At 33.1% G+C, this 57,671-nt stretch carries 49 protein-coding genes (1 of these 49 only partly in view); 19 read left to right on the top strand and 30 right to left on the bottom strand.

Features of this window, described 5'->3' with window-relative positions:
* On the bottom strand, positions 1-741 hold the beginning of the coding sequence (locus T367_RS0103100) for an ATP-binding protein (protein WP_027418540.1). The gene continues 2,274 nt to the left of window position 1, outside the view; 741 of the gene's 3,015 nt are visible here — the first part of the coding sequence; its start codon is at positions 739-741; its stop codon lies beyond the left edge, outside the window.
* Between the two features lie 78 nt (positions 742-819).
* On the bottom strand, positions 820-1,401 hold the full coding sequence (gene miaE / locus T367_RS0103095) for a tRNA-(ms[2]io[6]A)-hydroxylase (protein ID WP_027418539.1): 582 nt from the start codon (positions 1,399-1,401) through the stop codon (positions 820-822).
* Positions 1,402-1,501: 100 nt separating this feature from the next.
* Between miaE and hrpB the strand changes: the two genes are divergently transcribed.
* Positions 1,502-3,964: an ATP-dependent helicase HrpB gene (gene hrpB, locus T367_RS0103090; RefSeq protein WP_027418538.1), complete on the top strand. Its 2,463-nt coding sequence runs from the start codon at positions 1,502-1,504 to the stop codon at positions 3,962-3,964.
* 1 nt (position 3,965) lies between these two features.
* Here the strand turns inward: hrpB and T367_RS0103085 are convergent, their stop codons facing one another.
* Complete coding sequence (locus tag T367_RS0103085; protein WP_027418537.1) at positions 3,966-4,169, bottom strand: DUF3820 family protein; 204 nt, start codon at positions 4,167-4,169, stop codon at positions 3,966-3,968.
* A 138-nt stretch (positions 4,170-4,307) separates the two neighbouring features.
* Here T367_RS0103085 and T367_RS0103080 point away from each other — a divergent pair, with 138 nt between their 5' ends.
* A complete protein-coding gene (locus T367_RS0103080) occupies positions 4,308-5,300 on the top strand; it encodes a hypothetical protein (protein WP_027418536.1) in 993 nt (330 codons plus the stop codon).
* Position 5,301: 1 nt separating this feature from the next.
* Here T367_RS0103080 and T367_RS0103075 read toward each other — a convergent pair whose 3' ends face one another.
* The 7 genes from T367_RS0103075 to T367_RS0103045 form a co-directional block, all read right to left on the bottom strand.
* Positions 5,302-5,832, bottom strand: a complete 531-nt coding sequence (locus tag T367_RS0103075) for an NADPH-dependent FMN reductase (protein WP_027418535.1) — start codon at positions 5,830-5,832, stop codon at positions 5,302-5,304.
* 61 nt (positions 5,833-5,893) lie between these two features.
* Positions 5,894-6,616 (bottom strand): T9SS type A sorting domain-containing protein, encoded by a 723-nt coding sequence (locus tag T367_RS0103070; RefSeq protein ID WP_027418534.1) that lies wholly within the window; start codon positions 6,614-6,616, stop codon positions 5,894-5,896.
* A 143-nt stretch (positions 6,617-6,759) separates the two neighbouring features.
* Positions 6,760-7,692 (bottom strand): WD40/YVTN/BNR-like repeat-containing protein, encoded by a 933-nt coding sequence (locus T367_RS23620; protein WP_169736015.1) that lies wholly within the window; start codon positions 7,690-7,692, stop codon positions 6,760-6,762.
* A gap of 82 nt (positions 7,693-7,774) precedes the next feature.
* The gene (locus tag T367_RS0103060; protein WP_027418533.1) at positions 7,775-10,507 is read right to left on the bottom strand and encodes a DNA gyrase/topoisomerase IV subunit A; all 2,733 of its coding nucleotides are present in this window, start codon (positions 10,505-10,507) and stop codon (positions 7,775-7,777) included.
* A 123-nt stretch (positions 10,508-10,630) separates the two neighbouring features.
* Positions 10,631-11,056 carry a hypothetical protein gene (locus T367_RS0103055; protein WP_027418532.1) on the bottom strand — a complete coding sequence of 142 codons (426 nt, stop codon included), beginning with the start codon at positions 11,054-11,056 and terminating at the stop codon, positions 10,631-10,633.
* Positions 11,053-11,748 (bottom strand): hypothetical protein, encoded by a 696-nt coding sequence (locus T367_RS0103050; RefSeq protein ID WP_157454104.1) that lies wholly within the window; start codon positions 11,746-11,748, stop codon positions 11,053-11,055. Before T367_RS0103050 ends, T367_RS0103055 begins: the two co-directional genes overlap by 4 nt.
* 28 nt (positions 11,749-11,776) lie before the next feature.
* Positions 11,777-13,621: a DNA topoisomerase IV subunit B gene (locus tag T367_RS0103045; protein ID WP_027418530.1), complete on the bottom strand. Its 1,845-nt coding sequence runs from the start codon at positions 13,619-13,621 to the stop codon at positions 11,777-11,779.
* A 293-nt stretch (positions 13,622-13,914) separates the two neighbouring features.
* Here T367_RS0103045 and T367_RS0103040 point away from each other — a divergent pair, with 293 nt between their 5' ends.
* Positions 13,915-16,569 carry a TonB-dependent receptor gene (locus tag T367_RS0103040; RefSeq protein WP_027418529.1) on the top strand — a complete coding sequence of 885 codons (2,655 nt, stop codon included), beginning with the start codon at positions 13,915-13,917 and terminating at the stop codon, positions 16,567-16,569.
* A 76-nt stretch (positions 16,570-16,645) separates the two neighbouring features.
* Entirely contained in the window at positions 16,646-17,014 is a 369-nt protein-coding gene (locus T367_RS0103035; RefSeq protein WP_027418528.1) for a hypothetical protein, read from the top strand.
* Positions 17,015-17,041: 27 nt separating this feature from the next.
* On the opposite strand, the gene T367_RS25450 is transcribed toward T367_RS0103035, so the two are convergent.
* From T367_RS25450 to T367_RS0103015, 4 genes are all read right to left on the bottom strand, one after another.
* Positions 17,042-19,030: a glycine-rich protein gene (locus T367_RS25450; RefSeq protein ID WP_169736014.1), complete on the bottom strand. Its 1,989-nt coding sequence runs from the start codon at positions 19,028-19,030 to the stop codon at positions 17,042-17,044.
* 205 nt (positions 19,031-19,235) lie between these two features.
* A complete protein-coding gene (locus tag T367_RS0103025) occupies positions 19,236-20,522 on the bottom strand; it encodes a citrate synthase (RefSeq protein ID WP_027418527.1) in 1,287 nt (428 codons plus the stop codon).
* Between the two features lie 185 nt (positions 20,523-20,707).
* Complete coding sequence (locus T367_RS23610; RefSeq protein ID WP_051568312.1) at positions 20,708-21,322, bottom strand: thioredoxin family protein; 615 nt, start codon at positions 21,320-21,322, stop codon at positions 20,708-20,710.
* Positions 21,323-21,327: 5 nt separating this feature from the next.
* Positions 21,328-23,490, bottom strand: a complete 2,163-nt coding sequence (locus T367_RS0103015; protein ID WP_035842250.1) for a S9 family peptidase — start codon at positions 23,488-23,490, stop codon at positions 21,328-21,330.
* A 148-nt stretch (positions 23,491-23,638) separates the two neighbouring features.
* Here T367_RS0103015 and T367_RS0103010 point away from each other — a divergent pair, with 148 nt between their 5' ends.
* Complete coding sequence (locus T367_RS0103010) at positions 23,639-24,136, top strand: hypothetical protein (RefSeq protein WP_027418525.1); 498 nt, start codon at positions 23,639-23,641, stop codon at positions 24,134-24,136.
* Here T367_RS0103010 and miaA read toward each other — a convergent pair.
* The 3 genes from miaA to T367_RS0102995 are packed head-to-tail and all read right to left on the bottom strand — an operon-like array spanning position 24,133 to position 26,910.
* Positions 24,133-25,056: a tRNA (adenosine(37)-N6)-dimethylallyltransferase MiaA gene (gene miaA, locus T367_RS0103005; protein WP_027418524.1), complete on the bottom strand. Its 924-nt coding sequence runs from the start codon at positions 25,054-25,056 to the stop codon at positions 24,133-24,135. The two genes, T367_RS0103010 and miaA, sit on opposite strands and share 4 nt — an antisense overlap.
* A 21-nt stretch (positions 25,057-25,077) precedes the next feature.
* The gene (locus T367_RS0103000; RefSeq protein ID WP_027418523.1) at positions 25,078-25,803 is read right to left on the bottom strand and encodes a shikimate dehydrogenase family protein; all 726 of its coding nucleotides are present in this window, start codon (positions 25,801-25,803) and stop codon (positions 25,078-25,080) included.
* 33 nt (positions 25,804-25,836) lie between these two features.
* On the bottom strand, positions 25,837-26,910 hold the full coding sequence (locus T367_RS0102995; RefSeq protein ID WP_035842249.1) for a branched-chain amino acid aminotransferase: 1,074 nt from the start codon (positions 26,908-26,910) through the stop codon (positions 25,837-25,839).
* Between the two features lie 152 nt (positions 26,911-27,062).
* Here T367_RS0102995 and T367_RS0102990 point away from each other — a divergent pair, with 152 nt between their 5' ends.
* Entirely contained in the window at positions 27,063-28,967 is a 1,905-nt protein-coding gene (locus T367_RS0102990) for a RecQ family ATP-dependent DNA helicase (RefSeq protein WP_027418521.1), read from the top strand.
* On the opposite strand, the gene T367_RS0102985 is transcribed toward T367_RS0102990, so the two are convergent.
* Positions 28,964-30,418 (bottom strand): aminoacyl-histidine dipeptidase, encoded by a 1,455-nt coding sequence (locus T367_RS0102985; RefSeq protein WP_035842244.1) that lies wholly within the window; start codon positions 30,416-30,418, stop codon positions 28,964-28,966. The genes T367_RS0102990 and T367_RS0102985 overlap by 4 nt on opposite strands.
* 200 nt (positions 30,419-30,618) lie before the next feature.
* On the opposite strand from T367_RS0102985, the gene T367_RS0102980 reads away from it, so the two are divergent.
* The 8 genes from T367_RS0102980 to T367_RS0102945 all read left to right on the top strand — a co-directional run bounded on the left by T367_RS0102980 (position 30,619) and on the right by T367_RS0102945 (position 40,451).
* On the top strand, positions 30,619-31,860 hold the full coding sequence (locus T367_RS0102980; protein ID WP_027418519.1) for a T9SS type A sorting domain-containing protein: 1,242 nt from the start codon (positions 30,619-30,621) through the stop codon (positions 31,858-31,860).
* A complete protein-coding gene (locus tag T367_RS0102975) occupies positions 31,860-33,077 on the top strand; it encodes a kelch repeat-containing protein (protein WP_027418518.1) in 1,218 nt (405 codons plus the stop codon). The genes T367_RS0102980 and T367_RS0102975 overlap by 1 nt, the downstream gene beginning before the upstream one ends.
* Complete coding sequence (locus T367_RS23605; protein ID WP_051568311.1) at positions 33,074-33,427, top strand: DUF4907 domain-containing protein; 354 nt, start codon at positions 33,074-33,076, stop codon at positions 33,425-33,427. The genes T367_RS0102975 and T367_RS23605 overlap by 4 nt, the downstream gene beginning before the upstream one ends.
* A 65-nt stretch (positions 33,428-33,492) precedes the next feature.
* Positions 33,493-34,833: a Trk system potassium transporter TrkA gene (gene trkA, locus T367_RS0102965; RefSeq protein ID WP_027418517.1), complete on the top strand. Its 1,341-nt coding sequence runs from the start codon at positions 33,493-33,495 to the stop codon at positions 34,831-34,833.
* Positions 34,834-34,969: 136 nt separating this feature from the next.
* Positions 34,970-36,301, top strand: coding sequence for a TrkH family potassium uptake protein (locus T367_RS0102960; RefSeq protein WP_245593016.1), 1,332 nt, complete (start codon positions 34,970-34,972; stop codon positions 36,299-36,301).
* Between the two features lie 169 nt (positions 36,302-36,470).
* Positions 36,471-38,585 carry a DNA helicase RecQ gene (gene recQ, locus T367_RS0102955; RefSeq protein WP_027418515.1) on the top strand — a complete coding sequence of 705 codons (2,115 nt, stop codon included), beginning with the start codon at positions 36,471-36,473 and terminating at the stop codon, positions 38,583-38,585.
* Between the two features lie 6 nt (positions 38,586-38,591).
* Positions 38,592-39,623: an AI-2E family transporter gene (locus T367_RS0102950; RefSeq protein ID WP_051568309.1), complete on the top strand. Its 1,032-nt coding sequence runs from the start codon at positions 38,592-38,594 to the stop codon at positions 39,621-39,623.
* Between the two features lie 36 nt (positions 39,624-39,659).
* Positions 39,660-40,451, top strand: coding sequence for an AMP nucleosidase (locus T367_RS0102945; protein WP_027418513.1), 792 nt, complete (start codon positions 39,660-39,662; stop codon positions 40,449-40,451).
* Between the two features lie 151 nt (positions 40,452-40,602).
* Here the strand turns inward: T367_RS0102945 and T367_RS0102940 are convergent, their stop codons facing one another.
* The 8 genes from T367_RS0102940 to T367_RS0102905 all read right to left on the bottom strand — a co-directional run bounded on the left by T367_RS0102940 (position 40,603) and on the right by T367_RS0102905 (position 48,533).
* Complete coding sequence (locus T367_RS0102940; protein ID WP_027418512.1) at positions 40,603-41,253, bottom strand: hypothetical protein; 651 nt, start codon at positions 41,251-41,253, stop codon at positions 40,603-40,605.
* Positions 41,254-41,430: 177 nt separating this feature from the next.
* A complete protein-coding gene (locus tag T367_RS0102935; RefSeq protein ID WP_035842240.1) occupies positions 41,431-42,261 on the bottom strand; it encodes an alpha/beta hydrolase in 831 nt (276 codons plus the stop codon).
* Positions 42,262-42,272: 11 nt separating this feature from the next.
* On the bottom strand, positions 42,273-43,211 hold the full coding sequence (locus T367_RS0102930; protein WP_027418510.1) for a paraquat-inducible protein A: 939 nt from the start codon (positions 43,209-43,211) through the stop codon (positions 42,273-42,275).
* Positions 43,211-43,759, bottom strand: coding sequence for a hypothetical protein (locus tag T367_RS0102925; RefSeq protein WP_027418509.1), 549 nt, complete (start codon positions 43,757-43,759; stop codon positions 43,211-43,213). Before T367_RS0102925 ends, T367_RS0102930 begins: the two co-directional genes overlap by 1 nt.
* A gap of 4 nt (positions 43,760-43,763) precedes the next feature.
* Entirely contained in the window at positions 43,764-46,118 is a 2,355-nt protein-coding gene (locus T367_RS0102920; RefSeq protein WP_027418508.1) for a choice-of-anchor B family protein, read from the bottom strand.
* A gap of 101 nt (positions 46,119-46,219) precedes the next feature.
* On the bottom strand, positions 46,220-46,819 hold the full coding sequence (locus T367_RS0102915) for an acyltransferase (protein ID WP_035842237.1): 600 nt from the start codon (positions 46,817-46,819) through the stop codon (positions 46,220-46,222).
* 29 nt (positions 46,820-46,848) lie between these two features.
* Positions 46,849-47,547, bottom strand: coding sequence for a DUF6962 family protein (locus T367_RS0102910; RefSeq protein ID WP_027418506.1), 699 nt, complete (start codon positions 47,545-47,547; stop codon positions 46,849-46,851).
* A 26-nt stretch (positions 47,548-47,573) separates the two neighbouring features.
* Positions 47,574-48,533 carry an acetyl-CoA carboxylase carboxyltransferase subunit alpha gene (locus tag T367_RS0102905; protein ID WP_027418505.1) on the bottom strand — a complete coding sequence of 320 codons (960 nt, stop codon included), beginning with the start codon at positions 48,531-48,533 and terminating at the stop codon, positions 47,574-47,576.
* Between the two features lie 99 nt (positions 48,534-48,632).
* Between T367_RS0102905 and ispE the strand changes: the two genes are divergently transcribed.
* Genes ispE through T367_RS21160 form a run of 3 tightly spaced genes read left to right on the top strand, consistent with a single transcriptional unit; the run spans position 48,633 to position 51,273 of the window.
* Complete coding sequence (ispE, locus tag T367_RS0102900; RefSeq protein ID WP_027418504.1) at positions 48,633-49,433, top strand: 4-(cytidine 5'-diphospho)-2-C-methyl-D-erythritol kinase; 801 nt, start codon at positions 48,633-48,635, stop codon at positions 49,431-49,433.
* Positions 49,434-49,436: 3 nt separating this feature from the next.
* Complete coding sequence (locus tag T367_RS0102895) at positions 49,437-50,513, top strand: DNA alkylation repair protein (protein ID WP_027418503.1); 1,077 nt, start codon at positions 49,437-49,439, stop codon at positions 50,511-50,513.
* A 13-nt stretch (positions 50,514-50,526) separates the two neighbouring features.
* Entirely contained in the window at positions 50,527-51,273 is a 747-nt protein-coding gene (locus T367_RS21160; protein WP_051568308.1) for a leucine-rich repeat domain-containing protein, read from the top strand.
* On the opposite strand, the gene T367_RS0102885 is transcribed toward T367_RS21160, so the two are convergent.
* The 3 genes from T367_RS0102885 to T367_RS0102875 are packed head-to-tail and all read right to left on the bottom strand — an operon-like array spanning position 51,274 to position 53,359.
* The gene (locus T367_RS0102885; protein ID WP_027418502.1) at positions 51,274-52,077 is read right to left on the bottom strand and encodes a hypothetical protein; all 804 of its coding nucleotides are present in this window, start codon (positions 52,075-52,077) and stop codon (positions 51,274-51,276) included.
* An 8-nt stretch (positions 52,078-52,085) separates the two neighbouring features.
* The gene (locus T367_RS0102880) at positions 52,086-52,718 is read right to left on the bottom strand and encodes a hypothetical protein (RefSeq protein WP_027418501.1); all 633 of its coding nucleotides are present in this window, start codon (positions 52,716-52,718) and stop codon (positions 52,086-52,088) included.
* Positions 52,715-53,359: a protein-L-isoaspartate(D-aspartate) O-methyltransferase gene (locus T367_RS0102875; RefSeq protein WP_027418500.1), complete on the bottom strand. Its 645-nt coding sequence runs from the start codon at positions 53,357-53,359 to the stop codon at positions 52,715-52,717. The genes T367_RS0102880 and T367_RS0102875 overlap by 4 nt, the downstream gene beginning before the upstream one ends.
* A 152-nt stretch (positions 53,360-53,511) precedes the next feature.
* Between T367_RS0102875 and T367_RS0102870 the strand changes: the two genes are divergently transcribed.
* Entirely contained in the window at positions 53,512-54,417 is a 906-nt protein-coding gene (locus T367_RS0102870) for a DMT family transporter (RefSeq protein ID WP_051568307.1), read from the top strand.
* Here the strand turns inward: T367_RS0102870 and T367_RS0102865 are convergent.
* Positions 54,403-56,223: an ABC transporter ATP-binding protein gene (locus T367_RS0102865; RefSeq protein WP_027418498.1), complete on the bottom strand. Its 1,821-nt coding sequence runs from the start codon at positions 56,221-56,223 to the stop codon at positions 54,403-54,405. The genes T367_RS0102870 and T367_RS0102865 overlap by 15 nt on opposite strands.
* Before the next feature lie 176 nt (positions 56,224-56,399).
* On the opposite strand from T367_RS0102865, the gene T367_RS0102860 reads away from it, so the two are divergent.
* Entirely contained in the window at positions 56,400-57,596 is a 1,197-nt protein-coding gene (locus T367_RS0102860) for a pyridoxal phosphate-dependent aminotransferase (protein ID WP_027418497.1), read from the top strand.
* Positions 57,597-57,671 lie beyond the last annotated feature (75 nt).

The raw sequence follows: 57,671 nt of genomic DNA, 5'->3' as shown, positions 1-57,671 counted from the left end.
ATTGTTAGATGTTAGCGGTTTTTCAAAATTTCTTAATAATAAATTTGGCGTTTCATACTCGTCAGATCTAAATGATAGAACCCAAATTATATTTGATATACCATTATCTTGTAAACAATTCTTTATGAAGTTTATCGATCCTTTATCAATATGTTGAGCATCATCTATAGAGAAGAATATTTGTTTTGAAAGTCCAGATAGTTCCTTTAATAGGTTGACTATGATCTCTGTAAAATTCTCATTAAATTCAATATAAGTATTGGATGTTTGACGATCATCAATTTCTAATAAATCTTTCAATTCGGGTAGTAAGTCAGCTATAAAAGGTATCGCCGACCCATAATTTTCAAAAATAAAATTTTTAACAATCTTAGCTAAACCATTTTCCTGCTTCCATTCATAAATTAATTGATCTAAACAATCAATTAATGCACAGCTTTCAAAATTAGTATTGCCTCTATGATTTTCTGATTTTAGACGAATTACATTTTGATCTTCAAATTGATCTAAAAAGTTATTGATGAATTCTGATTTACCTACGCCCGCATTACCATGAATAAGAATTAGTTTGCTTTTCTTTTTATTGGACGTAACAAATTGCTCCAATTGCTCTAATTCTGGATCACGTCCGAATAACAGAGCTTTCTCAGGATCTTTAAGTTTAAGTTGAATAGACAATGGGTTAATGTTTTGAAAAGTTTTGAATTCGAATGAAGATAGATTAAAAATCTTGGATATCATTCAAATTTTCGACGAATCAATTAAAACCAAAGAGCGGTTTTATATTTTGGAGTATTAATTAATTTCCAAAAGAGATAATTAGCCATGTATAGCGTTATTAGTGCCGTAATTCACAATGATTTCTGCTTCATAATCAAGCCAAGCTTGCCAACGTTTGTCAACATCAATATTTTCCGCATATTTTCTTGCAAATCCTATAAAAATAGTGTAATGCCCTGCTTCACTTTCCATTAAGTCACGATAGAATTTTGCCAGTGCGTTATTGGGTAAATTTTCAGATAACACTTTAAATCTTTCACAACTCCTAGCTTCTATCATTGCCGAAAAAAGCAATCTATCTATAAACGATTCATGTCTAGATTTTCCTTTACTCATAAACTTGTAAAGCTTAGATACATAATCATCTACCCCTTCTCTACCTAGAATATTTCCACGTTCTTTAATCAATTCATGGACTTGACCAAAATGTTCTAATTCTTCTTTCGCTATCTCTAATAAAGCGTCTACCATTTCCGTTCTTTCGGGGTTCTGAATAATTAAAGTAATTGCATTCGTAGCCGCCTTCTGCTCGCACCAAGCATGATCCGTTAAAATTTCATCAATATTACTCTCTACAATATTAACCCATCTAGGGTCTGTAGGTAACTTTAGTCCTAGCATTTATTTTTTTTATCCAAAAATATACATTTATGATGTGAGAGAAAAAAAAATGCCCACTAAACATTGAATTCGTTAATTTTGGCGTCTAATATTTTAATTTATGCAGTTTGATCCTTTTAAAACTAAATTACCGATTACAGAAGTTATTGTAGATTTAAAAGCAAAATTAGCAGAGGTTAATACCGTCATTCTTGAAGCTCCACCTGGCGCTGGAAAAAGCACTTTGATTCCACTTATTTTAAAGGATGAGCCTTGGTTAAAGGATAAGAAAATATTAATGCTAGAACCGAGAAGATTAGCGGTGAAAACAATCGCCGAGAGAATGTCTAGTTTATTGGGTGAAGAGGTTAGTAATACAATTGGATATAGAATAAGATTTGAATCTAGATCTAATGAGAATACTAAAGTTGAAATAATTACTGAAGGTATTCTGACTCGAATGTTGCAAAATGATAATGCACTCGAAAATATTGGATTAATTATTTTTGATGAATTTCATGAACGAAATATTCATTCTGATCTTGCATTGGCTTTAACAAGAGAATCACAAAATATATTAAGACCAGACTTGAAAATATTGGTGATGTCAGCAACCTTAAATACTGACGAATTAACGGCACAATTAGAAGCTCCATTAATTTCAAGTAAGGGACGAGAATATCCTATTACTGTTAACTATGAAACTGATTATCCATTAGAGTCTATTGCTGAAAGTGCTGCATTCCTCGCTAAAAAAGTTCTCAATATTGAACAAGAAGGAGATATTTTAATATTTTTACCTGGAGAACGAGAGATAAAACGTTGTGTTGAAGTTTTAAAGTCTTTTAAAATGGATATAGTTATTCGTGAATTATTTGGGCGATTAACTTTGAATAAACAACGTGCTGCAATTTTAAAAGATCGGAACAATAAGCGGAAGGTTGTTGTAGCAACATCAATCGCTGAAACTAGTTTAACTATTGAAGGAATTAAAATAGTAATTGATTCGGGATATACCAGAACAGCTGAGTTTGATTCAAAAACTGGACTTTCAGGTCTTAAAACCAAGCAAATAACAAAAGATATCGCGGATCAACGTGCAGGAAGGGCGGGTCGGTTAGGTCCAGGAATAGCTTATCGAATGTGGTCTTTAAGTACTCAATATAAATTAAATCTACATAGACTATCAGAAATATTAATTGCAGATTTGGCACCTTTAAAGCTGGATCTAGTTAAATGGGGAATACAAAATGTGAATGACTTATTTTGGTTGGATCCCCCACCCGACCATGCATTGAATATGGCTAGTGAATTGCTTGAATCGATTGATGCTGTAGAAAACAATAAAATCACCGACCATGGAGTTCTAATACAAAAACTACCAACACATCCTCGGATTGCGCATTTATTAATAGTGGCAGAATCATTAGATTTAATTCATTTAGCAACAGATATCGCAGCGTTATTAGATGAACGTGACCCATTAAAGAATAATCCTGGTATTGACATTTCATACCGAATTGAAGCATTACGTAGACATCGGAAATCGAAAAGTTTGACGGGGAAGTTTAAACAAATTGAACGATTAGCAAAACAATATCGCAGTTTATTCAACCTTGAAGAGTCGAATGATAGTTTCGATCCCTTTGATGCTGGCATTTTATTAATACATGCTTATCCCGAACGTATCGCATTTGCAAGACCAGGAAATAATGCTCAATTCCAATTGGCAAATGGTAAATACGTATCAATTGGCCATAAGGATAGCTTAGCTTTTGAGCCGTGGTTAGCAATCGCGCATATGAATGATCGTGAAAAATCCGGTTCAGTTTTTTTAGCAGCGCCTTTAAACCCGATGGATTTGAGACCTTTTTTGAAAGAAATTGAATCTTATAAATGGGACGCTGATGATGGAGGAATAATCGCGGAACGAGAAACAAGAATAGGCTCAATAGTTCTAAAGAAAACACCAATTCGAGAATTGGATGAGGAAAAAATAAGACAATTACTTATGAATGTTTTAACAAAGGATGGAAAACATCTATTAAACTTTGATCATCGAACAATGCAGTTATTAAACCGCGTTATTACGATTCAAAAATGGTTTCCAAATGACAATTGGCCTAATTATAGTTTATCGCATATACTATCGAACTGTTCAGTCTGGCTTAGTCCTTATTTAAATGATATTACTTCAACATCTGACTTAAAAAAGTTAAATCTATACGAGATACTCTTTTATAATTTATCGACTGAGCAACAACAAAAATTAAATAAAATAGTTCCTGAAAAAATTGAACTATTTAATAATCAAACAGCAGAACTTGTATACCAAGAAAATGGATACACCCCTGTTCTACCAATTAAAATTCAATCCATTTTTGGATTAGCAGAAACCCCGAGTATTAATGATGGTAATGTCAAAGTCTTATTACACATTCTTTCACCAGGTTTTAAGCCAGTTCAAATCACATCCGATTTACCCAGTTTTTGGAAAAATACTTATAGTGAAGTTCGAAAAGAATTACGCATACGCTATAAAAAGCATTATTGGCCAGAAAATCCTTTTGACCGCGAGAAATAAATTAAAATATACTTTTTCTAATTGGATCTAAAAGATATTCTAATCCATTACATTTAATTTCGTACATAGAACCTAAAAGTGCTCCTATTTTACCAGGAGGAAAACCTTTACTGTGATACCAGACCAAATAAAACTCAGGTAAATCACAGACTTTACGCCCTTTATATTTGCCAAAAGGCATAACCGTTGTGACAAGTTCTATCATATGTTGTCGTTGTTGCTCTTGAGTAAACATAATTGCTAAAAAAATAATTTCCACAATGTAGATATAGAAAGATACCTACTTTTTCGTAAAGTTACATTATATTTGCAACAAATAAGAGGTCTAATAAATTTCAAATCCATGCGTTTAGCTCAATTAGCGAGAAAAGTAAAGATTACCCCGAATGAAATAAAAACTTTCTTAGAAAACAAATTCGAAGTTAGTATTGAAAATGATCCTAACCTCAAATTAGAAGATAAACATATTGATTCTGTAATGGAACATTATGAGATAGTTGAGGAAAAGGTTTTACCTGAAGTTCACGAAGAAGTAGCACAAACAATAGCCACAATTGAGCCTGAAGTAATAGCAGAGCGGATTGTTGAGCAGTCTGAGATTATAACAGAACAAACCATTCAAGATGAGATATCTGAAGCACCTCTATTAGAAGACGAGAAATCAACTGAGGATTTAGTTGTTGAAGATGCCTTAAATGATTTAGAAGAATTAACTGAAGAGTCGGAGAATGAAGCTAAGGATGAAGTAGATTACTTCACAGAACGTCCAGTTGATCCGAATGCTGAATTAATTAAAACCCCAAAGATTGTTTTGGACGGTTTAAAAGTATTAGGAAAAATAGATCTGCCTGAAACTGAAAAGGATGTTCAAAAATTAGTAGAAGAATCAAAAGAAACAATAACAACGGTTGTTAGTGAATCAACAGACACAATTGGCGAGCTTGAAGCTTCTATGGAATCTATGGTTCAAGACATTAAGCCTGTTTCAGCTAAGTCAAATGAGAACACGAATGCTGTAAGGTCTGACGAGGAAGAAGAAAATGAGTTTAAAAATGAGCGAGGCGTATACCGTTTCTCAGAACAACAAAGAGCAAACAGAAAAAATAAAATTCATTTAATTGAAGAAAAACGTAGACTTCAAGCTTTAAAAGAAAAGAAGAAAAAACATTACGAAGCTAAACACAAGGTTGTAAAAACAACGACTAAAACTTTAGCGACGAAGTCTATTGTTGATCAACCAAAAGTTGTTAAAAAACCAAAGGTCAATAAAAAGGCAGTTGTAAAAGAAAAGCCAAAATCAATATGGGGTCGTTTAATGAATTGGCTGAATGATTAATTTACGATGCTAAGAATTGAGCAATGGTCTTTATTAATTGCGCATTTAATTCTTCATCGCTAATTTTGTTATCTTGTAAAGTGAAATTTTTATTAAATTCAGGCAGACTGTAATTCGCTTGAATATTACCGCCAGCATATTTCAATAGTTTTTCGGCGTATTCTGCCGCTTTTACTGCTGCCCCTTTACCTGTTGAAGTACTCATCAATAGAATATCTTTTCCATCTAAATATTTCACTCCTGATCTTGATAACCAATCTAAAATATTTTTAAAAAAAGCAGGAATTGACCCATTATGTTCAGGTGTAGAGATAATGATTTTATCGTATAAATTGATAATGGTCAACAAGTCTTTTACTCCTTTTGGTTGTTTAATTTCATTCTCTAAATCAACACTAAATAAAGGAAAATCAAAATCAATTAAATTGACGTACTTAGTTTCTGATTCTACCAGTGATAAAGTATATTTAACTAAAGAAGAATTAATTGACTGACTACTGTTACTTCCGGAAAATGCTAGTATTTTTTTCATATATAAAAAAAGGCGCTTTGTTGAAACAAAGCGCCTTAATATTTTGTTAGAATTTAAGTTCTTATTGAACAGAAATTTTACGAGTAACAACTGTTCCTTCAACTTCAACAGCAACTAAGTATATACCAGCAGCCAAGTTATTTAAAGATACAGTAGTAGTACCAGCTTGTAAAATCATGTTTTCAGTTTGAACTGTTTGTCCTGAAATATTGATAATGTTTAAGTTTGCGTTATTTGAAGATGCAACAGCATTATTAACAATCACTAATTGACCATTCGCAACATATACATTTTCTAATAAAGAACCGAAATCCTCAATTCCAGCATCAGATGGTGCAGGAAGTACAGCGTTAACACAATCAGTATTGTTAGTAACGTCATCGTCATTAGAAATCATGTCATCACCTCTGAATGAAGCAACACCTTCACCAAATACAATAGCACAAATTTCAATAGTCATATCTAATTCAGCCCATGGAATTTCACTAGGTACGTTTAAAGTTGCACCAGGTGCGAAATCTTCAGCTAATATTGTTCCACTAACACCGTCTGGTACTAAAACAATACTAAAAACTGCTCCATCAACTAAGTAACCATACCATAATGTATCTCCTGCAGCAATTGTTGTTGTTCCAACATTTTCAATTGTGTAAGTACCTAAAAACGGTTGATCATCTGTAGTTTCTCCAGTTGTATAGTTATCGTAACTAACTGCAAAATCATTTTGCGCTTGTGCTGCGAAAGTTAATAAAGCAGCAGCTGCTAAAGTGTAAATTTTTTTCATGTTTTTTTGTTTTATAATTTGTAACAAATATAATCAAAAAAACATTCGAATTTACTGAAAGCTAGCTAAAGATTATGTAATTATTAAATTTCGTATGTTAATAAGAGAAGCTTTTGACTTGCTTAAAATCAAGTTTTAAGCTCTTATTCTTTGATGGAATAGTTGTAAGCTGCGAATTTTCCTAACCTCCCTGTGAATACAATATAGGTTTCTGAAACGCCTATTGAAAAATATGGTTCATTGGTAAATAGTTGCCATTTTTCACCTTTATCAAGGGTATAATAAGTTCCTAGGCGACCTGTTGTGACTTGTAATTTACCGTTAAGATTAGATACTATTGAGGAGCAATATCCCGGTAGACCGTTACTTCTATTTATCCATGTTTCACCGCCATCTTTTGTATAGTAGCAAATTTTATTTGAGTAGGTTGTATCAATATAGCTACCCCCTATTATTATTCCTTCATTTTCATTCCAAAAGTCTATCGAAAAAACACCAAAGTTTTCACCTGATTTCATAGGTGTATTCAAAGCAATCCATGATTCTCCTTGATCAGTACTTTTAAATAGTCGTGCAGTTTTACTTCCTCCTGTCCCAAAATAGACTATAGAGTCGTTTATGCATTTAATTGTTGTGCCACTTGCTGCAAAGCCAACCTCATTGTTTAATAATTTAGGCATTTCTAAATTTTCCGGAGTAAACCAATCTTTTCCGCCGTTAGTTGTTTTAGAAATAAAAAATTTACCTTGAATAGGGTCTCCCATTACAATTCCTATTGAATCATTCCAAAAATCCATTGAATTTAAAAAAACACCATTAGTATCAAGTCTAACTTTCTGACCATGTTCAAGGTCCATAGATACAATTTTTCCAGCTTTACCGGAATTCATAAAAATACAATCTAAAAAGTCGAAACAATATAAATCTCTATAATCTTCATCCGATAATCCCAATCCATTTCCAGGTAATGAATCATTTAATATTTTAAAGTTTATCCTGGCTTCAACACCGCCTGTAATAGTATAATCATCTTTAACAAAAACCGCACGTGTATCACCTTTTAAGATGTTGTCCATTTTAAAAAGTTCCTTCTTTACAAGAGATGATTGTGCTTGCGCAAAAACAACGTTTAGAATGAAAGAAACAATAAGTATTAACTTAGAAAAGCTTAGTTTGATCATCTGAATCCTCATCTTTAATTGGTTTAGCTTTTTTTGGCTTGTTTTCAATCGTTAAATCCCATTCAACTTGATTGTCTTGAATTTCCTCGGAGTGTTCTTTATCCTCTGTTTTATTAGATTCCTTCTGATTATTTTCATCATCTAATTCTTCTAATTCACCTTCAGGTCCAGCAACAGGATGATTAAGCAATACTTCCTTAACTTTTAGTTTAGTCAATTGATTCCCTTGTGTTTTCATTCCTTTCACTTCAATAAAATCTTCCAGATTAACTAACGTATCGTCTAAATTCTTAGTCTCTTTAAGTCTTTTATTATAAGAGATTGTTATTTCAGGAGATTTAGCAGTTGAAACAACACTTAGAAGTGATCCTTCATTTTCAGAAATAAATGATATCTTCTTGTCCGATTTAATATCTACGGTAAATCTTTTTACAAAATATAAATCCTTTTCTCCATCATAGTACACAACACTTATAGGTCTTTCAGGTCTCCACTTTTCTATGTGAATTAAATCGTCAGAAAACCTATTCGAAATATCAAAATTTGTTAGACGTAATTCACCTGAACTATAAATTGTGAGGAGTTTATCATCACCTTTAAATCGTCCTAAGAAGCGACCTCGATCATCCACATTTAAACGAGAAACAACATTGTCCCACCAAATTTTACGAGCTGCCAAAGTAGACTCTCCGACTTCTTTCTGAACTATTTTAGAAACGATTTCTTTAGTTGCTATATTTCCAGCGGATTCTCTACCTTTTATTAGAAGTTCACCAAAATCAATATCAAAACGAACTTTCTTTAAGTGCGGTCGAGGCCTTAATTGAACATTTACAATCTCTCTTTCACCATTTGGATGAATAGAGAAATAATAAACCATTGATCCTTTTTTATTTTTTATTAAAGAGTATTCCTTATCCCTTGTTATACTTTTAACAGCGAACCTCTTCATCATCGTCGGTCCACCCTCTGGCCCACTTCTATATATTAAGTGATAAATCGTTCTGGTATCACCAGCTTTCCATATGGCCGTGTGAATAATTCCCTTGCCAACAAATTTCTTATCACTTATTCGAGTGACCATCATCTTACCGGTCTTGAAAAATATTATAACATCATCTATATCACTACATTCTGCTACAAATTCATCCTTTTTCAATCCCCAACCAATAAAGCCTTCACTTTTATTAACGTATAATTTTTTATTGGCAACGATAACCTTTTTAGCCGAGATATTATCAAACTGTTTTAGTTCAGTTCTTCTCTCTTTACCTTCGCCAAAACGCTTTTTTATATCTTTAAAATAGTCAATCGCAAAGTCTATGAGATGCTCCAGATGATTTTTGATTAATTTCATTTCATCCTCAAGAGCAGCAATTTGTTTATCAGCCTTATCCGCATCGTGTTTCGTGATACGTCTCATTCTGATTTCTAACAATCTTTTCACATCCTCATCTGTCACATCCTGTAAAAGATGTTTTATGTGGGGTTTTAATTTTTTATGTGTGAGAACTATAGCTTCGTCATAAGTTTTTCCGTCAAAATCAATATAAATCTTTTGCTCAATAAATATTTTTTCTAGCGAGGTATAATGCCATGCTGTTTCCAACTCGGACAACTTAATTTCAAGCTCTCTCTTTAATAATGAAACACTTAAGTTTGTATTGATTTTAAGTATCTCATTAACACTGATAAAATGAGGTTTATTATCGAGTATAACCGAAGTGTTTGGAGAAATAGACATTTCACAATTTGTAAATGCATATAGCGCATCCATTGTTCTGTCTGGAGAAACCCCTGTTGCCAAATAGATCAAGATCTCAACTTCAGCGGCTGTATTGTCCTCTATTTTCTTAATTTTAATTTGCCCTTTATCATTGGCTTTTAAAATAGAATCGATTAAAGATGATGTTGTTGTTCCAAAAGGAATTTCAACTATTTTAATCGTTTTCGTGTCTACTTTCTCAATTTTTGCTCTAACCCTAACTTTCCCCCCACGTTTACCTTCATTGTAATTCGTGCAATCAGCCATTCCTCCATTCAAAAAGTCCGGTAAAATATTGACAGATTTACCACGCAGAATGTCGATAGAAGCATCGATTAATTCATTAAAATTATGAGGTAGTATTTTACACGCCATTCCAACAGCAATCCCTTCAGCTCCTTGAGCTAATAATAATGGGAATTTAACGGGTAAAAGAACGGGTTCTTTATTTCTACCATCATATGACGGTAACCAATCTGTTGTTTTTGCATTAAAAACAACATGATTCGCAAATTTTGACAATCTTGCTTCAATATATCTGGGTGCAGCTGCAGAATCCCCCGTAAGTGTATTCCCCCAGTTACCCTGCATATCTATTAGCAGTTCTTTTTGTCCAACTTGAACCAAAGCATCTCCTATTGAAGCATCACCATGCGGGTGATATTTCATTGTATTACCGATGATGTTTGCAACCTTATTGTAACGCCCATCATCCATTTCCTTCATGGAATGTAGAATTCTTCTCTGAACAGGTTTCAATCCATCCAATAAAGCTGGAATGGCCCGTTCAAGTATTACGTAAGAAGCATAATCTAGAAACCATTCCTTGTACATACCTGACAAAGGAACAATTTGACCAGATTCATCTTGACCGTTTTGATTACCTTCAAAACCATCAGATTCATTCATGTTTTCTTCGTTCAAATTTTCTTGATCTTCTGCCATTCTTGTTTTTCTACGACTAACAAAAATAAATAGAACAAATGTATTTCACTAGCTCTACTCACCTTAGTTATTAACATATTCTATTTAGTTATTATTGATTTATTCAAAGCGCGATCTTTTAAATTAATTAACCTCCTCACAATATTCAAAACTATTGATTACAGAATCGTCATCCGTATTGTGAATCCCCAAAAAGAAACAGTAATTATTAGACACTACTGCTGGAAATTCGATAATACCATCGTAACTGCCATCTGTCCCAATCGAAAGTTTTTCAAAAACCCAATCACCATTAGCTTTTTTTGACGCTACATTAATAAAGGACCCCTTAAGTGAAGGTGTTTTATTCTCAGGAATTTCATATTCAAACCGCACTATAGGACTCCCAAAATCATTAATATATTTGACTGATTTCAGAACATTAAACCATACACCTTGTGAATAGTCCTTGTCAAAAATATTGGTGTTGAGCCGATTGATTTCATCATTTTTTTTAAGACATGAAGTAAATAAAAAAAAGGATAAAATAACGAATGAACCTAATTTCATAGTTTAAATATTAATTGCCCTCCAAAGGGACTAATGCTATAAGATATACGATCTTCAAACGGGCTGGTTTCTTTGAAAAATGGTTCGTCATTGTGTTTTCTTAATCGAAACCCAGAATAAATTGTTCCAGCTACTAAAACGGTCGTTATACCACCAGAAATATAATATGCAACTCTGTTTCTATTATATCGCTGTGATAAATCATTTATATCGGCTTTAATTTCTTCAACTTCCGAAATACTAAAACTGGCGTGATATTTTTCAATATTGGTACGAATACTCTTTTGCAATCCATACGTTTTTAGCATAATGCCTGCCGTAGTTAAGGAACCTGCCAAAGAAAGAGTAATTGGTAAAGTAAATTCTTTATGAAATTTCATCCTATAAATCTTATAATCCGACTCGTACCTCTTGTAATCATTCGATCGGACTAGTGTAATTGCATTTAAAGTAGTTTCATTTGTTTGGATGTCGAATTTAATTTCTTTAACATCATATCCACTTGACCATATTTTTGCTTTGTAACTTCCAGTAGGTAATGAATCTTTGTGTTTTTTTAATAGTAATGTATCATTGATAAGTATTTCATAATATCCATTATCTTGATCAACATAAAAAATAGCCAGCCCTTTATTTTGACCATAGACCATAAATGGAAGAAGTGCAATCAGGAAAAAGAAAATTTTATTCATTTTATTCACGTATAAGTTCGTTGCAGTTCTAGCTTACTACTTCATCAAATTTAAGGTTATTGATAATAAATTCTTGCCTGTCTTGCGTATTTTTCCCCATATAGAAGGTTAGAATATCCTCGATTTTCGAATCTTGCCCTATTAAAACAGGATCAAGTCGAATATCCTCACCGATGAAATTCTTGAATTCATCAGGAGAAATCTCTCCAAGCCCTTTAAATCGAGTTATCTCTGCGTTTACGCCAAGCTTCTCTAAGGCGTCTATTCTTTCATCTTCAGAGTAACAATAAATTGTTTCTTTCTTGTTTCTTACTCGAAATAGTGGTGTTTGTAAAATGAAAACATGCCCTTTTCGAACAAGTTCAGGAAAAAACTGAAGAAAAAACGTCAATAATAAAAGTCTAATATGCATTCCGTCAACATCAGCATCGGTAGCAATTACAACGTTTTTATAACGTAAATCATCTATACTGTCTTCAATATTCAATGCAGCTTGTAACAAGTTAAATTCTTCATTTTCATAAACAATTTTTTTAGTGAGCCCAAAACAATTTAAAGGCTTTCCTCTCAAACTGAACACCGCTTGCGTTTCAACCTTTCTAGATTTAGTTATTGATCCACTTGCTGAATCACCCTCGGTAATAAATAGCGTTGTTTGATCCATTTTATCTCCCTTTTTATCATCAAAATGGATCCGACAATCTCTTAATTTTTTATTGTGCAAACTTGATTTCTTTGCTCTATCTCTTGCCAGTTTTCTAATTCCTGAAAGTTCTTTTCTTTCTTTCTCAGATTGTTTAATTTTTTTCTCTAAAGTGTCTGCCACATCAGGATTTCTATGTAAAAAATTATCTAACTTTTCCTTTAAGAAATCGTTGATAAAAGCCCGCATAGATTTTCCATCTGGAGCCACCTCTTGAGAACCTAATTTGGTTTTAGTTTGCGACTCAAATATTGGCTCCATTACTTTAACTGATATAGCGGCAACAATTGATTGTCTGATATCTACAGCGTCATAATTCTTACCGTAAAATTCTTTAATCACTTTCGCAACGGCCGATCTGAATTCTGTTAAATGTGTTCCACCTTGCGTAGTATGTTGTCCGTTAACGAATGAATAATAGTTTTCTCCATACGAACGAACATGTGTAATTGCAACCTCAATGTCTTCCCCTTCGAGATGAATGATTGGGTATAATGGATCACTCTCCATATTATCTTCTAATAGATCTTTTAATCCATTTTCAGAAACATATTTTTCGCCATTAAAATAAATGGCTAAACCTCTATTTAGATAACAATAATTCCAAAATAACTTTTGTAAGTAAGGTATTCTAAATTTATAATTTTTAAATATTGTGGTATCTGGTATAAACTGAATGAAAGTACCGTTTCGTTCGTCTGTTTTTTCAACTTTTCGATCTTCAATGAGCTCACCTTGACTAAATACAGCAGTTTTCTTTTCGCCGTCTCTTGTGGAAGAAACAATAAAATTCTCACTCAGAGCGTTCACAGCTTTCGTACCTACCCCGTTTAATCCAACAGACTTTTTAAAGGCTTTAGAATCATATTTTCCACCGGTGTTTATTTTTGATACACAATCTATGACTTTACCTAATGGTATCCCTCGTCCAAAATCGCGAATAGTTGTAATACCATCTTTGATTTTAACATCAATTCGACGGCCATTTCCCATTACAAATTCATCAATTGCATTGTCTAAAATTTCTTTTACAAGAACATAGATTCCGTCATCTGCTGCTGCACCATCTCCCAGTTTGCCAATATACATCCCGGGACGTAAACGAATATGCTCTTTCCAATCAAGGGAACGTATATTGTCCTCGTTATACTGAACATCCTGTTCTGCCATAATTCTAATCTAGTTTAGTTGAAAAAATCGTCACTAACAAAAATATAAAGAAAAATACCTTATAAAACATGATGAACAAAGATAATATCAACATATAGCCGTTAGAAAGCAAAAAAAAATTATAAAACCTTAATAATACGGTATACATATCTAAAGATGAACTCATTATAATTCATAAAGTTAAAGGGTTTTACTTAAATTTTCTATAGAAAAATCAATTATGTAATAATATCTAGATAATTCCGTTTTGAAACTTGATTTGAATACCTATTTTTGACGCCTACTCTTAAGATTTGAAAAAATTATTTTTAACATATTTATTTGTCCTACAATTCATCGCTTTTGGTCAAACCATTAATATAAGCGGAACTATTTATGATGCCGATAATCTGCCAGTAATAGCTGCTACTATCACAATTAACGCGTTGGATCTTAAAACAAAAACAGGCATTGACGGCACATTTAACATAACTGTACCTGCAAATAATTCATACGATTTACTTATTACTAGTGCGCAATTTGAACCTGGTTTAAAACAAATCACTGTTAGGGATAAGAATGTTATTGGATTAAGAATAATGCTAAAGAATAGGATATTAACATTAATTGATGTAACAAAACAAGGTACTGGCGGTTTTATGGATGGAATGCAGTTACCAGAGCCTGACAGAATGGTTTCGGCCACTGATAATATTGAAGATTTTATTAAAGTAGCTGGACTTGGAGTAAACACCAACAATGAGCTTACTGCCAATTACAATGTTAGAGGGGGGAACTATGATGAAAATCTAATCTATGTAAACGGGATTGAAATTTACAGACCATTCCTTGCTCGATCAGGCCAACAAGAAGGGTTAAGTTTCATTAATTCTGCTTTCGTTGAAAATATAAATTTCTCATCAGGTGGTTTTGACGCTATTTATGGAGATAAACTATCTTCAGTATTAGACATTAAATATAGAGAACCTGATTCTTTTAGAGGTTCAGCTCAAGCAAGTTTAATGGGAGGTCAAGCGCACCTCGAAGGAAATTTTGCTGGTCGAAAAGGAAACTATATCACGGGTGCTAGATACAGGTCAAATTCGTATTTATTAAACGGCTTGCCAACCGAAGGCGATTATAATCCTGTTTTCTTTGATTATCAGTTTTTGAGTAATTACTATTTGGACGTTGATGAAGACCGGAGTTCTTACAAGAAAGTTTTCCTTTTAGGACACTACTCAAGTAATAATTATCGTTTCGAACCAAAAACAAGAACAACGAATTGGGGAACAGTAAACGAAGCTTATCAATTGCGGGTATTTTTTGAAGGAGAAGAAGAAACTAAATTCCAAACTTTCACTGTTGCAACTGGATATGAGATACTCAAAAGAAACCGTTTAAAGTTAAGCTTTGTAGCATCAGCGTATCACTCAATTGAAAGTGAAAAATTCGATATTTTAGCAGAATACTTGATTAATGAATTAGAAACCGATCCAGCAAAAGAAGAGTTTAGTGATTCTGTTGCTAATGTTGGCGTTGGAGCCTTGTTAGACCACGCGAGAAACAATTTAAACGTTTGGATAGCTAATGCCTATCACAATGGCAGCTATAGTTTTATCAAAAAAGAAGTTGAAGAGAAAAATAGAATTAAAACCGCAGATTTAAGTTGGGGAGCTAAAATACAATATGAGAATTTCCAAGACAACCTTAGCGAGTGGCATCTACTTGATTCGGGAGGATACTCAATTCCACTTGGGAATGCTGATGAAATTGAATTGAAAGAAGTTATCAAGCAACAGAATAGTGTAGAAACATATCGTGCGACTTCTTATTTACAATTCACACGGAATTTTATCACTAGGAAACCGCATGTAATTGATCTTAAAAAGAAAATTAAAACAGATAGTACACAGCACTTTATTTACTTTAAAGACACCATTATCAGTCCTTCAAAACTTTCATTTACTATAGGTGAACGTTTAGGGTATAGATTTTACAATAATGAAGCATGGTTTACACCTCGGATGAATATAACTTATACGCCCCGTGCCTATTATTTAAAAGAAGACTCCACTTGGGCGCGCAGAAATCTAAAAATAAGATTGGCAAGTGGATTATATTACCAACCGCCTTTATATCGAACGATGCGGGGAATTGATGGTGAGATTATACCAGATATAGTTGCTCAAAAGTCATGGCACAACGTAATTGGTGCAGATGTCTTTTTCAGTATGTGGGGTCGCCCTTTTAAATTTGTAACCGAAGCATACTATAAATACATGTGGGACGTTGTTCCTTACGAAATAGACAACGTAAGAATAAGGTATTACGGTGAAAATAGTGCTGTAGCTTATGCTTATGGAGTTGACGCGAAAATTAATGGTCAATTTGTACCAGGAGTCGAATCATTTTTTAGAATTGGATATTTAAATACAAAAGAAGACATTCTAAATGATGACTATTATTTATACTTAAACTCAAGTGGAGACACCATAAGACCGGGTTATACTTTTGATAACATTCCTGTTGACTCAATCCATCAAATACCAGGCTATATTAGACGTCCTACTGATCAACGCGTAACATTCTCTTTGTTCTTCCAAGATAAAATGCCAGCGATTGAAAACTTAAAAGTATCTGTTAATCTTATTATGGCAACGAATCTACCTTATGGTCCACCTACTTATGAAAGGTATAAAGATGTATTAAAAACAAAACCTTATTATCGAGTTGATTTAGGTTTTATGTACGATTTTATAAATGCCGACAATAAAGAAAACTTTAAACAAAAAGCAGTGCTTAAACACTTAAATAGATTGACTTTGAGCTTAGATGCGTTTAACTTACTAGGAATAGCGAACGTTGTTTCATATCAATGGTTACAAGACATTAATGGACAGTATTATTCAATACCTAATCACTTGACTGGAAGAAGAATTAATTTACGCCTTGTTGTTAATTTCTAGCAAAAAAAAATCCGTCCCAAAATAATTTATAATTTTCAAACAAAATTTGATTATTTTTGGATAAACCTTAAAAGATATGAAGACTATAATTATTGGATTAATCGCAAGTACATTCATCCTTGCAAGCTGTAAAAAAAACGAACCTGCTTATGTTATAGAAGGAGAATATTCAGGTTCAATTGATGCCACTTATATGGATCATGACACTATTGCAAATTCTGGATATGCTGTTAGGCTAACTGCAATTAATGACAATAAAGTTAAAGTTGAAGGAAATGATTTTAAGACATTTGAGGTATTAGTAACAACCAATGGTATAAATGTTGAAGCTGTTAATAAATCTGACACAATAGTTACAAACTTCTTATATATTGGGAAAGACAATAAATTAAATTTCACCTATTCAGATGATGATAATTTAGCGAAATACATAGGCGTTAAATAATCTTCTTATTTATTTGAAATTATTGTATTAATTCTTCACAATTCGAACGGCTGTTTGATTTCCATTTTGGTTAATTAAAATGAAATATATACCATTTTCAAAATCGATAAGATCTAATATTGCTTGAGTTGTACACTTCTTTTCTGTTAAACGCTGTCCTTGTGCATTTAATACAATCAAGTTAAAATTTCCAGGTAATTCTACAAATACATTATTCGATGTTGGATTAGGATATACCGATAAACTCTGAAAATTCACATTGTCAAACGCAAGCTGACTTGAAAGAGTAATTTCTTTTTCCGCTAAACAAGTTCCTTCATCTTTCACATGGAGCATGTACGTCCCGGCACTTAAATCCGACAAATCTTCGGTATCATCAAAGTCTCCTAAACCATCTACATTCCAATCAAAATGATACGGCAGGGCACCACCAATTACTGTTATATTTATACCACCATCACCTCCAAACATCTCTTCGGTCACTGTATAGGTCACAAGCAATGTGTCAGTTACTAAGATATCTATATCGTCATTGTTTTCACATCCATTCTCATCTACACCTTCTACATGATAAGTATAAACTCCTGATTCATTAATCCTAAACGGTACATCTTCAGTTAGGTCCGGCGACCATTCGTATGAAACACCACCTTCTACACTTAATTTAAGCATGTCTCCAGCACATATAGTTCGATCGTCAGTAATTATTTCGATTTCAGGAATTTCATTAACTTTTATTTCAATTTCATCCGTTGCACTACAACCATTGCTATCAATTCCAGTAACATTATAAACAAGAATTCCTGATTCTTCAGGATAAAATGGTGTCATATTCACAATTGGATCAGGACCCCACAGATAGGACTCTGCTCCTGCTCCATAAAGCAACACAGCTTCACCAAGACAAATTTCTGAAGAAGAAGCATTTGCAACAATTGAAGGTGGAGCATGAACTACTATATCGATTGAAAATGAACAATCTACAACAAGATCACTCGATGCAGTGTAAGTATGCATGCCTGAACTTCCAGGCGTAAAAGATTCATCGTTTATCACTCCTCCGTCCCATGAAATTTCACCAGTCAATCCTGAACTAGCATTAAGAACGATTGATTCACCCAAGCAAATAGTATCTGTTGAAACTGTTACGGTTAAGGGATTACATATTTCAGTTATTCGAACCTTTCCATGACCTTCATTGACACCACCGATTGTTATTCCATCTAGAACACCACCTATATATGATGATCCACCAGCACCACCACCTCCAGCAACGCCCGAACCGTGAGAAGCTCCTGCACCTGATCCACCACCATAATAACCGCCACCGCCGCCACCACTTGCGACACTATTATACCCATCAATTCCATCACCACCAACACCTAATATTCCAGGATTGCCATCCACTCCTTCTATTCCATCTCCTCCATTACCTCCATAATCTGGGCCGCCACCAATTCCACCACTCCCAGGATTTATATATACGTCACGCGAATACCATGGGTCGTCTCCATTTGAACCAACTAAATCACCTCCAGCACCACCATCCCCCCCAGTTCCGCACGGTAAACAACTTCCATTGACATAATCACGTCCACCTCCACCACCACCGCCAGCTACAATAACTCTATGTTCTAACTCCATTCCACCAATACGCACATCTGATGCGCCTCCACCACTACCTGCATAACCCTCACTACCATCAGTAGGGAAACCATACCCCCCAACACCGCCACCATTAAAGCTTGGAGAACCAGGTACACCTGTTGATCCAACATAAATATAAAGAATATCGCCAGGTAAAACATTTAGCACTCCAGAGCTATAACCACCTAAACCACCAACTGATGGTTCGTAATCTTCGATTGTTGCTGCTTGACCTTGCGCTCCCCACAATTCGAGTTGAATTGTTTCTACACCTTCTGGAACGACGTAAGTTTGAATTAAATTTGTACAAGAAAAATCCATCAATATTTGACTGGATACCGGCCTAACTAAGACCAAAATTAAAATCAAAAAACATGATTTTAAGCAGTAAAATTGTCTCATATTTCAAATAATTTGATAACAAGATATAAATTTTTGATTTACTGCAAAGAAAAATTGCCTTAATTCTTGGAATTAAAGTTTTAAGAATAGGGTATTTTAAACAAAAATAACACAAAAAAACCTGTATATGAAACATATACAGGTCAAAGTTATTAACAATTAATTTTTAATATTAACGTTTATCAAGTGGAACAAAGTCTCTTTTTGTTGCTCCAACATATACTTGACGCGGTCTTCCAATAGGTTCAGAGTTATCTAACATTTCTTGCCATTGTGCTATCCAACCTGGCAAACGTCCCATTGCAAACATTACGGTAAACATTTCGGTAGGTATTCCTATAGCTTTATAAATAATACCTGAATAGAAATCAACATTTGGATATAAACCTCTTGATTTAAAGTATTCATCATTCAATGCAACCTCTTCTAGTTTCTTAGCGATTTCTAAGGTTGGATCTTTTACGCCTAATTGTTCAAGTATGTCATCACATGCTTTCTTAATAATTGTTGCTCTTGGATCAAAGTTTTTATAAACTCTGTGTCCGAATCCCATTAGTCTAAATGAGTCGTTTTTATCCTTAGCTTTTGCAATCCACTTATCTAAATCACCACCATCATTTTGAATCATTTCAAGCATTTCAATAACGGCTTGATTAGCACCACCATGAAGTGGTCCCCAAAGCGCTGAAATACCTGCTGATATCGAAGCATATAAATTCGCTTGAGACGAACCTACAATTCGTACAGTAGAAGCTGAACAGTTTTGTTCGTGGTCAGCATGAAGAATTAATAGCTTATTAAGAGCTGCAGAAATAATAGGATCTGGCACATAGTCTTCAGTTGGCATTCCCCATGTCATAAACATAAAGTTTTCAACATATCCAATATCATTTTTAGGATACATGAATGGGTGTCTTACAGCATTCTTATAAACCATTGCTGCCAAAGTAGGGAATTTAGCTATCAATCTATTAATAGATAATTCAAAAGCCTCTTTAGGACGATTAGGGTCTTGAGACTCCGGATAGAATGTTGACATTGAACAAATCATCGAAGCTAAGATTCCCATAGGATGTGCCTTGTTAGGGTAAGCTTCAAAAAATCTTTTCATATCTTCATGAACAAGCGTATGATTATCAATCACGCCTTCAAAATCAGCTAATTCTTGTTTAGTCGGTAACTCACCCTTTAAAATAAGATATGTTACTTCTAAAAAAGACGCATTCTCAGCTAATTGCTCAATTGGATATCCCCTGTACCTTAGAATTCCTTTTTCTCCATCTAAAAAAGTAATAGCACTTTCGCAAGAACCTGTATTCTTGAAACCTCGATCTAAAGTTATGTAACCTGACTTACCTCTCAGTGAAGAAATATCTACAGCTTTTTCGTTCTCGGTTCCGACTACAACAGGTAATTCATAGATTGTACCATCTAATTCTATTTTTGCTATTTCACTCATTTTATATGTGTGTTATTTTAGGAGATTAATAATTCGACTAAGATAGTCGTTTTTTTACGATTTAAAAGCAAGTGGAATGAAATTTTTAAAAAAAATAATTTCACCTCAAACCCTACCTATTAGTCAATACTTAAACAAGTATTTCTAAAAATTAATTCGAATATTTATAATTTATCAAAAAATCACTATTTCGAATAATTCTTAAGCATTTGCTTAAGAACTGATATTGATTGATAACCATTAATTGTTTCCTTTTTAACTTCTCGTTTTGAAAGGATAACGATAGAAGGAAATGACATTTTACCTCCTAATAAATTAACAGCTAATTCATTATACGACTTTTTACCGTAAGCTTTCATTTCATATAACACTTCTTTATATGCAATATCTTGTTTGATTTCAGGATTTAATAATACAGGATGAAAATTTTCGTTGATCAAATTGATTATTTCTTGATCCTGAAAAGTCGTTGCTTTCATTTTTTTACACCATGAACACCAATCTGTATAAGTATAAATGAGAATATACTTTTTTTCATTTTGATTCGCATCAATAGCACTTTCAAAATCCATCCAATTTATTGACAACCCTTCGGGATTAGATCCTTTCTCTACAGTATATGCCACAGGTGCTTTTGCTCCTGTAGTATATGTTTCCATTTTTACACTGGATTTTGACTCTGAATCATTGTTTTCAATAACATCTACAGGCTGATCAATCTTATTTTCACTATTACTAGAAAGCGCACAACTACTTATAATTACTAGTGTTAAAATATATCCAGTTATTTTTCCAAGCATATTTATTAAAGGTTATTCAATGTATAATTATATAATTTATTAAATAAGTGGAGTCTGGTATATCCTCCACTTATCCCGTGATTCTTATTGGTATAAAAGAACATATCAAATTCGATATTCTCCCGCACCAAAGCATTAACCATTTCTAATGAGTTTTGGACATGTACATTGTCATCTCCTGTTCCATGTATTAATAAGTATTTACCTTTTAAATGTTCAACAAAATTAATTGGGGAATTCAAATCATAACCATCCGCATTTTCTTTAGGAGTCCGCATAAAACGCTCCGTATAGATATTGTCGTACCAACGCCAATTTGTGACTGGTGCTACAGCTATCCCCATATTGAAATGGTCTGCTCCTTTTGTCATGCAAAGTGAAGACATATAACCTCCATAACTCCACCCCATGACTCCAATTCGATCAGGATCAACGTAATTCCATTTTTTAACTTCCTTAGCGACCGCAATCATATCTTCGGTTTCTAATTTCCCTAATTGCATATAAGTCGATTTTTTAAATCGCTCACCTCTGTACATGGTTCCGCGAGGATCAACCGAGATCACTATATACCCACTCTGTGCTAATAATTGATGGTAAAGGTAGTTTGACCCACCCCAAGAATCTGTAACTAAGTTATGCCCTGGTCCTCCATAAATATTGAAATAAACCGGATATTTTTTACCTCTATCGAAATTTGGAGGTCTAATAATGAACGCATTCAACATGCCATCCTCTCCTTTAATTTTTATAAACTCTTTTGTTTGGAAGTCATACTTTTTAAGTGTGTTTTTTAACTCCTGATTGTCTTTAATGATTTTTAATTCACCGCCCTTATCATTACACAGTGTGAATTCTGGTGGCGTTTGCGAATTGGAATATTCATTGATGTAGAATTTCATTCCTTTACTAAAATTCGGTGAATTGTATCCTTTTTTTGTAGAAAGTTTGATTTTATTTTTACCGTCTATCCCTATTCCATAAAGTGTTTTGTAAATAGCACCCTCTTCTACAGATGTATAATAAATCACATCTTTTTCATTATTTACTCCAAGTAGATCAACAACATCCCAATCACCTTTAGTAATTTGTTTTTCATTACCGTCGAACCAAACTCTGTAAATATGATTAAAACCATTTTTTTCACTGGTCCTTAAAAAGGATTTTCCATCACTTAAAAACAATAGATTATCATCTACCTCTACATAAGTTTCGCTTCTATCAGAATAAATGATTCCGCCTGAACCTAATTTACCATTTTTAATTTCTGTCAAAACATAACTCAATTCGTTTTGATGTCTATTCATTACTAAAAAAAGTAATTGATTATCATTGTTGGTCCAAGACATTCTCGGAACATACTCGTAATTCCCAATATTGATACCTAATTTTTCATTCGAATCTAATGAATAAACGATTAATTTCAATTCAGAATTATCTTCACCTGCTTTTGGATATTTAAACGTGTATGCCTCGGGATAAGTATTTCCTAAATAATAATCCATTGTAAAGTTTTCGACTTTAGCTTCGTTAAATTTTAAATAAGCTATTTTAGTTCCTTTAGGGCTCCAATGAAATGCTTTGGTAATTGAAAATTCTTCTTCATATACCCAATCAGTCGAACCATTTATAATTTCATTTTTAATTCCGTCATTTGTAATTTGCGTTACTTGATAGTTCTTTAAATCTTTATAATATAGGTTGTTTTGGTAGACAAATGCAATTTTGCTTCCATCTGGTGAAAAGTCGGCTAACATTTGTTTGCCTTTATCGTAAAGTTCAATTAACTCTTTAGTTTTTAAGTCAAAAATAAAAAAGTTAGCTTTAAAACTTCGTCTATAAATAGGCTCAACATCTGTAGCAACTAAAAGTTTAGATTCGTCAGCGTTAAAACTGTACTCTTCAATACTTTTGCCTTTTAGATCATTATTACTGACTAAAACTTCTTTTTTCTCTCCGAAATTTTCATAACTATATTTACAGATTGAATTATCTTCTATTACGGTGAAATACTTTCCATTTTGCATTGATTGGATACCACGAACATATTCTGCCGAGAATTCTCGACTTGCCCAAATTAGTTCGTTTGTTACTTTTTTATCTTGACCTATTACATTTGAAGTAATTAAACTTAAAAACAGTAATAAACTTATGCCAATTAATTTCATCCTTATTATTTCGTGTCTCACGAAGATATTAATTTTTACAGCATATTTAGGTCTTTATCGACCAATTTTAAAAGGATGTCAATTAAAAACCGCTGTTAAAATAAAATTTAACTTATAATAATTAATTTTGCAGAAAAAACAACGAATTATGAAAAAATTAATCTTTGCCTCATTAATCGTGCTTGGATCAAATTTATATTCAACTGCACAAGTTAACGCTCATGCTATAGGTGTTAGACTAGAATCTCACTTTACTAGCTCTGGCGCGGAATTTACTTATCAACATGGCTTTGGAAATGCAAATAGATTAGAACTTGATGCCGGTGGTTCAGGTGGATTGAATTACATCAATGGTGCCGTTACAGGTTCGTTCCATTGGGTAAATAATATTTTTGAAGGATTTAATTGGTTTTTAGGCCCTGCCGCCCAAATCAGTTTTTATAATTATTCTAATTACAACGGGACCATAACTAATAATGCAGGTATTGCTTTTGGACTTGGAGCACAAGGTGGTGTCGAGTATGACATAAATGTACATGGTTTTCCATTTATATTCAGTGTCGATGCTCGTCCACTATTCAATATTAACGAACCTACTAGGGTTTTTGGAGTAAGTGGTGCTGTAAGTGCAAGGTATACTTTCTAATAAGATTTTTTTAAATAATAAGCTACCTCTTCCATTTGGATCGAGGTAGTTTTTTTTGCGCTAATCCAGTTGATTTTATAACCTTTCTTTTCCATTCGTCTAAACCAAGTTAGTTGTCTTTTAGAAAATTGGTGAATGGCAATGTTCAATCCTTCGAATAATTCTTTTTTATTAATTTCTCCTTTTAAATAGGTGCCAACCCATTTATATTCTAATCCATAATAAGCCAAATCCTTATAAGTCAAAGAAGATGCCACCAACCGCTCAACCTCTTCTATTAACCCATGATTTAAGCGATAGCTTAATCTGTCTGTAATTTTTTTCCTTCTTAATTCTCTATCAATATCAATACCTACTATAACCGGTTCAATCTTTGGTAATTGAATTGGTTTCCAATTTGGATTATCAATCAAAAATTGATTGATCTCTATCGCTCTAATTTGTCGGGCAGTAGTTTTAGCATTTAAATTATTCAGGATATTCTCATCAATATTTAAATAACTATTCTTCAATTTCTCTTCCGACAATAAATTCAAATTATTTCTTAAATCGTCATTTTGAGGAATTCCTAAATACGAGTTACCTTGTAAAGCTGTTTCAATATATAAGCCACTTCCTCCGCAAAGTATAGGTAAGTTGGTTCGACTAACTACTTCGTTAAAGGCATTAATGAAATCTATTTGAAATTCGGAAATATTATATTTATATCCTGGAGGTTTGATGTCGATTAAATGATGCGGAACTAATACTTCCCCTACTTTAAACTCTTCTAAATCTTTCCCTGTACCAATTGTCATCCCCTCATAAACTTGTCTCGAATCTGCGCTAATAATCTCTCCACTATTTTCCGCAGCAAAATTGCAGGCTAGCTTAGTTTTACCAGAGGCTGTTGAACCAAGAATTACAAGTAATTTTGACATAATGCAATTTACTAAAAAAGCCTAAGCTTTCCATAGTTCCCACGATCGTTCTGCCTGTTGATGTAACATAGTTAAACCATTTAATACAACCGCGTCATTTTCTTTAGCAATTTTCAAGAATTGCGTTTCTTTAGGATTGTAGATTAAATCAATCACTAAATGCTGAGCAGTTAAATATTCGTATGGAAAATCTAAAATTTCCTCTGAATTGGGATACATTCCTACAGGAGTTGTGTTTACGATAACTGAATTGAATTTCACCATCAATTCATTCACTTCCTCGTAACAAAATTCATTAGGAGTTTTAGGATTTCTGGATATGAATAAAACATTGGCCCCGAGATCTTCTAAAACTTTTGCAACCGCTTTAGATGCTCCTCCTGTTCCAAGAATCATTGCTCTTTCGTGATGTGACTTAAAATATGGTTTTATCATTTGTTTGAAGCCATATACATCAGTATTATCGCCTATCAGTCTTCCCTCTTTCACTATGACCGTATTCACAGCGTTGACCTGACTTGCCGTTTCAGATAATTCGTCTAAAAATGGAATTACTTCTGTTTTATAAGGAGATGTAACATTAAAACCAGTAAAACCATCTCTTAGAAATGGTTTTACTTTTTCAATTTTATCAATTTCTATATTTTCGTATTCAAAATCTAAATCTAGTTTTCGAAACTTGTCTTCAAAATATGATTTCGAGAATGAGTGTGTTAATGATTGACCAATCAATCCGAATTTTTTCATATTAATATATTAATTGTGAATCGCTCTCTCGTATTATGAGATTACCATCATCCAATTAAATTCATCTTCAATTTTACCTAGTTTATAATCCTCGATATAATTTTTTACTCGATTAGAGAATTCTCTACTTTCAATTGTTGGTAATTCATAGTTCACACCTTCAAAACCAATCAATCTGATATGTGCTATTGTTGCTGCGGTTCCAGCACCAAAAGCATCTTGTAATGTTCCGTTTTTAGCTGCATCGATTATTTCAGCCACAAGAACAGGTCGTTCTTCTACTTTATAGCCCCATTTCTTTGCAATTTCAAGAACACTTCTTTTCGTAATACCTTTAAGAATTGTATCCGTATCTTCAGACGGTGTTATAATTGTATCATTGATAACAAAAATAACATTCATCGTTCCTGCCTCTTCAATATAGGTATGCGTTTTTGCATCTGTCCACAATAACTGTCTATAGCCTTCTTCCGCGGCCAATTTAGCAGGATATAAAGAACTTGCATAATTCCCAGCAGCTTTTGCTTGCCCTACACCACCCTCAGCAGCACGGGTATATTTCGTTTCAATTTTAACAGCAACTGGCTCTGAATAATACGCGCCTACCGGTGAAGTTATAATTAAAAACTTATATCTTTCAGATGGTCTAATTCCAACATACTCATCAGTAGCAAATAAGAATGGTCTTATATATAATGACTGATCTGGATTAGAAGAAACCCAATCCTTGTCTAATTCTAATAGCTCTCTTAGTCCAGAAAGGAAGATATCTTCAGGCACTTCGACCATAGACATTCTTTTAGCGGACTCATTCAATCGTTTAGCATTCATGTCAGGACGAAAAACAAGAATGTCTCCATTCTCCGCTTTTTGCGCTTTTAAACCTTCAAATATAGATTGACCATAGTGAATCGCTGAAGTTGCAGGATGTACACTTAAGTTTCTAAAAGGAACAATTTTAGGCTCACCCCATTTCCCATCAGCAAAATCCATTTCAAACATATGATCTGAAAAATGTTTTCCGAAAGGTAAATTATTAAAATCAATCGTTTGAATTCTTGACTCTTTTATTTTTTCTATTGTAATTTTATTCATGTTAATCTCCATTATTATGGCTTTTAAGGTATCGCGAAGGTAACCATTTTTTCTTATTTCTTCAAAATAATTAATTTCAATATTTACAAGCGTTTATATATGATTACCATTGTTATTCATTAATTTCGTTTAAATAAAAAAATAGACCTTATTAGTACCAGATTTTGAAAAATAGTTTAGACATATTACAACAATACTGGGGCTACGATTCGTTCCGTCCAAAACAAAAAGAGATCATAGAAAGTGTACTCACTAATCATGACACTTTAGCACTCTTACCAACTGGAGGCGGAAAGTCAATTTGTTATCAAATTCCGGCATTAGTTAAGGAAGGTATTTGTTTAGTTGTTTCTCCTTTAATAGCATTAATGGAAGACCAAATAAGACAATTACACGCTTTAAATATTAAAGCTATAGCGATTACGTCAAACATGTCTCGTCGAGAAATTGATTATGCCCTTGATAATATGATTTATGGTGATTACAAATTTTTATACGTATCTCCAGAAAGACTTAAATCTGATATTTTCTTAGCTAGATTCCCTAAGATGAAAATAAACTTGATCGCGATAGATGAAGCTCATTGCGTATCTACATGGGGGTATGATTTTAGACCTGCATATTTAAGTATAGTAGACATTAGGAAATTACATCCTAAAGTACCAGTATTGGCATTGACAGCAACAGCGACTAGTGATGTTATTAATGACATTCAAGAAAAATTGAATTTTAGTAGTAAAAATGTTGTTGACCAGAGTTTTGAACGAAAAAACCTAACCTACAATACAATACATCACGTAAATAAGGAACATGTCATTGATTTATTTTTAACACGGAATAAAGGTTGCGGAATAATATACTGTTCGACAAGAAAAAATGTTAAAACACTTTATAATTATCTACTAGAAAAAGGACATAGTGTGGGTTACTATCACGGAGGTCTTGATTATGAAGAACGCAAAAGACAGCAGCATCAATGGACAGAGAATAAAAGTCGTGTAATTGTCGCGACAAACGCCTTCGGGATGGGTATAGATAAAGGCGATGTAAGATTCGTGCTACATTACAACCTGCCGGATACATTAGAAGCGTATTACCAAGAAGTTGGTCGAGCAGGAAGAGATAATAAAGAAGCTGTTGGTTGGTTAATTTATAACAAGATAGAGCTAGATAAATTATCAGAAAAAATCAATCAACGTTTTCCTCCATTACAAGAAATCAAATCTATTTATCACGCTATGTCTAATCATTTTCAATTGGCGTTCGGCAGTGGTAAAGATGAAAAATTTGAAATAGACTTGGCTAAATTTTCAGATAAATATGAAAAGAATCTATTTGAAGTTTACAATGCCTTAAAAATTCTGGAACGTTGTGAATTTATTGTATTAAGTGAAAATTATCGGCAGCCCAGCAAATTGAAATTCATTGTTAATAATGCGGCTTTATATAATTACCAAGTTAAAAACAAGAATCTCGACGAAATCATTAAATACATATTAAGAAGTCATATTGGAATATTTGAAAACGAACAGAATATTAACGAATTTAAGATTGCTACAAAACTTAACATTTCCATGCAAGCGCTTAAAAAGTCACTTCAGTATTTGAAGGATGAACAGGTTATATTATATTCTCCTAGAACAAATTTGCCAACTATTACTTATACTACCGAACGACTACAAGAAAACAATCTATTTATCTCTCCGGATTATTATGCGAAGCGAAAAGTAGTTGGCTTAAAAAAGTTAGACGCTGTAATTGACTTTGTTCAAACGGAAAGTTGCAAAAGCGCCTACCTCTTATCTTATTTCGGAGAATTAAAATCTGAAAATTGCGGCAAGTGTTCTTCTTGTAAACAATTGGAAAAAACTGCAACGAAAGATCTTCACAAAACGATTATTCAAGTCTACAATGAAGAGAATGTAAATAACGAATTCTACGCGATTAAAGACCTACTGGCAAAATTAAACGGATTCGATGAAACCGTAATCTTTGACAATCTTCGCCGTATGGCTGACAACAAATTAATTGAGGTTGACCATCTTGGTCAAACATTTAAAATCAGTTAATTCTTTGGAATTTCCAATAATACATTTTGCAAGAACCCCCAGAATTTTTCAACAGACTTAATATTTACTTTTTCATCTGGAGAATGTGGATTTTTAATGGTTGGACCAAAAGAAATCATATCACAACCTGGTAAATGTTTACTTAATATCCCACATTCTAAACCTGCGTGACAAGCTGCTACTTTAGGCTCTTCATTAAATGACTTCACATACAAGTCTTTCATTATATTTAGAATTGCTGAATTCGGATTAGGTGTCCATCCTGGATAATCTCCAGACTGTGTGATAACTGAAGCTCCTAACAATTCAAAATTCAATCGAATTGCGGTCGCAACATCATTCTTACCAACCTCACTCATGCTTCTTTGAAGTGATTGTGTGATAAACTCTCCATTTCGAATAATTACCTTTGCTAAAGAAGATGACGTTTCCACCAATCCAGCAATTGTTGGACTCATAGACCATACAGCATTTGGCATTGTGTAAATCGCTGCTATTATCTTTTCTTGATCAGACTGCGCCATCATTTTTTCTGGTAATTCAGCCCCCTCTGTATTGAAGTTTGCAGCCTTTTCTATAAACCTATTTTCGAACAAAAGTGATTCAGTTGTTTCTTTATAAACAGCATCAAGTTCAATCTTATCATTCGCTTTACAGACAACCAGTGCAACACTTTCTCGAGGAATAGCATTTCTTAAACTTCCACCTTCTATATCCACAATCCTAAAACTATTAACCTTAGTTAAAGCATACATTAACCGATTCATCCATTTGTTAGCATTCCCTCTACCTAAATGGATATCCATACCAGAATGTCCACCTTTTAGACCTTTAAGCTCAATTTTAACAGCAACGTAATCACTAGAAACATCTTCTTGTTCGTAAGTATACATTGTATTCGTATCAATACCACCTGCACAACCTACCGAAAATTCATCATCATCTTCGGTATCCAAATTCAGTAAGATCTTACCTTTTAAAAGTGAACCATCCAAATCCTTTGCCCCTGTCATTCCGGTTTCTTCATCGATAGTAAAAAGTGCTTCAATGGCAGGATGTGAAATATCTGTTGATGATAAAATCGCCATACTTGCCGCAACCCCCATTCCGTTATCAGCTCCTAAAGTAGTTCCATCTGCCCTCACCCATTCACCATCAATCACCGTACGAATACCTTCCTTATCAAAATCGAATTCAGTCGAATTATTCTTCTGATGCACCATATCTAAATGAGATTGTAAAATCACCGTTGATCTATCTTCCATTCCAACAGTCGCAGGTTTTTTAATAATTACGTTACCAATTTTGTCCACTAAAGTCTCAAGACCAAGTTTTTCACCAAATGACAGCATAAATTCTCTCACACGTTCTTCTTTTTTGGAAGGACGTGGAATAGCGTTTAAGTCTTCAAAATGGTTCCATATTATTTGTGGTGATAGCTCTCTAGTCATGATTGAAATTTTGTACGAATATAATTATAATGTAAAGAATTGATTTGTGAAATTCAATAAGATTGTTTGAATTTCGATCTTTAATCATACGGAAATTAAGTATTTGTATAAATTTGTAAGAAATTCATTTCGATAAAATAATTAACAAACGTTTCAACCAAATAAAGAAAAGTACGTTATAGAAATAAACGCTTAAGATTGTGATCATTAAAAATAAAATAACACACCTAATATTAGTATTAAGTTATATTGGCTTTACAAGTGCATGTCATGGTCAAGAAGAAAATTCATGGCTTAGATTAGCTGATTTTGGTGGATTACAACGTGAACGAGCAGTAGGTTTTTCTATTGGAAACTATGGTTATATAGCTACTGGTCTCGATACAGCCGAACAAACTAAAAAGGATTTATGGCAATATGACCCTGAATTGAACAGTTGGACGCAAATGTCTGATTTTCCCGGCATTGCTAGAAAAGATGCCATCGCATTTACGATTAACAATAAAGGATTTGTTGGTACAGGTTTCAGTCATGATGATAGTGAAGTTGGGACTTACTTAAACGATATGTGGTGTTACAGCCCTACCTCAAACACGTGGGATAGCATTGCTCCATACCCCGGAGGTGATGGGTTAGGCGTGTCAAATGCCGCCTCTTTTGCTATAGCAGAGAACGGTTATGTCGCTTGTGGTAAAATCGGATCAAACGACTATATATCTGATCTTTGGGAATACAATTCAATTGAAGATGTATGGACCATTCGCATTCCTTTTCCTGGCGGTGATAGACAACAATTAATAGCGATGTCACTTCTAGAAAAAGGTTATGTTGGTCTAGGTACAGATCACGATATTCATCGAAAAGATTTTTGGATGTATGATCCAATTACAGGTTTATGGGAATCGAAATCTGATTTCGTAGGAACAGAACGAGCATTGTCAAGCAGCTTTACATTGGCACCTAAAGGGTATATAGTATTTGGACTGGACGGTGGATATAAGGATGAATTATGGGAATACAATCCATATGACGACACTTGGAGGATTAAAGCTCCTTTTCCAGGTGGTGGTAGAAAAAACGGGATAGCTTTTAGCATAAATAATGTTGGTTATGCTGGAATAGGAAAAGAAATTGACGGAAAAAAAAGAAGTTTTTACGCGTACCACCCCAACCTTCCATTGAGCATTGATGAAAACAATAATTCAATTCAAAATTTATTCCCCAATCCAGCTGATGACTTGATTACTTTACAAATGAAGAATACATTTCATGCTGGAAAAATTAAAATCATAGACATAAACGGCAGATTAGTAATGGACAACTATATTTCAGACAACGATCATACAATTAATATAAACGGTATCAATAAAGGAACCTACTTCATAATTATGTACAATTCAAATGAAGAAGTAATAGGGACTCAAAAATTTAATAAATTATAATGATTAAAACCTATTTATCCATCTACTTTTCTTTGGTAACGACCTTTTCGTTTAGTCAAGATGTCTGGATTCAAAGAGATTCTGTAAATGGCCCACCACGAGGTTCTTGTGCGAGTTTCACTCTAAAAGGCGAAGGTTTTGTAGTTGGAGGTATAGATGTTGAAGAATTCAAACGGAAATCATACTCTTATGATCTCGATCAAGATGATTGGGACGACGAGTTAGCATTAGGTGGTGAATCTGGGTCAGGTTTAGAACGCGCTTCTGCTATTGCTTTTTCAGCTGAGGGCTTCGCCTATGTAGGTTTAGGTGGAGGAAGTGCTGTTCCTTATTATAAGGATCTTTGGAAATTTGACGACGAAACAGACACGTGGACACAAATGGCGGATTTTCCAGGATCCCCAAGACTAGGAGCGATTGCTTTTGCTATTGGACACGTGGGGTATGTAGGGGCAGGACAAGACGTAGATGGACTAACAAAGGATTTCTACGGTTATAATTCAACTTTAAATGAATGGTATGAAATATCTGAATTTCAAGGAGTAGAAAGAAAAGAAGCGGTTGGTTTTAGCATGGGTAGCAGAGGTTATGTAGGTACTGGTAAAAGTTCAACAATCTACCTTAAAGATTTCTGGGAATATCGTCCAGATATGGATGAATGGAAACGTTTAGCTGACCTACCAGGAATTCCAAGAATGGGTGCTGTTGGATTAGGAGCTTTTCCTTCGGGATTTGTTGCTCTCGGTGAAGATGCCAGTTATAATTATCGCAAAGACGTTTGGGAATATCATTACTATGGAGATATTTGGACCCAACGTGCTGATTTTCCAGGAGGAGGAAGAACACAGGCGTCAGGTTTTGTTGTCGACAATAGAATATTTATGGGATTGGGATATAATGGTGTATATCATGATGACTTTTACGAATACGATAAAAATTTATCCATAAATGGTGTTGAATTGGATCAACACTTATCAATCTACCCTAACCCTATTGAATTTCAATTCATTATTGAATCTAGCCAGTTTTTAGGCTCCTTAAACATCAGTTTTTATTCAATTGAAGGAAAAGATGTTACATCACACTTTCAATTAAATCAAATAAACACCAATAAATTTCAGTGTAATTTAAAATCAAACTTGCCTTCGGGTACATATATCGTTCGAATTACTACTGAGAATAATCAATCGTTTATTAAACGAATAAATATAAAATGATCCGATTTTTAAGCCCTTTTTTACTCGTTTTCATCACTATATATTGCAGTGAAAATCCAAATAGAATTAAAAATAAGACAACTGAAACAAACAATAACCTATCGACCGATACCTATTCATATAAAGCCATAAAGAATGAATCAGGTTGGGGGTATCAAATCCTCAATTTTGATAAAACTTACATTAACCAACCTCATATTCCAGCAGTTAACGGTTTACAAACATTTAGAAGTGAAGCTGAAGCACAGAAAGTTGCAGCTTATATTGTTAAAAAGCTAAATAATGGAATATTTCCTCCAACCATTTCAAGAGCAGAATTAGATAGTCTTTATATATATTACGTTCCTTGATTTAAAACCGATAAAATGTATTTACATGAATGATTATAAATATATTTGTACTAAGATTTAGATAAATGAATATAATAATCACAGGTGCTGGAGCAGTAGGGTATCATTTGGCCAAAATGTTGTCGAGTGAGTTACATAATATTTACTTAATTGATCAATGTCAAGATAGATTGAATGAAATACAATCTAACCTTGATATTTTTACAATTAAAGGGGATGCTAAATCGATTCTAATTCTTAAAGAAGTTAAAATCGAAGCTTGTGATTTATTAATTGCAGTAACCTCGTCTGAAGAAACAAATCTATTGATATCAATTCTAGGTAAAAAATTCGGTGCAAAACGAACAATCGCTAGAATTAACAATCTTGAATTAACTGGACCTGTTAACACAGCGCTCATGGAATCGTTGGGCGTTGATACTTTAATTTCCCCAGTAAAACTAGCATCAGAAGAGATCAATAGATTGGTTCAAAGATCTGTTTTTACTGACGATCACGAATTTGAAGGAGGAAAATTGACGGTATTTGGAATTTCTATTCACTCAAAATCTGACTTAGTTAATAAGTCTGTTCAGCAAAGTGCATATTTGAATCCAGATTTGGCTTTTAAACCGATTGCAATTCACCGTCAGAATGACACAATAATGATTAATTCTAACACGGTAATTCATGCAAATGATATTGTCTATTTCATATCCAATCAAAACTCTATCAACGAGATAATTGAGATTTGTGGACAGGAGTGTTTTGAAATTAAGAACATTATGATTTTGGGAGGCAGTAATATAGGCCTTCAAACAGCTAAACTTCTAGAAAAGAATTATAATGTCACTTTAGTTGAAAAGGATAAAGAAAAATGTATTGAAGTTGCTTCAGAATTAAAAAACACATTGGTTATAAATGTTGATGGCAGAAATGTTACTGCATTAGAAGCTGAAGGTTTGGCTGATATGGATGCGTTTATAGCGGTTACTGCTGATTCTGAAACAAATATCATGTCATCTTTAGTTGCTAAAAACCATAACGTTAAGAAGACTATTGCACGTGTAGAAAACATTGATTATATACACCTTTCTCAAAATATTGGAATTGATACCCTTATCAATAAAAAAATAATTGCTGCAAGTAATATTTTTAAATATGTCCGCAAAGGAGACGTTAGTGCGATTGCAAATTTACATGGTGTAGACGCTGAGATTATTGAGTTTATTGTAAAACCAGGATCGAAGGTTACTAAATATCCAATTAATAGATTGAAATTCCCAAGAACAGCTAATATATCAGGTGTAATTCGTGACAATGTAGGTTTTATACCTTTTGGATCCTTTCAACTGAAAGAGGGCGACAAGGCAGTTGTTTTCTCTTTGACAGAATCAATCCATAAAATAGAGCGATACTTCCTTTAAAATGATTAAAAGTATTATCAACGGCAGCGTTACTTTAAACGTGATAGGAAATCTCATTATAATAATGGGTTTTTTAATGTTGTTCCCCGCTTGCTTTTCACTTTATTATGGTGAATCTGATTTAAACGTTTTGTTAATGTCTGCGGCAATCACAATGTCGTTTGGAATATTCTTCATCTTTGTTTCTCGTAAAAGTAAAAATGCAGAAATAAAAAAGCGGGATGGTTATTTAATTGTAACTGGAGGTTGGGTATCCATGGCAATTTTTGGAACACTCCCCTATTTAATAGGTGGATATATCCCAGAAATATCAAGTGCTTTCTTTGAAACGATGTCTGGTTTGTCCACAACCGGAGCAACTATATTAGATGATATCGAATCTTTGCCACATGGAATCCTTTTCTGGCGGAGTATGACTCAATGGATAGGAGGAATGGGAATTATCGTTCTAACGATCGCTGTCTTGCCTCTATTAGGAATTGGAGGAATGGAACTATTTATTGCAGAAGCTCCAGGACCTACAAAAGATAAAATTCATCCAAGAATTAAAGAAACAGCGAAAAGGTTGTGGGTGATTTATTTGGTACTAACAGTATTAGAAACCATTGCTTTAATGTTATCTGGCATGAACTTTTTTGATGCTATCAATCATTCACTAACAACAAATTCAACAGGAGGTTTCTCAACAAAACAAGGAAGTATTGAAGCGTTTGATTCTCCACTAATCGAATTCGTTATCATGATTTTCATGTTTATTGCTGGAACGAATTTCACCTTAATCTACTTCGGTTTTAAAGGTAAATTTTCGAATGTTCTCCACAACGATGAGTTTAAGTGGTATTTAGGCGCTGTTTTAGGTCTAATCCTTTTCTTAACACCAGTAATTTATTATGAAACCGGTGTGAGTTTACTAGAATCTCTTCGAGATGTTAGTTTTCAGGTTGTTAGTACAATAACAACCACAGGCTATGCTTCGGCTGATTTTACAACTTGGGGATCGTTAGCTACCTTTATTTTCTTTCTACTACTTTTCTCTGGAGCATCAGCAGGTTCAACTTCAGGTGGAATTAAAATCGTTCGAATTGTAATTTTAATTAAGAATGGCTTTTTAGAATTTAAGAAACGTTTGCATCCTAACGCCGTAATTCCTGTTTACTTAAACAAGAAGGCTATTCCGAGTCAAATTATTTACAATCTATTGGCATTTATTTTCCTTTATTTATTCGTTTTTGTTGTAGGCTCTGTAATCATGACTGCGTTAGGAGAAAGTTTTGAAGTAGCAATTTCATCAGTTGCCACATGTTTAGGCAACGTTGGTCCTGGTATAGCTGAAATTGGACCATCTCATACATTCTCGTCAATAAGCCCTGCAGGTAAATGGTTATTATCATTTTTAATGTTATTTGGAAGATTAGAATTATTTACCGTCGCATTGCTATTTACGCCATATTATTGGCGACGAAATTAATTTTTACAACAATTAAAATTTAGCTAATAGCCTCATTCTTAAATATTTTGTTTATTTATCAAATAACACCTTGATTTTTTTGATTTAAGTATTGAATAAATATTTTTATTCTAAAAAAACTCCTTAAATTAATTTATTTAGCAACTCATTTTCTTTTACTTTTGTTATAATGAGGAATCCTAATTCACTTTTAAAAGAATACTTTGGCTATAACGAGTTCAGACCAAATCAGCTCGAAGTTATTGAACACACTTTAAGCGGTCAAGATTCTGTTGTTGTTATGCCTACAGGCGGCGGAAAATCCATTTGTTTCCAAATTGCGGCTTTAATGTTGGAAGACCTTACATTGGTAATCTCTCCATTAATATCGTTGATGAAGGATCAGGTTGACAGTCTAACAACGAATGGAATAAATGCAGCTTTTTTTAATAGTTCACAATCCGATTTTGAGAAAAGAGAAATATTAAATGCTTGTATGGCCGGCGAAATTAAGCTGCTTTATATTTCACCAGAGTCTTTGGTCATGGCTTTTGACAACTGGTTAAAATCATTAAAAATATCTTTAATTGCAATTGATGAGGCACATTGTGTATCCATGTGGGGACATGATTTTAGACCAGAATACGGTCAAATAAAAAATTTAAGAGCTTTTCTCGGTAAAACACCATTCATGGCGTTAACTGCAACGGCAGATAAAATTACCCGTCGAGACATTACCAAACAACTTGGTTTAAACGAACCTGAAATCTTTCTATCATCGTTTAATAGACCGAATCTCAGTCTAGCCGTAAAAGGACATGTTCCTAAAAAAAATAAAGTAACAGAGATTATTAACTTTATTAAGAACAGGTCAGACGAAGCTGGTATAATCTATAGTTTAAGCCGAAAAGAGACAGAACAATGGTCTGAAACCTTTAATAACGCAGGAATTAGTTCAAGGTTTTATCATGCCGGGCTAAATCCTGAGACCAGAGCACAAGTACAAGATGGTTTTATCAATGATAATTATCAAATTATTTGTGCAACCGTTGCTTTTGGTATGGGAATCGATAAATCAAATGTTCGCTGGATTATTCACACGAACTTACCTAAAAATATTGAAGGATACTATCAAGAAATTGGTCGTGCCGGCAGGGACGGAATGCCTGCAGACACCTTGTTGTTTTACAATTTTAGAGACATCATATTATTGAACGATTTTATTAAAGATTCCCCTTTTAAAGACACCTATGTAGAGAAAATTAATAGAATGGTAAATTATGCTGAAGCTACTTCTTGCCGTAGAAACATTCTATTGTCATATTTTGGTGAATTCAATGATACAAAATGTAATAACTGTGACATTTGCGAAAATCCACCAGAAATAATTGATGGTTTAACGCAAGCACAGATGGCCTTGTCAGGCATATTAAGAACCAACCAACAAGTTGGAGTCAATATGCTCATCAATTTATTAAGAGGTGCAAAAACAATGGATATTTTTGAAAAAAAATATAATGAAATAAAAACCTATGGAGTTGGGAGTAATTATTCATTCTATGATTGGCAACATTATATCAACCAAATGATTAATTATGGTTACTTAGAAATAGCATATGACGATCATTTAAAGTTAGTTGTCACAGATGCAGGTCGAAACTTATTGAAGCCTGATGCGGAAATTTCTCTAAGTCGACCTCCTGAAAAGAAAAGTAAAGCCGTTAAGCAAACAGCTAAAAAACAGAAGGCAGTAGCTCCAAAGAATGACTTAACTCAGGCATTAAAAAAATACAGAAAAGAAATTGCTCAAAAAAATAGTGTTCCAGCATACGTTATTTTTAACGATTCAACTCTGAATGAAATAGTCACACAGAAACCGAATAACCACAAACTATTGCTTGACATTCCAGGGATGGGCAAAGTGAAAGTCGAACGATTTGGAGATGATATTTTAAAGATTGTTAATGATTTAAATTCAATTGTTGATCTCGATAAACTACCCTCTCATATTCAAACATTTAAATTGTACGAAAAAAAACTCGATATTCAAGAAATTAGTCAAAAACGGGATTTATCAGAAAATACAATTTACGGGCATTTGTCAAAGTTGTATGAAGAAGGCTATGATGTCAACCTTCACAAGTTTGTTTCAGAATATGAAGTGAATCAAGTGAAGGAAGTTCGAAGAAAACTTAAAAGTAAACATCAATTAAAACCCGTTCATGATGCACTTGAGGGCCAATTAAATTACATACAAATTGGTCTCGCATTAACCATAATTAGTAAAATTGAACAGGATAACTAAAGGTCTATGAAAATCAAATCCACAGCTTTGACTTTATTTGTAATAATAGCGGTTGTCTATATATTAATTATTGGTCAAAATATCATCGTACCGTTAATATTGGCGTTTCTTTTTTGGTTTTTAATTAAAGAATTAAGGAATTTTGCAAAACGTATAAAATTCATCAAAAACAGAGTGCCTTCATGGTTATTAAATTCGGCAACTGTTATTGTCCTCTATTTTATAATTGCTTTTGTATCTCACTTTTTAATTATAAATATTCAAGAATTGAGTTCAAACATGGATAGTTATCAATCGAATTTAAATCTATTTAATCAACAATTTTCAGATCGATTTGGTTATGATTTAATGAGTCAGTCGCAAGGTGCCTTGGGTGATTTTGATTTTACAAAAATTTTAGGAGCCATCATAAATTCGTTTACAGATATTTTGGGTAATATCTTTATGATTGGACTCTATTTGCTGTTCATGCTATTGGAAGAAACTGTATTTGAACAAAAAATGCAGGCTGTTTTTGCTAATGTCTCGAATAAAAGAGAAATCAGAAGTGCAATAACCAAAATAGATACGGCTGTAGGCGATTATATCGTATTAAAAACAATTGTAAGTTTAATTACAGGAACCCTTAGTTTTATAGGTCTGCGTATAATCGGGGTTGATTCTCCTTTATTCTGGGCATTCTTAATATTTGTATTAAATTTCATTCCTACAATCGGATCATTAATTGGAACGATATTCCCGGCAATTATAGCCGTATTACAATTTGGAGATTTGAATATGGGACTAGTTGTTCTTGCAGTAATTGGAGGCATTCAATTGGTGGTTGGAAATATTGTAGAACCCAAGTTAATGGGGAACTCACTTAATATTAGTAGCCTTGTTGTTATATTATCGCTTAGTTTATGGGGAGCAATTTGGGGAATTTTAGGAATGATTTTGAGTGTGCCAATTACAGTGATACTAATCATATTATTTGCTCAATTTCCTAGCACAAAAAACATTGCCATTATACTTTCAGAAAAAGGGAAAATTGAATGATATTAATTCTTCTTGTAAAACCTAAAAACACTTGCAATGCAAACAAAAGATGAAATCGTTAGAGATTGGTTAGTTCGTTATACAGGAACACCACTTGATAAGTTTGGTAAATATATCTTACTGACTAATTTTAGCAATTATCTTGAAATATTTGCAAAAATAGGTGATGCTGAAATCATAGGTCGAGACAAGGCAATGCCAAATGCGACATTTAATGATATAACGATGATTAATTTTGGCATGGGAAGTGCAAATGCCGCTACGGTTATGGATCTGTTGAGTGCTATTAATCCTAAAGCTTGTTTATTTTTAGGTAAATGCGGAGGATTAAAAAGAAAAACTGAAATAGGAGACCTAATTCTACCTATAGCTGCTATTCGCGGAGAAGGTACATCTAATGATTATTTTCCACCTGAGATTCCAGCCTTACCAGCGTTCAATTTACAAAGAGCTGTATCCACTTCAATTAGAGATTTTAAAAGAGACTATTGGACGGGAACTGTATATACGACCAATAGACGAGTTTGGGAACATGACCAGACTTTTAAGGAGTATTTAAGAAAAACCAGAGCTATGGCTATTGATATGGAAACGGCTACGATATTCATTACTGGTTTCGCTAATAAGATTCCTACAGGTGCCTTATTGTTAGTCTCTGACCAGCCTATGATTGCCGAAGGAGTCAAAACAAGTAAAAGTGATCATCAAGTTACTGTCAATTTTGTTCAGGAACATATTGCTATCGGTATAAAATCTTTAGAAGAGATTAAAAACAACGGAACTTCAGTTAAGCATTTAAGATTCCCTTACTCAGAAGGAGAATCATAAGTATTAAGGCTTTTTATAATATAAAACAGATTCATTTGTTGAGCTTAAAAAAGTTATGATTCCAACAAATTAGATCACAATATTTAAGACAATAAAAAAAGGCAAAATACCAAATTGTATTTTGCCTTTCCTTCATAGGGTATCAAATATATTATTTGAAACGCATACCATCTAATACTTTTTCTAATACAGCTTTTTGTTCGTCTGTTACATAAGAGATAATTACATTAAATGCAAAACCATTAATAATTGAAGAATAAAAAGTTTGATTTATTGTTATTCCTGCGTAAGTTATAGCAGCATCCATTTTGTGAAAATCAGTCCCACCTAAATTAACCTCTTGATAATCACCTGAAATAATATCATATTTAACTTGACCTCTCTCCATTTGTACCTTTGTAGCATCTAAATAACCTGCTCCGTCGGTTACACCAACAGCACCATTAATGTTTTCTGTCATCACTATAAAGTTTGGATTATAATCGACATTAGTACCTACTTCATGTTCAAAAACTGATAATAATGTCGCCGAATTTATTTCAGCAGCTTTCAATTCTTTTTTATAATCTTCGTCATCACCAGCCATTAATTCACCTCCTGCAGAAGATAATTTATCCATCTCTTCTTTTGACTGTACCGCCCAACCTTTAGGCACATTCATTTCAAAAGCGAAGAAATCATTACTATAAACATTACCCTCTACTCTACCGTAATCAAAGTTTTCTGGAATTTCTCGAGTGTTACATGCCAATAACAGAACTGATAATAAGGCAAATATTACTGGTAACTTAAACTTTTTCATCTTTTTGATTTTATTGTTTTTAAATTAATAATGATTGAAAACTACTCTTAAAACAACTTTTATCAAAAACCAAAATGTTAATGTTGTCCATTAATTTCAACAAATAGTACAGCCAAGATAATAATTAATTTAGGTTTTCAAAATCTTATCCTTTGAAAACAATAATTTCACTCTAACTTATTCAACAACATTAAATAACACATTAAAAGCATCGTAAACCGCAAGATGTAGAACATCTGCATGGTCACAATCTTTAAAATAATTAAATTTAAGCTGTGATTTTATCATGCCTTGTTTTTTAAGTAATCGATATAATTTTTTAGCTTCACTTTCCATAATTCTCCCCTCTTTACCTACTCCTACATATACTTTATCTGGGAGCGTAGATAGTTTAATATTTGATCTCAATAATAATTCACGATCCCACCATAAACTTGGGCTTATGATGATATAATTATTAAACATATCGGTGTGAAAGAACAATACTTCAGTTGCCAATAACCCTCCAAGTGATTGCCCTATCAATGTTTTTTCCGCTGTAGTTCGATACGTTTTGTCAATTATTACTTGCACCTCATTCTTTAAAAAAGATATAAATTTTTCTGAATTTCCAGCAGTTGGTGTATTTTTAAAATAACCTGTGTCATTGGGTATAAAAGTGAAATCTTTTTTACGATCAACATTTTCAATTCCTACAACAATACTTTCTGGAACTTTATTTAACCACGGATAAGAACCAAACTGAACTAAACCAGCAATATGAATAAAATCTTCATGTGCTGAACCGTCTAAAAGATAAATTACTGGGTATTTGTTTAATGAATCTGGATGATAAGATAAGGGTAAATAAACATTCAAGACTCTTGCTTCATCCAGGATATTAGAATTAATTGTTAGTATCTCTCCTATTGAAAATTCCTTTCGTTGTTTAATATCAACTGAATCTTGACTTAATCCAATTGAACTAATTAATATAAGAATAACTGGAATAATAAAATTTAGCTTCATATGTATCGATTTTAAAATTTTTGAACTACTAAAACTTTGTTAATATAGTATCCTGAACCAATTGAAAGTAAGACAAAAAGTAAAAAATAGTACGTTCCATACAATGTGCGTGCTCCAGTCTCTACACCTACATTTAAGCTTGTGTACGCAAAAATACTAAGGAAGATTGCAGCGATAAATACATCAGCCATACTCCATTTACCGAGGTTTTTGATATAAACAAATAAGCTTTGACTTCTTTTGCTATGAGGATTGAATATAATGAATATTGAACTGGTCAATTTTACAATTGGAAAGATAACGCTAAATAATCCTACCATAATAGCGACAATAAAATTGCCTCCGGTATAAAGAATTTCAAGCAAATTGACAATTGATTTGTTTTGATACATATAATAAGTACGACCTTCAAAAGTTGCCTCAAAATTATATTTTATTTTCCCCCATTCACCTAGATCCAACATACTAATTAATGGGTAATCATTGAGATTTATATCAATTGGAAATTTTACTGTGAAATCTCTCGAATATGCAAAAATTTCAATAAAAGGGGATTTCAATCCAATAAATAAGAAGGCAAAAGCGCTGAAAACCATAAGTAAACCATAAACATTATATTTTATAGGTTTGTATTGATAAAATAGTACATTAAAAACTACGAATATGACAACGGTAAGTATAAGAAAGATGGAATATCTATTCACAAAACCGTAGACATTATCGGCCTTTGTTTCTTGTTTTTCCCAATATTCTCTTTTCGATTTACCTATCTCATTACCAGGTAACCATTCCCATCCGTTCAAAATACGTTCTTTAAAATTTAATTGTTTTGCTATATCTTCTTTTATATCCTTGTATTCAGAAAGCTTGTTATCGATTTTGAATGAAAAATAAATAACGAAACCAAAAAAAATGAAAGCACTAAATAATATGGCAAAATAGCTTTTCACTAGCTGGCCAATTTAATATTATTTATTGCTGCAAAAGTATCTTGTTCTTGAAATATTATTTCTAAATATTCAGCCTCTTCTTTTGCGAATTTGACATCATACTCGTTTAGTCTTTCGAGTTCATTCTCATTCTTTACACCACTCTTTATTATCTCGATTAATTCGGGAAAATCATTGGTTAATTCATTTTTATAAAAAATTAACAGATCAGTGATTGCCTTTAAAAAATTTTCTCCATTCTCCACTTCATACGACTTTAGCTCGTGTAAATTAATCTCAATTTCGAAGAGTGTATTTTCGTAATTCTGTTGAATATCAATAGAATCGGACTGGAATAGTAATTCAATTTGACGTGAGACATTTTGTTGAATCATCGATAAGTTATTATTAAATTGAACGGCATCTATTCTATCCTCATTCAAGTCATATTCAATAATCCCATCAGATTCCTCAGTATAAGTGGATTTAACGTTCTCAACCACTTCGTTATTTGAACAAGCAAAAAGACTTAGGAAAATACAACTATAAACAACTTTATTTAATCTCATTTATTTAATATTTAATTTGTTTGAAAATTTTTAAAGTTCTAGAATTTAAGTCTTGAACTTCGAATAAATAAACACCGCTTTCAAGTGTTGGTAACTTAATCTCCTTTTCAACATTTAAATTACAAATTTGTTTTCCCGATATATCATAAATTACTAAAAATCCTTCGTTGACTCCTTCAATATTTATCGTGTTTTGAAAAGGATTAGGATAAGCTTTTATGCTAGATGCAATTTCTTTGTTTTCGTTAGGAATATTCAATAAAGAACTTTCCGTGATTGAGAAAAAATCGACTGCACCTTCTGTAATATTTTCGGTTTCTACATAATCACTCAACATGAACATTATTTGCATTTCATCAGAAGGAGTCGTAAAATCTAAAATACGAATCGAGCTTGCGTTCCATTGACTCATTGGTAAACCTCCATTATACAATTTATCAATTACTTCAACACCTGCGTCGGAGATTATATAAACAAATAAAGTATCATCTGGCGGTGCGCCATGCAAATTGAAGAACCAAGTAGCATAATTTATATACGGATCAACATAATCCACAAGCGAAAATATAGGTGAAACTAAAATAACTTCTCCATCATTCACTTCCTGTGTATTAGAACTACTCGTTCCATTACCTGTAATATACGCGTATTTTCCGCAATCAAAGGGACTATCAAAATAAGGATTCTCTCCTATATCAACACCAACAGGGATATCTCGAACCCAATGACCTCTCGACGCTGTTCCTCCTGAAGTCCAATTAAAATCTAAACTAAAATCATCATAATATCCTTTATCAAGTTGAACAATAATTTCACCAGTCTCATCTGTTAACATAATATCTTCCAAACAAACAGTCTTATAGCCCCAAATTCCAACAGATACTTGATAATTATCTTGATAATACAAAGGTATATTGGCGTTGCCATCAATATCCGTCTCTGCTTCACTATCAATATAAGTATGTGAGAACAATACATTAACACCTTCTATCGGCAATAGAGTTTCAGAATCTAGAACTTTAATATCAATTGAAAATTCAGGAATTTTTTCGAGTTCTACATCCTGTATTCTCGTAGCTCCGTTTACAAAATTTAATGGAATTGACTGTGGATAGTATAAAACTTTGAAATAATCGACCATTTTTATTCCCTCACTTTCAATACCCGTTGCGTAATAACCTGGCACGTTAGAAAAATCTTCAATATCTGTGCTTTCAATACTAATACTAACATTATTTAGAGGTGTTCCAGTAATTGATTCTGTAATTGTACCATTTAAATAACTCGCTGGGTGTTCTAAAACATCAAAAACAAACAACCCTTCTTCTCTATCTGTCGCCAAAATATGATCTGAAGGTAAAAAAGGATAAGCACCCCAACAACCTTCCGTCGTAGGTCCAGTTAAAGGCGAGGTGTCAAAATTGGCAACTTCTATAATATTATTTGGATCTGAAATATCGTGCACAACCAATCCATCAGTATAGTAAGAAGTATATAAATAATCTCCTTTAACATGTGAGTTATGCGGTACCCTATTCGAACCAGGAGAAGACTGGATTCTATCTAATTCAACAATAGATTCAGGATTAGAAACATCAAATGAACCGATATAGCCATCTGAGATTTCATCAGTTGTAAAAACGTAGTTACCATCTTCAGTCGCCCAAATATTATGTGTAAAGGCGGTAGGAGTTACAGCAGAACCTAACAGTACAGGGAACGCTTTTTCCCTCAGATCAACCACACTAAAAAAACCATCGTAAATATGAGCAAAATATCCTGTGTCATTTTGAACATATCCATCATGTGCATACCAATTATCAAATACACCTACCTCCGTTGGATTCCAAGGATCAGTAGCGACATCAAGTATTATTACTCCTCCTGCTCCACGACCTGCTCCAAAAATATAAGCATAGCCATCCGTTTGATAAATATTATGTGCAGATTGCCATGGAGTTAATGCTGGTCCTGAATAAATTCTTGTAGGTAATTCAGTATCAAATGGTAAAGGACTCAGGTCTATTATTAATAAACCTTCCAAAGCTTCGGTCGTTACATAGGCAAAATCACCATAAGTTTTAATATCTCGCCAAATTGAGTTCATTCCGGGAATCCAAGCAACTTCAGCGACGTCAGCAGGAACAGTAACATCAACTATTGAAACCCCATCTTCAGTACCAACGATAGCATATTCATTCCCTAATTCATCAACATACCCCCAAATATCATTACACTTTGTGTCATGTAAAGCTGGAATATCAAGATATCCAATTTCATTGATGTTTAGTTGACTATAAAGAGTTGGAGTAAGAATTAGTAATACTATACTAAGCAGAGATTTGTAAGCAGTTTTCATACTACTAAAATAAAGCTTATTTCACTAGAAAACAATTACCTCCAATCAATACTTTTAACAGTTCAAATGCAAATTCCTTGAAAAATAATGAAGATTGGTACTTATTTAGAATTCTTAATCGATTCCCAAGTCGTATACATTGACTCTTGAGTAGGTCGATCTGGTTCGATTTCTGTAAGAGGCTCAACTGCTATAAGTGAATCTTGACATTCTTTTGGTAAAGTCTGGTATAAAGCTGTTCCTTTTGTTTTCCAAGATAACATATCGTCTGAAACTTCCTTGATGACCTTTATTGGATTCCCCACTGCTAAACTGCGTTTTTTTATTGTCGTTTTGGCTGGAACAAAACTTAAAGCACCAATAATACTTTCCTCTTCAATAATGGCATCGTCCATTATCACAGCATTCATTCCTATTAAGCAATTTTCACCAATAGTGGCGCCATGAATAATAGCTCCATGACCGATATGTGCACCTTTTTTTAAAAAAACGGTTGTTCCCGGAAACATGTGAATCGTGCAGTTCTCTTGAACGTTACAGCCATCCTCAATAATTATTGCACCCCAATCTCCCCTAATTGCAGCACCTGGTCCTATGTAAACATCTTTTCCAATAATCACATTCCCTGTAACTGTTGCTTGAGGATGAATAAAAGAGCTTGGATCAACTACTGGAATAAAGCCATTGAATGAGTATACCATCGTTATTTTTTAAATCAAGTTAGTAAAACTTATTTAATCAAGGGTTCAACTTTTTTAGCGCCCAAATAGAAATACAAAATACCCAACATCATTAATATATGACTAAAATCGTTTTTGTCAAACCACTGATGTAAATTTATTTTTAGTAGAAATATAAAAGCTGATGGTAATAAAATTAGCACACCATAAACAAAATACATATATGCATTATTGACGGTTTTAGCATAATACCTAGCTAAAATTCCAGCTGTTAAAACGACTCCTAAAATTGTGTTTATTGCTGAAGGAAGAAAAGCTAATGTTGGATTTTCATAGATGGGTAGATAAATACATACCAAAGTAAAAATAGTAAACACTATAATTAATTTCCAAAAGGATAATAATTTATATAAACCTAATCGACTTTGATTAGGGTGCACAGAAATCATTGCCTGTTCTAAAGTATAAATTGCAATTGGTCCTGAAATCCAAGAAGGAAATTTACCACTAACGCCCCAATAATTAAAGAATAAATGTCCTAAACCGCCAAGAAAAGCACCTATACCGAAAATATAGAAAAATGCAATCCAATAGGTTTTAAAGGGATGATAAATTTTTAATTTTCTAAGCTTTAATCCTAAAGTAATACTCAATATAGCCAATAAGGTATCCGTGATAAACCCCATTGGTTCGAGTAAATTTAAATTGAATAATACGAATTCAATTTTCTCGTAATCGCTACCAATCATAAATAAATATCTGCTATAATTTAAACTTACTTTCCGTTAAAAACACCCATTGCACAATACTTCTCTATTCTAGCATCACAACGTTTATCTGGATCCATTTTTTCTAGTTTAGCGATATTTTTTATAATTGAAGATTTAACATTACTATATGTTTTCTCTCTATCACGATGTGCTCCACCTAATGGTTCATCTATAATCTCGTCAACGATACGTAACTCTTTCATATCCGTTGAAGTTAATTTAAGAACTTCTGCTGCACGCTCCTTAAAATCCCAACTTCTCCATAAAATGGTAGAACAATTTTCAGGGGAAATAACAGAATACCATGAATTTTCTAGCATTATTACTTTATCACCCGCACCAATGCCTAAAGCTCCGCCTGAAGCACCTTCACCTATAATGATACAAATCACTGGTACTTTAAGGTTCATCATCTCATAGATATTACGAGCGATAGCTTCACCTTGTCCTCTTTCTTCAGCTTCTAAACCTGGAAAAGCACCTGGAGTATCAATTAAAGTAACAATTGGTTTATTAAATTTTTCAGCCAATCTAAACAATCTTAAGGCCTTCCTATATCCTTCTGGATTAGGCATACCGAAATTTCTGTATTGTCTGAGTTTAGTATTACTTCCTTTTTGTTGACCTACAAACATCATTGTTTTGCCATCAATTTGACCAAAACCACCGATCATTGCCTTATCATCTCGCACATTTCGATCACCATGTAACTCAATAAAAGTTCCATCCGTTAAAGATTTGATATAATCTAATGAATATGGTCTATCAGGGTGTCTAGATAATTGAACACGTTGCCATGGAGTCAACTTTTTAAATATATCTTCAGTTGTTTTTTTTAACTGTTTTTGAAGATCTCGAACCATTTTAGAAGTGTCTACTCCGGAATTTGTTTCAATTTCCTTTGCTTTTACTATCTCTTCTTCAATACTATTTATCGGTTCTTCAAAAGGTAAAAAGTTTGCCATCATTTTATTTTTTGGAAATTCAAATTTAGTGTTTTTTTGATTCTTAATCGTACCGATTTATTTTAAATTTAAGATTATCTTCGAATAAATTTTAAAAAGATGGTTGTTTACCCAAAAACTAAAATTAATATAGGTCTGAATATCATTGGTAAACGACTTGATGGGTACCATAATTTATCAAGTGTTTTTTATCCTACAGACTTGTCTGATATTCTTGAAATAGTGAAAAGTGACAGTTTTTCTTATTCATCAACTGGTGTAGAAATTGATTGTTCACCTGAAAACAACCTGATTATTCGAGCCTATAACCTGATGAAGTCGAAATATGGTTTAAGTCCCGTAAAAATTCATTTACATAAAATAGTTCCAACTGGTGCTGGTCTTGGAGGTGGATCTGCGGATGCATCTGCAACTCTTTGTTTATTAAATAAGTTGTTCGAATTAAATTTAAGCGATACTATTTTAAAACAGATATCTTTGGAGTTAGGTAGTGATTGTCCCTTTTTCATCATGAATTCTCCCCACTTAATAACAGGCATAGGTGAGGTAATGAGTCCTATTAATTTAAATTTATCTAATTATTTCATTAAAATCGTTCATCCAAATATTCATATAAGTACTGCGAACGCTTTTAGTAAAATTGAAAATTTTAGCTCTGCACTAGACGAAGAACAATTTATTAAAGGTTCTATACAAGATTGGCAGGGCAAAATCCGAAACGATTTTGAATCAGCTGTTTTTAACGAGCATCCAGAATTACAAACGATAAAGACTAAGTTACTACATGAAGGTGCGCTTTACTCTAGTATGTCTGGATCAGGCTCATCTTTATTTGGGATTTATAAAATTATACCTAAAAATACTTTCCCTGAATACTTTGAATGGATAGGTAAACTTTAATTTATGGCAGAGCAATTAAAATTTATGTATAATGATGAATTCATCAAATCATTAGCTAAATCTATTAAAAAAACTGATGTAAAACTCGATGATAAAAACTTTATTAACAGCATCTTAAACAATGATTGGAAAGAAAAAGAATTAAAAGCACGAGGGATTCACATTGCTGAAAAAATGTATCAATTCTTACCATACGACTATGACAAACAGATTGCTATTTTAAAAAATGTTGCACCAAATTTTAAAGGTTATACAGGAACCATCTTTCCGACATTTGTAGAATTATATGGTTTAGAGCATGCTCCGACTTCATTAATGGCTTTAGAAACATTCACTCAGTATTCGACAAGTGAATTTGCAATCAGACCGTTCCTTATACAAAACCCAAATACAATTGAACACCTTTATAAGTGGGCAGAAAGTGAAAATTTTCATGTTCGCCGTCTGGCAAGTGAAGGATGTAGGCCGCTTTTACCATGGGCTATGAAACTCACTCAATACATTGACAATCCACAACCAATTCTTCCTATTCTCGATCGCCTTAAAAACGACAAAGAGGATTATGTATATAGAAGTGTTGCAAATAATTGGAATGATATATCGAAACATCACCCGGATTTGGTTTTGAGAAATATCAATCGATGGGCGAAAAAGACGAAAACTACAGAATGGGTCGCTAAACATGCGCTGCGCACATTATTAAAACAAGGCAATCAAGAAGCAATGTCGCTATTCGGCTTTGGCACGATTGATAATTTAAAGCTAAACTCCTTCGCTATTCAAGATTCACAAATAGAATTTGGAGGAATTAGCAAACTACATATCTCAATTAAAAATAATGGACCCGAGGCTAAATTTAGACTTGAATATGCTATTGACTATTTGAAAAAAACCGGAAAACATAATCGGAAAATATTCCAATTGACTGAAACCACGCTTAATTCGAATCAGTCATTAAACCTGGTCAAAAAACTAGATTTTAAAGATTTGTCGACACGCAAACATTATAGAGGAATTCATTTTATTAATTTAGTAGTCAACGGAAACGATATTGAGAAGATTCAATTTCATTTAACCTAACAACACTTTTTTTATGAAATTGCAATCACTATTAATTACTTCTTTTATCGGTTTTTTACTAATATTCGGCTCTTGTAATTCTAAATACGCAACAAAAAAAAAAACAAAACTAAGACTAAATCTCAACAACAAAGGATTGACGGAGATTCCAAGCTATGTGTTTAACCTAACAGATTTAGAAGTATTAAATCTTCACAATAATAAATTAACTCATATTCCAAAGGAAATTAGATTGTTAACCAACTTAAAAAAGTTAGTCCTCAGTAGAAATGACATTATTTCAATTCCAGAAGAGATTGGACTATTAGTTGAATTGGAAGAATTATCACTGAAAGCTAATAAAATCGAGTTTCTACCAAACTCTATTGGAAATTTAGTAAAACTTGAATTATTTAGGTTGAATTTTAATCGTTTGACTTCATTACCGGAGTCTATTTCTAATTTACAGTATTTAAGTCATTTCTATGTTGGTAATAATTTACTACTTACCTTGCCAAAATCGATAGATAAGATGACTGGGTTAAGAGAGTTTGAAATTGGTCGAAACAATTTGCAATATTTACCTAACGAATTGTACAATTTAACAAGTTTAAATTCGCTCGACTTGACATTTTCTGGCCCTGAAATAAACATCTCTGATCAGATTTGTCAGATGAGAAATTTAGAAACTTTATATATTGATGGTGGAACTTTGAGTTTTGCTCCAAGATGCTTAACTGTTCGTTCAAATAACTTTCGCTTTAATCTTATTGTCAGATAATTATATCTTATCTTTAACCTCTGACATTCGAATTAATTCGAATCCTGATTGTTTTTCAATCTTCACCATTTCAATCAATTCTTGGTTTAGTTTTATCGATGCATTTTCGTATACCAAATAGTACCGCCCCTTCCCCATTCCTTCAGCTTGAGAAACCAATTGCAGACTTGTTATAATAGTCCTGAATTTAGCAAGGTTATTTTGAATTGTTATGCGACTGGAGGTGAAATCAATCGTATAAAACACGGTATAAAAATTCGACTTTCGTAAAAGATCAATCGTAGCGTCCGAATAGATTATCGGAAAAGAATCTGCTCTCATTTTAAAACCGCGTGTAAAGCTATCAAATCGACTTTCATTTGCAAACTCTCTAAATATTTGTTTAAACGAAGCTTTTTTGACTGGCTTTAAGTTTTCAACGAGCTGTTCGCCGATTATTTTTTTGAATAATTCTTCAAAAACAAAATCCTTGGCAAAACGCGCTTCATACAACTGTGAATAACGTATTACTCCCTTCTTATTGACACTTAATTCCGACAATAGTTTTTTAGCATAAGGAGGATCGAACAATGATAAAGTTTCTTCACCTCTTTTAATTTTATTAACGTCAAAATCCATGAGTCTAAATCCTTTACGAATAGCAGCCTTCATATCAGCACTCATTCCGTGAATTGCAAAATTCAATTTTCGATCAGAAATAGAAAAACACGGAATACCGTTAAGATTAGCAATTATACCAATTGCTATTTGCTCCTCGTTAAAACGATTACTCCCTATGTAAATGATAGAAAAAAAACCTTCCATGTTAAAAATTAATTAGTTTCAAAAAAGTTTAATTGAAGTTGTATACGATTTGCATCAAAAATCTTATTTAAGATTTTATTCTCAATCAGCTCATGCTTATAAATGGTTTTGAAATATGTCAGAGAGGTTGCCATTTTATTCAACATTCCATCATTCATTCTTATAGAATAGCTACTAGCAATATTTCGGATTTCGGATTTTGAAATAAATTTTCGAACCATCGCTAATAATTCATTGTTTTGATGCAAAGGCTTCTCATGGAAGTCCAGTTCGAAACTTTTACTTTCAAATATCAATTGCTTCTTTTTACCGTGTTTCATAGCAATATCACTATAGGCAAAATCAATATTTAATAACTGATTCAAGAGGTAATAAGTCAATAAATTTTTAGGTGCTAAAATATCAGCTGTATTTAGATATTTCACATTAATAGGATTTAAATACTCGAGGTTAAAATCATTAGCAATCCCCATTAAGGATGTATTATTGATTAAATTTATTTCAGGCGATTGAACTTTGAAAAGCTTTAATAATTCGGCATGTAAATAACGAGTAACATCCTTCTCAACCAAACTAAATTCATTTAAATCAGCATTCAATGCAATATTATTATTGTTGTTTACAGCATAAAATGGTATCATTTAGCCACCTCTTTTAACATAGGTACAAAACTAAAAACACCTAATTGTTCTTTTGATATTTCTCCATTAATATTTTTTGTAATCAATAACATTTCTTGGGTCTTTCCTTCACCAATAGGAATTACCATCTTACCTCCGTTTTTTAGTTGTTTAACCAGTTCTTCAGGAATAAATGGTGCTCCACAAGTCACAATTATTTTATCGAAAGGTCCGAATGCAGGCCATCCTTTATAACCATCACCATATTTTAATTTAGCGTTATAACCCAATGCAGGCACAATTTTATTAGCTTTTAAATATAGTTCTCGTTGACGTTCGATTGAAAAAACCTTCGCTCCGAGGTCACATAAAATAGCCGTTTGAAAACCTGAACCTGTTCCAATTTCTAGGATTTTTTCTCCTTTGGTAATTGTCAACAATGCAGTTTGAAAGGCAACGGTATACGGATGAGAAATTGTTTGACCAGCACCTATTTGAAAAGCCATATTAGAATATGCCTGACTTACAAATACGGCATCTAAGAAAAAATGTCGTGGAACATTTTTAAAAGCAGTCAATACAGCTTCATCTTGAATGCCTTTTTCTCGAAGGGTATCCACTAATTTATTTCGTAATCCCTTATGCTTAAAATTATCAATCATTAAAAATGTTTATTCGTTCTACAAAAATAGAGACAAATAAAAACTTGTCGACATATAGTTAGATGAATCGATTAACAAAATAATTTTAGTTTCTTTTCTAAACAAATCCTCATTTAGTCAAAAACTATACCTTCGCGAACCTAAAATCATTTATGTTTAAAGGAGTATTATACATGTTATTTTCATCGCTATGTTTTGCGATTGTTAATTTGATGGTTAAAACACTCTCGGACAGCACCAATGTATTTCCAACAATACAAAATTATCCAGTTCATGAATTGATTCTATTCAGATCTTTAATTTCTCTAGCTATTTGTATTGCGATAGTCAAGCATCAAAAAATAAAATTCTTTGGAAATAATAAAAAATGGCTACTAATAAGAGGCGTGTTTGGTGTAACAAGTTTAACTCTTTTCTTTTTTACTTTGAAACATTTGCCAATTGCCATCGCAACCGTGGTCCAATATTTATCACCTATCTTTACAATAATATTCGCAATCTATCTCCACAAAGAAAAGGTAAGACCAATTCAATGGATATTTTTCTTGGTCGCATTATTAGGCGTAGCATTTATTGGTAATAGTAAAAGTCAGGGTCTAGAAATACAATTAATTTGGGTTCTAGTTGGACTTTGTTCTGCCGTACTTTCAGGGGTATCATATAATGCTATTATGAAATGTAGAACTACTGATGCACCAATCACGGTTGTGATGTATTTTCCTTTAATCGCCACTCCTGTAATGATTATTGCTTGCTTTTTCTACGGATTTTTAATGCCACAAGGAATTGAGTGGTTATTATTAATATTGATAGGTGTTTTTACACAATTTGCCCAACTATTTATGACTAAAGCTTTTAATAGTGATGCAGCGGCGAGAATAACCCCAATCAAATATATTGGTGCCATATATGCAGTTTGTATAGGGTATTTTATATTTGATGAAGACATCAGTTTAATCGGAACTTTAGGTATAGCATTGATATTAATCGGCGTACTTCTGAATACCTTTTTTAAACAAATATTTAGAAATAAAAAGTCTCGCCTAAGCAAAGTTTAACTCGTAAAGTTTTTTGTAATGACCGTTCATTTCTAATAAAGCTTCATGACTTCCTTTTTCAAGGATTTCTCCACTGTCTATAACTAATATTTCTGATGAATTGACAATCGTTGATAAACGATGGGCAATTACAATTGATGTTCTTCCCTTTTGTAATTCTTTTGTAGCCTGTTGTATTAAAGCTTCTGATTCTGAATCTACACTTGCTGTTGCTTCATCAAGAATTAAAACTTTAGGATTATATACATAAGCACGAATAAAGGAGATTAATTGTTTCTGACCTACAGATAAAACACCACCGCGTTCACCAACATTATATTCATAACCTCCAGGTAAATTCATAATAAATTTATGTGCTCCTACTTTCTTGGCAGCAGTAATCACCTGTTCTTTTGTAATTGTTTCATCACCAAGTGTAATATTATAAAGTATTGTGTCTGAAAATAGAAACACTTCTTGTAATACCACTGCAATATTTTGTCTAAGCGTGCGCAATTCAATATCGCGAATGTCGTTTTCACCAATATGAATACTCCCTTTTTGGAACTCGTAAAACCTCGTCAATAAATTAATGATTGTTGATTTTCCTGCTCCTGTTGTTCCAACTAAAGCAATTGACTTACCTGCTTCTACTTTAAAACTTATACCTTTAAGAATCCAATCTTCATCCTTATATGCGAACCAAACATTGTCAAAACTAATTTCTTGATCAAAATTAACATTGGTTAAAGTCCCTTTATTATCAATGTGCTCCTGTCGATCTAATGTTTCAAAAACGCGCTCAGCCCTTACCATTCCTCGTTGAAGGATATTGAATTTATCCGCTAACTGACGAATTGGTCTATAAAGCATATGGATCCATAGAATAAATCCAAATATTGTAGGGACCACCATATTGACATCAGTGTCATCGTAGCCCATTTTCAACATACCCCAAATAATTAGCACGGCTATGGACATAGAGCTCAATAACTCTACAATGGGGAAGAAAATTGAATTGGCCCAAACAGCATCGACATGTGCTTGTCGATGCTCCTTATTAATACCAACAAATTTTTCATACTCTATGTTCTGTCTATTGAACAATTGAACAATTGACATTCCTGAAATATGCTCTTGCACAAAAGTGTTTAATTTATTTACCTGTAATCGTTCCTTTTGAAAAGCTTTCTTCATAGCTCTTGCGAATATTCGTGTTGCAATAAGCAGCAAAGGAATTGGAATAAGGGTCAGTAAACTTAATTCCCAACTCACATAAAACATTAACAATATAACAATGAGCAATTTTAATAGATCTCCCAACATGGTTAATAAACCAATTGAAAAAACTTCTGCAATCGCTTCAATATCAGAAATTAGTCGGGTAACAACAGTACCATTAGGCGTATTGTCAAAATATTTTAATTTGAATGAATTGAAATGTTTAAAAAGATCAATTCGAACATCTCTAATAATTGATTGTCCCAATAAATTAGAGAAATAAGTAGCGACAAATTGAACTATCGTTTCCAGAATTAGAATCACAATTAACAATACAGTCCAAGCCAACAATTGTTCTTTAATAGAGGGATTACTTATAAAAAGATCTATAAATCCCTGAATTGTTTCACCGTTAGTCCCCGGTACAACTCCGTCACCAACAATATAACTATTTATCATTTCAATAATCACCAAAGGTCGAATTGGACCTAAAATTGATAAGAGAATCATGGTAATCAACGAAATGATAAAAATCGCTCTATACGGTTTTATAAAACGAATTAAACGCTTTAATAGATTAAGGTCGAATTTATTTTGTTCTGACATTAGTACAAAAGTAGCTAAAATCTTCTCTTTTATCGACTAAAATTATAAACTCAATGAAGAAAATTGCGACTCTTTTAAAGTCCAGAATATTAATATTCGTCTTCAATGATTTTTTTTCAAAATTAAATCGAATTAAACTAAATTAAATCTCCTACTTTTGACAAAATTTTCAAGTTATGCCAAAATTATCTTTGAAAGGCAATGAAATGCCTGCTTCACCAATTAGAAAATTGGTTCCGTTTGCTGAGAAGGCCAAAAGCCTTGGTAAAAAAGTTTATCATTTAAATATCGGACAACCTGATATTGCTAGTCCTAAGGAAGCTTTAGACGCAGTAAAAAACATGGATATTTCAGTTCTAGAATATAGTCATTCTGCTGGATTCGAATCTTATAGAAAAGGTTTATCTGCATATTATAAGAAGAATGGTCTTGATATCAACTCAGATGAGATGATTATAACTACTGGGGGATCTGAAGCATTAATTTTTGGATTCATGACTTGCTTTAACCCTGGTGATGAAATCATTATTCCTGAACCGTTTTATGCTAACTATAACGGATTTGCGACAACTGCGGGTTTAAAAATTGTTCCCGTTACAGCAAAAATTGAAGATGGCTTTGCTTTGCCTCCTATTCAAGATTTTGAGAAGTTAATTACTGCTAAAACAAAGGGTATTGTTATTTGTAATCCTGCGAATCCAACAGGTTACCTTTATACAAAAGAAGAACTAGCACAGTTAAAAGAAATTGTTTTAAAACACGATTTGTTTTTATTTGCTGATGAAGTATATAGAGAGTTTTGTTACGATAATGCGACACCGCATTCAGTAATGAATTTAACAGGAATAGATGATAATGTGGTATTAATAGATTCAGTATCTAAACGATACTCTATGTGTGGAGCAAGAATTGGTGCATTAATTTCAAGGAATAAAGAATTGATGGCAAATGCAATGAAATTTGCCCAAGCGCGTTTGTCCCCTCCTACTTTGGCTCAAATTGCAAGTGAAGGAGCTTTAGACACACCACAATCATATTTCGACGAGGTTGTTGATGAATATGTTGAGCGAAGAAACATTACTGTTGATGGCTTAAATGCAATTGAAGGCGTTATCTGTCCAAAACCGAAAGGCGCATTTTATTGTATCGCTCAACTGCCAGTTAAAGACGCTGAAAACTTTTGTCAATGGTTGTTAGAGGACTTTGATTATAATGGAGAAACAGTTATGATGGCTCCTGCCAGTGGATTTTATGCAACGAAAGGTTTAGGTTCAAACCAAGTTCGCATTGCTTATGTACTTGAGAAAAAAGAACTTGTTAAAGCTGTAAAATGTCTCGAAGAAGCACTAAAAATATATCCTGGTCGAATATAATACTTGGTGTTTTCCTTACTTTTTTTAAAAAAATTAGGTTTCTTTAATATTATTTCGTTTTCAGACGTTATATGC

Origin of the sequence: Crocinitomix catalasitica ATCC 23190 (assembly GCF_000621625.1) — a bacterium.
GTDB classification, from domain to species: Bacteria; Bacteroidota; Bacteroidia; order Flavobacteriales_D; family Crocinitomicaceae; genus Crocinitomix; species Crocinitomix catalasitica.
Note: the sequence above shows the minus strand (reverse complement) of the source record. Positions and strands in the feature narration are given on the sequence as shown.

Excerpts from the sequence above, each read along its gene's own strand:
- T367_RS0103045 (WP_027418530.1), bottom strand. The coding sequence starts at position 13,621 with ATGGCAGAACAGGATGTTCAGTATAACGAGGACAATATACGTTCCCTT.
- T367_RS0102910 (WP_027418506.1), bottom strand. The coding sequence starts at position 47,547 with ATGATTGGTAGCGATTACGAGAAAATTGAATTCGTATTATTCAATTTA.
- T367_RS0102975 (WP_027418518.1), top strand. The coding sequence starts at position 31,860 with ATGATTAAAACCTATTTATCCATCTACTTTTCTTTGGTAACGACCTTT.
- T367_RS0102945 (WP_027418513.1), top strand. The coding sequence starts at position 39,660 with ATGCAAACAAAAGATGAAATCGTTAGAGATTGGTTAGTTCGTTATACA.
- T367_RS0103025 (WP_027418527.1), bottom strand. The coding sequence starts at position 20,522 with ATGAGTGAAATAGCAAAAATAGAATTAGATGGTACAATCTATGAATTA.
- T367_RS0103085 (WP_027418537.1), bottom strand. The coding sequence starts at position 4,169 with ATGATAGAACTTGTCACAACGGTTATGCCTTTTGGCAAATATAAAGGG.
- T367_RS0103010 (WP_027418525.1), top strand. The coding sequence starts at position 23,639 with ATGAAAAAATTAATCTTTGCCTCATTAATCGTGCTTGGATCAAATTTA.
- T367_RS0103000 (WP_027418523.1), bottom strand. The coding sequence starts at position 25,803 with ATGAAAAAATTCGGATTGATTGGTCAATCATTAACACACTCATTCTCG.
- recQ (WP_027418515.1), top strand. The coding sequence starts at position 36,471 with ATGAGGAATCCTAATTCACTTTTAAAAGAATACTTTGGCTATAACGAG.
- T367_RS0103015 (WP_035842250.1), bottom strand. The coding sequence starts at position 23,490 with ATGAAATTAATTGGCATAAGTTTATTACTGTTTTTAAGTTTAATTACT.
- T367_RS0103060 (WP_027418533.1), bottom strand. The coding sequence starts at position 10,507 with ATGGCAGAAGATCAAGAAAATTTGAACGAAGAAAACATGAATGAATCT.
- T367_RS0102985 (WP_035842244.1), bottom strand. The coding sequence starts at position 30,418 with ATGACTAGAGAGCTATCACCACAAATAATATGGAACCATTTTGAAGAC.
- T367_RS0102920 (WP_027418508.1), bottom strand. The coding sequence starts at position 46,118 with ATGAAAACTGCTTACAAATCTCTGCTTAGTATAGTATTACTAATTCTT.
- T367_RS0103050 (WP_157454104.1), bottom strand. The coding sequence starts at position 11,748 with ATGAATAAAATTTTCTTTTTCCTGATTGCACTTCTTCCATTTATGGTC.
- miaE (WP_027418539.1), bottom strand. The coding sequence starts at position 1,401 with ATGCTAGGACTAAAGTTACCTACAGACCCTAGATGGGTTAATATTGTA.
- T367_RS0102995 (WP_035842249.1), bottom strand. The coding sequence starts at position 26,910 with ATGGAGATTAACATGAATAAAATTACAATAGAAAAAATAAAAGAGTCA.
- T367_RS0102950 (WP_051568309.1), top strand. The coding sequence starts at position 38,592 with ATGAAAATCAAATCCACAGCTTTGACTTTATTTGTAATAATAGCGGTT.
- T367_RS0102940 (WP_027418512.1), bottom strand. The coding sequence starts at position 41,253 with ATGAAAAAGTTTAAGTTACCAGTAATATTTGCCTTATTATCAGTTCTG.
- T367_RS23620 (WP_169736015.1), bottom strand. The coding sequence starts at position 7,692 with ATGGACAACATCTTAAAAGGTGATACACGTGCGGTTTTTGTTAAAGAT.
- T367_RS0102860 (WP_027418497.1), top strand. The coding sequence starts at position 56,400 with ATGCCAAAATTATCTTTGAAAGGCAATGAAATGCCTGCTTCACCAATT.
- T367_RS0102895 (WP_027418503.1), top strand. The coding sequence starts at position 49,437 with ATGGCAGAGCAATTAAAATTTATGTATAATGATGAATTCATCAAATCA.
- trkA (WP_027418517.1), top strand. The coding sequence starts at position 33,493 with ATGAATATAATAATCACAGGTGCTGGAGCAGTAGGGTATCATTTGGCC.
- ispE (WP_027418504.1), top strand. The coding sequence starts at position 48,633 with ATGGTTGTTTACCCAAAAACTAAAATTAATATAGGTCTGAATATCATT.
- T367_RS0102875 (WP_027418500.1), bottom strand. The coding sequence starts at position 53,359 with ATGATTGATAATTTTAAGCATAAGGGATTACGAAATAAATTAGTGGAT.
- T367_RS23610 (WP_051568312.1), bottom strand. The coding sequence starts at position 21,322 with ATGCTTGGAAAAATAACTGGATATATTTTAACACTAGTAATTATAAGT.
- T367_RS0102880 (WP_027418501.1), bottom strand. The coding sequence starts at position 52,718 with ATGATACCATTTTATGCTGTAAACAACAATAATAATATTGCATTGAAT.
- T367_RS0102885 (WP_027418502.1), bottom strand. The coding sequence starts at position 52,077 with ATGGAAGGTTTTTTTTCTATCATTTACATAGGGAGTAATCGTTTTAAC.
- T367_RS0103075 (WP_027418535.1), bottom strand. The coding sequence starts at position 5,832 with ATGAAAAAAATACTAGCATTTTCCGGAAGTAACAGTAGTCAGTCAATT.
- T367_RS0103070 (WP_027418534.1), bottom strand. The coding sequence starts at position 6,616 with ATGAAAAAAATTTACACTTTAGCAGCTGCTGCTTTATTAACTTTCGCA.
- T367_RS0102925 (WP_027418509.1), bottom strand. The coding sequence starts at position 43,759 with ATGAGATTAAATAAAGTTGTTTATAGTTGTATTTTCCTAAGTCTTTTT.
- T367_RS21160 (WP_051568308.1), top strand. The coding sequence starts at position 50,527 with ATGAAATTGCAATCACTATTAATTACTTCTTTTATCGGTTTTTTACTA.
- T367_RS0103055 (WP_027418532.1), bottom strand. The coding sequence starts at position 11,056 with ATGAAATTAGGTTCATTCGTTATTTTATCCTTTTTTTTATTTACTTCA.
- hrpB (WP_027418538.1), top strand. The coding sequence starts at position 1,502 with ATGCAGTTTGATCCTTTTAAAACTAAATTACCGATTACAGAAGTTATT.
- T367_RS0102960 (WP_245593016.1), top strand. The coding sequence starts at position 34,970 with ATGTCTGCGGCAATCACAATGTCGTTTGGAATATTCTTCATCTTTGTT.
- T367_RS0102935 (WP_035842240.1), bottom strand. The coding sequence starts at position 42,261 with ATGAAGCTAAATTTTATTATTCCAGTTATTCTTATATTAATTAGTTCA.
- miaA (WP_027418524.1), bottom strand. The coding sequence starts at position 25,056 with ATGTCAAAATTACTTGTAATTCTTGGTTCAACAGCCTCTGGTAAAACT.
- T367_RS23605 (WP_051568311.1), top strand. The coding sequence starts at position 33,074 with ATGATCCGATTTTTAAGCCCTTTTTTACTCGTTTTCATCACTATATAT.
- T367_RS0103080 (WP_027418536.1), top strand. The coding sequence starts at position 4,308 with ATGCGTTTAGCTCAATTAGCGAGAAAAGTAAAGATTACCCCGAATGAA.
- T367_RS0102915 (WP_035842237.1), bottom strand. The coding sequence starts at position 46,819 with ATGGTATACTCATTCAATGGCTTTATTCCAGTAGTTGATCCAAGCTCT.
- T367_RS0102870 (WP_051568307.1), top strand. The coding sequence starts at position 53,512 with ATGTTTAAAGGAGTATTATACATGTTATTTTCATCGCTATGTTTTGCG.
- T367_RS0103035 (WP_027418528.1), top strand. The coding sequence starts at position 16,646 with ATGAAGACTATAATTATTGGATTAATCGCAAGTACATTCATCCTTGCA.
- T367_RS0102905 (WP_027418505.1), bottom strand. The coding sequence starts at position 48,533 with ATGGCAAACTTTTTACCTTTTGAAGAACCGATAAATAGTATTGAAGAA.
- T367_RS0102865 (WP_027418498.1), bottom strand. The coding sequence starts at position 56,223 with ATGTCAGAACAAAATAAATTCGACCTTAATCTATTAAAGCGTTTAATT.